Below are 44679 nucleotides of genomic sequence, written 5' to 3'. Positions count from 1 at the left end.
CGGGCCGAGAAGGAGCTGGACAAGACTACGGCCAGATATGTCGGTCAGATCGACGAGCTGGTGAAGCACAAGGAATCCGAACTGCTCGAGGTCTGATCCGGCGTTTTCCGGTGTATCCGCCGCCGCGGCGGTGGTGTAGTTTGCGCAGGCGTATCGGGTGACGTGGGCCGCGTACTGTCCGTGCTCGGCACGAGCGGTGGGTGCCGTGCCGAAGCAGTGCCGTATCGGCGCCGCCACGGCGGGCCGATGGCCCGGGGATTGACGCACAATGACAACAGCGGAGCGGCGACGCCCGCTTCGGGTGGGAACGAACGGAACGACGACGAGTTGAGCGACGGGACAATCGTGGCCGAGAAAGCCGCCGCGACCGGTGCGGCCCGACCGCAGCCGCCGGCCGAGGGCATATCCGAATCGACACCGGCGCCCGCCGGTGCGTCCGCAGACGCCTCGGCGGCCGGTACGCCCTCAGGTGTCGTGCCTACCGATATGCCTACCGGTGCTGTGCCCGCCGGTACGCCTACCGGCGGCGCGTCCCCGGCTGCACCCGGTAGTTCCGGGTCGCCCGGTGCGGCAGCGGCCGCTGCGGCCGCCGGGACAGGAGCTGCGAGCAATGCCGCCGCGGACCCGGCCCCGCGCCGTTCCCGTGCGGGGCGCAACCTTCCGGCGGCGCTCGCCGTCGGCCTGACGCTCGGGATCTCGTGTATCGCGGTCCTGCTTTTCGTCCCCACGGTGTTCATCGGCGTCGCTGGCGTCGCGGTCGGTATTGCCACCTGGGAGGTGGCCAAACGACTCCGCGAAGCGGATGTGCTGGTACCGCGCACGCCGCTGATAGCCGGTGGTCAAGCGGTGTTCTGGCTGGGCTGGCCGTTCGGGGCGAGTGGCGTGGTCGGCGCCTTCGCGGCGACTGTCCTGGTCTGTATGGTGTGGCGGCTGTTCGACCACGGCCTGAACACGGCGCCACGCAATTTCCTGCGCGATACCGCGATCACGGTGTTCACCCTGGCGTGGATTCCGCTGCTGGCCTCGTTCGCGGTCCTGCTGCTCCTGGAGGATCCCGACGGCAATCTGCGGGTGCTGACCTTCATGATCCTGGTGGTGTGCTCCGATGTGGGCGGTTATGTGGCGGGCGTGCTGTTCGGCCGCCATCCCATGGTGCCTTCGATCAGTCCCAAGAAATCTTGGGAGGGATTCTGCGGTTCGCTGGTGTTCGCGATCATCGGCGGTCTGCTCACCGTGACACTGCTGCTGGAAGCCAACTCGATGATCGGGGTGGTGCTCGGTGTGGGCCTGGTGGTCGTCGCGACCCTCGGCGATCTGATCGAATCGCAGATCAAACGCGAATTGGGCATCAAGGATATGGGCACGATGCTGCCCGGGCACGGCGGCATCATGGACCGGCTCGATTCCATGTTGCCGTCGGCCTTCGTGTCCTGGCTGGTGCTCAGCACCCTGCTCTGAGGCCGCGCCGGCCGCTCACTCCTTGTGTACCGCGCGGCGTAACTGCATGATGCGGACCCCGCCCACCAGCGCCATCACGAGGGCGCCCGCGATCACCGAGAGCAGTATCGTCACGCCCAGGGGCAGCGAGAAGTTCCAGAAGAGCATTTCGACATCCGCACTCTCCGAGTTCTGGATGATGAAGATCAGCAGGACGATGCCGAGGATCGCCGCGATGATCAACGCTATCCAAGCGTTGCCTACACGGGAACTGCCCGCACTCTTGCGGCGTGCCTTATCGGTTGTCTTCCGGCCGGTGGAGGCGGGTGCGGGCTTACCACGCACGGGTTCGCCGGCCGGTCCGCCCGCCGGACGCGCGCCCGGCGCCGAACCGGGTTCGGGGATTCGGTCATCAGAGGTCGCCATATGACGATGATTGCCGACAGCTATCGCCGGCGCATGGATTTCCGGTCGGCCCGTTGCCGCGCCGCACTACGACGATCGGCGTCCGGCGTCGGCGCCCGGGTACATCCCGACCGTGCCCATCGCCCTCCGAAGGCGGCTTGTCGCTGGTCACATCGAGCGGGATGCCACACTGGTAGGACTATGACCGCCCCCTTGCCCTTGGTTTTCGACGCACCCCGCCGCGGGATGCCGCCCCGCCACCTCGCCGATCTCGACGCCGAGGGGCGCCGTGCCGCCATGGCGGAACTGGGCCTGCCGAAGTTCCGGGCCGACCAGATCGCCCGCCAGTACTACGGCCGGCTCCAAGCCGATCCCGCCGCGATGACCGATCTACCCGCCGCTGTGCGGGACACGATCGCCGGTGCGCTCTTCCCGCCGCTGCTGACCCCGGTCCGGCATATCGCCTGCGATTCCGGGGAGACCCGGAAAACGCTGTGGCGCGCCGGTGACGGCACCTTGCTGGAGAGCGTGCTCATGCGCTACCCGGATCGCGCCACCCTCTGTATTTCCAGCCAGGCCGGTTGCGGTATGGCCTGCCCGTTCTGTGCCACGGGCCAGGGCGGGCTGGACCGCAACCTGTCCACCGCCGAAATCGTCGACCAGGTCCGCGCCGCCGCGGCCGATCTGCGCGACGGCGCAGTACCGGGCGGGGCCGGGCGCCTGTCCAATATCGTGTTCATGGGTATGGGGGAGCCGCTCGCGAACTACAAGCGAGTGGTGAACGCCGTCCGGCGGATCACCTCGCCCGCGCCGGACGGCCTCGGTATCTCGCAGCGCAACGTGGTGGTCTCCACCGTGGGCCTGGCCCCGGCGATCCGCAAACTCGCCGACGAGGGCCTCTCGGTGACGCTGGCCGTCTCCCTGCACACCCCCGACGACGAACTCCGCGACACTCTCGTCCCGGTGAACAACCGGTGGCCGGTGGCGGAGGTCCTCGACGCTGCCCGCTACTACGCCGACAAGACGGGCCGCCGCATCTCGGTGGAGTACGCGCTGATCCGCGATATCAACGATCACCCCTGGCGGGCGGATATGCTCGGCGCGAAACTGCACAAGGCGCTCGGGTCGCGCGTGCATGTGAACGTCATCCCGCTCAACCCGACACCGGGCAGCAAATGGGATGCCAGCCCGAAACCGGTCGAGCGCGAGTTCGTGCGCCGGGTCGAAGCACAGGGCGTTCCGTGCACGGTCCGCGATACCCGCGGCCAGGAAATCGCCGCCGCCTGCGGACAGTTGGCCGCCGAAGGCTGAGGACCGGGCCGTCTTCCCCGGTGACCGAACCCGTGGTGCTGGAGCAGCCCTGAGTTCGGCACCCTGACGGACGTACGGCAAGTAGGAGTGTGTATGGCCGGCCGAGTGGTCGTTGTGGTCGGTGCGGGGATCGTGGGTTTGGCGGTGGCCCGGGAGATTTGTCACCGGTGGCCGGAAGACCGGGTTGTGGTGCTGGAGAAGGAAAACCGGGTGGCGGCGCACCAGACCGGACACAACTCGGGGGTGGTACACGCCGGGATCTACTATCAGCCGGGGAGTCTGAAGGCTGTGCTGTGCGCGCGAGGCCGGGCGCTGCTGCGCGAGTACTGTGCCGAGCGGGAGTTGCCGTACGAGGAATGCGGCAAGCTCGTCATCGCCGTGGAAGACGAAGAGATGGCTCGCCTGGACGCCCTCGAGGCGCGGGCGGGACATAATGAGGTACCCGGGCTGCGCCGTGTCGATGCCGCCGGCATTCGCGATATCGAACCGTTCGCGGAGGGTATCGCGGCGCTGTACTCACCGCATACCGCGATCACCGATTTCCGCCGCGTGGCCGAGGCTTTCGCGGCAGACGTAGTGGCGGCCGGCGGCGAGGTCAAAACTTCCTGCGCGGTGGACCGGATCACCCGGACCGCTTCGGGTGTCGAAGTCGCTGCAGGGGAGCAGGTTCTGCGGGCGGATCGGGTTGTGCTCTGCGCCGGATTACAGGCGGATTCGGTCGCCGCTCTGGCCGGTGGCGACGCCGGCCCTCGCATCGTCCCTTTCCGGGGTGAGTACATGGATGTGGTGCCGGAGAAGCGGAAGCTGGTACGCGGCCTCGTCTATCCCGTCCCGGATCCGCGGTACCCGTTTCTGGGCGTGCATTTCACTCGGCGCGTATCGGGAACCGTCGAGGTCGGTCCGAACGCGGTCCTGGCTTTCGCGCGGGAGGGGTACCGGCGTACCCGTTTCGTACCCCGGGATATGGCGAAAACGCTGGCCTGGCCGGGTTTCCGGCAGATGGTTCGGCAGCATTGGCGCACCGGGCTCGAGGAAATGTACGGCTCGGTATCCATCGCCGCGTATATGCGTAAGGCGCAGCGCTACATTCCCGCAATCGGTAGCGCGGATGTGGTGCGCGTGGGAGCAGGTGTCCGGGCCCAGGCCCTCGACGCCGACGGCACCCTGGTCGACGATTTCCGGATCGACCGGCTGGGCCCGGTCACCGCCGTCCGCAACGCGCCGTCCCCGGCGGCGACCTCCTCGCTGGCGATCGCCGAATACGTGGTGGATGTGGTCGACGGGAAGGGCGAACACACCCTGAGCTGACGTGCGGCGCCGAGCCGAGATGCCACGGCCAGGACGTGGCGTTGCGTTGTCGCATGGATCTTGCCGGGGCGGATGCTCGTCCCGTGCCGAACGAGTGGGTGGCTGGTGGAGACCCTCGCCAATGGCCCCTTCACGGTTCTTCGAGCAGATACCGCAGATAGTGCTGCGGCCTGGCGAGGAACTCCCGGGTGACGGCGACCGGAACGGCCTGATCGAAATCGACGGCATCGATGGAACCGTCCTCGTCGAATTGGTAAATCGTCGCGTTCGGGACCGCCAGCAGAATTGGGGAGTGGGTCGCCACCACGAACTGGCAGCCGTCGGATACCAGTTCGGCGATCCGCGCCAGCACGGTCATGCAGCCGCGGGCGGACAGCGCGGCTTCGGGTTCGTCCATGAGGTAGAGGCCGCCGGGAAAGAACCGGTGCCGGATGAGGTCGACGAACGATTCGCCGTGTGAACGGCTGTGCGGTGAGCCCCCGAGTACGGTGAGTTGTTCCGGGCCGAGCCGTTCGCTTTCGGTGGCCAGGTTGTAGAACGATTCGGCGCGCAGGAAGAAGCGGCTACGCGGTTTGTGGATGCCCCAGCGCAGGACCAGATGCTCACCGAGTTCCGACTCACTGGCGCGGGTGGCGAACCGGTAGTTCTGGCTACCGCCCTCGGGGTTGAGACCCGCTGCCACCGCGATCGCCTCGAGCAGTGTCGATTTTCCGCTGCCGTTCTCGCCGACCAGGAACGTCACACCAGGCGGCAGCGACAGCCCGCCGGACCGTGCGAGGTGGCGGACCGCGGGTAGATCGAACGGGTACCCGGTCGCGTCGGCGGTGGAATCGAGCCGGACGGCCTGGAGATAGTGCCCGGGCCCGGGTGCACGCCGCATGCGGCGATGCTAGCCGAGCCGCGGGGCCGAACCGGCGGTCAGGGGAAGAGGTTGATCGGGTTGATGATGTCGGCGGCCAGGGTGAGCAGCATGTATGCCCCGCCGATGACGACGGCGACGTAGGTGAGCGGCAGCAGTTTCAGATAGTCGACGGGGGCGCCGGGTGCGAGGCCCTTCCAGCCGCGGAAGGTGTTGCGGATCTTCTCGTACAACACCACCGCGATATGACCGCCGTCGAGCGGTAGCAGCGGCAGGATGTTGAACGCGCCGAGGAAGAAGTTCAGGCTCGCCAGGACGAGGATGAACATATTCCAGTAGCCGCGTTCGGCGGTTTCGCCGCCGATCTTGCTGGCGCCGTACACACTGACCGGGGTATCGGCATCGCGTTCTCCGCCGGTCACCGCGTCCCACAGCGAGGCCACCTTTGCCGGCATCTGGGCCAGCGATTGGAATGTGCGGATGAACATATCCCCGGTGAATGCCGCCGAGGCGGGAATCGCACCGAGAATGTCGTACTGGACCGGTTCGTAGAATTCCTGGCCGACCCCGACCACACCGACTTCCCGGCCCGGGCCACCCTCGCTGGGGTAGCGCATCGTCTGCTCGGGCACGACCTCGATATCCATGGTCTGCCCGCCGCGCTCGAGGGTGTAGGTGAACGGGCCGTCCTGTTGCTGGGTGAGGGTCTGGAATTCTTTCCACGTGTCGACGGGTTCGCCGTCGACCGCGGTCACCACATCGCCGCGTTGCAGGCCGGCGCGCTGGGCGGGGCCCTCGCCGGTGCAGGTGCCGACGGTTCCGTCGGGGTTCTGCGGCGCGACGCAGGTCATATCACCGAGGGCGGTTTCGGGTGGCTGGTTCAGGTTGGGGAGTCCCCAGCCGACCGCGAGCACCACGATGAGGAGGAATCCGAGCAGGAAGTTCATCGCGATTCCACCGGACATCACGACGAGGCGTTTCCAGGCGGCCTGCCGGTACATGGCGCGCTCGACTTCCTCGGGTTCGAGTTCGTCGAGCGCGGTCATTCCGGCGATATCACAGAAACCGCCGAGCGGCAGCCATTTGACCCCGTATTCGGTTTCCCCGCGCTGGAAGGAGAACATTTTCGGGCCGAAACCGATGTAATACCGGCGGACCTTCATTCCGGTCGCCTGCGCGGTCCACATATGCCCGCATTCGTGCAATGCGATCGAAATCGTGATGCCGAGGGCGAACAGCACGAACCCCAACACGAACAGCATGTGGTCTACAGCCCTCCTGCGGTGCGCAGATCAGATCTCTCGGCCCGCACGGAGACCGGAGCGGCCGCGAGCACGTGTCCACAGTAACCGCCCGCGTGCCGGGCCTCGACCATCTGGGACATGGATTACGGGTGTACCAGGCTGCGGGCACGGTCACGGGCCCATTCGTCGGCCGCCAGGACTTCGGCGAGTTCGTCCGGTTCGGCGTGCCACTGTCCGGCGTCGCGGACGACCCGGGCCACGGTGCGCACGATATCCGGGAACCGGATCCGCCCGTCGAGAAAAGCCTGTACCGCGACCTCGTTGGCCGCGTTGTACACCGCGGTGACGCAACCGCCGGCGGTTCCGGCTTCCCGGGCCAGTTCGACGGCAGGGAACACTGCATCGTCGACGGGTTCGAACGTCCAGGTGGCGGCCGTACCGAAATCGCACGGGGTGGCCGCGCCGGGGACCCGGTCCGGCCAGCCCAGCGCCAGCGCGATGGGCAGCTTCATATCCGGCGGGCTGGCCTGGGCCAGCGTGGACCCGTCGGTGAAGGTGACCATGGAATGCACGATCGACTGCGGGTGCACGGTGACCTGGATACGGTCGTAGGGAATCCCGAACAGCAGATGTGTTTCGATCAACTCCAGGCCCTTGTTCACCAGCGAGGCCGAGTTCAATGTGTTCATCGGGCCCATGGACCAGGTGGGGTGGGTTTTCGCGGCGGCGGGGTCCACGCCGTCCAGCATTTCGGTGGTCCAGCCCCGGAACGGGCCACCGGAGGCGGTGAGAACCAATGTGTCGACTTCCTCGGCGCGTCCGCCGCGCAGGCACTGGGCCAGCGCGGAATGCTCCGAATCGACCGGCACGATCTGGCCGGGCCGGGCCGCCCGGGTGACCAGTGAGCCGCCGGCCACCAGTGATTCCTTGTTCGCCAGCGCCAGGGTGGCCCCCGATTCCAGCGCCGCGAGGGTGGGTTCCAGGCCGAGCGAACCGACGAGCGCGTTGAGTACGACATCGGCCTCGGTGCTGCGGACGAGTTCGGTTGCCGCATTCGCGCCGGCGAACGGCACCCCCAGCCGGGCCGCGGCTGCCGGATCGGCGACGGCCACATTGGTGGTGCCGGTGGCGGCCATCTGCGCGGCCAGCAGTTCGGTGTTCCCGCCGCCCGCGGCCAGGCCGACGATTTCGAATCTGCCGGGGTTGGCGGCGATCACCTCGAGCGCCTGGGTTCCGATGGAGCCGGTGCTGCCGAGCAGGAGAACTCTGCGGAGATCTGACACCCGCCCATTGTCACCGACCCCGCCCCTACTGGCTACGACGGGCGGTCGTATGCCACGATAACGGGCAGTATCCGTTCTCTCGAGGAGGAGCGATCGTGGCCGCCACGGACGTCGAACTCACCACTGACCAGCACGTCACCACGGTGGACCCTGCTGAGGTTCCGTCGGCGGCCTGGGGTTGGAGCGGTGAATCGCGCACAACCTTCCGGGTGGCCGCGGTGGTCGTGATCATCGCACTGCTCGGAATGTTGATCGGCAATCATTCGGGCCGGGTCGAGAACCTGTACCTGGTCGGGTTCGCGGCCGCGTTGGCCGGGATTCTCATCTACGACGTGATCTATCGACGTAAACCGCGCTGAACTGCGGTTTCGCCTATATCTCCGACTGTGCCGGGTGTCGCCGGGGTGACATCCCGGTGACGCTGCGGTGCCGGTTGCCGGTGTAGTCCATGTCTCGGCGGCGCGCCCCCGTGGCGGGACTACACTCGGCACCGACCGGCCGGACCAGGACGAAAGTAGGCAGCCGAAAGTGACCAGCACAGTCGGATTGGGGATGCCGACCGCACCGGTGGCGGTGCTCGCGCCGCGGCGCAAGACCCGTCAGCTCATGGTGGGTGGTGTCGGCGTGGGCAGTGACCACCCGATCTCCGTGCAGTCGATGACGACGACCAGAACGCACGATGTGAATGCGACCCTGCAGCAGATCGCCGAGCTCACGGCATCGGGCTGCGATATCGTGCGGGTGGCGTGCCCGCGGCAGGAAGATGCCGATGCACTGCCCATCATCGCGAAGAAATCCCAGATCCCGGTGATCGCCGATATCCATTTCCAGCCGCGCTATATCTTCGCTGCCATCGATGCGGGATGTGCGGCCGTGCGAGTGAACCCGGGCAATATCAAGGAATTCGACGGGCGCGTGAAAGAGGTCGCCAAGGCGGCCGGGGACGCGGGTATCCCGATCCGGATCGGTGTGAACGCCGGATCCCTCGACAAGCGGATGATGGCCAAATACGGCAAGGCCACCCCGGAGGCGCTGGTGGAGTCGGCGCTGTGGGAGGCGGGCCTGTTCGAGGAGCACGGTTTCGGCGATATCAAGATCTCGGTCAAACACAACGATCCCGTGGTGATGGTCGAGGCCTACCGGCAGCTGGCGGCGCAGAGCGACTATCCGCTGCATCTCGGCGTCACCGAGGCCGGCCCGGCCTTCCAGGGCACCGTGAAATCCGCTGTAGCGTTCGGTGCGCTGCTGAGCGAAGGGATCGGCGATACCATCCGGGTCTCGCTGTCCGCGCCGCCGGCCGAAGAGGTCAAGGTCGGCGGGCAGATCCTGCAATCGCTGAACCTGCGCCCCCGCAAATTGGAGATCGTGTCCTGCCCGTCCTGCGGGCGGGCGCAGGTCGACGTGTACACCCTGGCCAACGAGGTCACTGCCGGACTCGACGGGCTGGAGGTACCGCTGCGGGTCGCGGTCATGGGCTGTGTGGTCAACGGTCCCGGCGAGGCCCGGGAAGCCGACCTGGGCGTGGCCTCGGGTAACGGAAAGGGGCAGATCTTCGTCAAGGGTGAGGTCATCAAGACCGTGCCCGAGGCGCAGATCGTGGAAACCCTCATCGAGGAAGCCATGCGGATTGCCGAGGAGATGGGTGCGGACGCCGGCACCGGTGAACCGGTCGTCAGCGTGGGCTGATCGGCCCGCGCTCTCGGCTCGCGGCCCCCGCGAGCCGAGAGCTGATGCCTCGGTGGTACCGGCGCGGTACACGCTTTCGGGATATCCGTATCGTGTGGCCGCACTTCATGGCAGGCTGTACTAGGTGCGGAGTCTGCTGGAGCCGGCCCGGGGCGCGAAATACGTTCCCGCGCGTCAGCTCGCCGAGCGGGACCTGGGACAGGTACTCAGGGTGCTCGACGAGGATCCGGTGGCGGCCTGTATGGTCGCCGCCCGGCTACAGGAATACGGTCTGGACAACCGGTACGGTCAGGGCGAATTGTGGAGCCACGGCGGACCGGCCGAATCGCTGTGTTTCTCCGGTGTCAACCTGATCCCGTTGCGGGGTGACCGCGCGGCGCTTCGCGCCTTCGCCGACCGCGCGCTGCGCTGGCCCCGAATGTGTTCTTCGGTGGTGGGCCGCCGGGAACTCGCGCTACCGCTGTGGGAGATGCTCGCCGATCACTGGGGCCCGGAGCGGGAGCTGCGTGCCGACCAGCCGCTGCTGGCGCTCACCGGCACCGCACTCGCGGCCGCAGACCCGGAGGTCCGGCAGGTGCGTCCCGGCGAGCTGGACCGTTATCTGGCGGCCGCCATTGCCATGTTCATCGAAGAGGTGGGGGTGGATCCGCGGGCCGGTGACGGCGGCCGCGGTTACCGGCGCCGGGTGGCCGGTCTGATCGAGGCCGGCCGGGCCTGGGCCCGGTTCATCGACGGCGAGGTCGCCTATAAGGCCGAGGTGGGGGCGATGTCCCGGCGTACCGGGCAGATCCAGGGTGTGTGGGTCCATCCGGAGCACCGCGGGCGGGGGCTGGGGACTGCCGGAACGGCGGCGGTCGCGAATGCGGTGGTCGCCACCGGGCGGACGGCGAGCCTGTACGTCAACGACTACAACGAGATCGCCCGGCGGGCCTACCGGGCGGTCGGGTTCCGGCAGATCGCGACCTTCGCCACGGTCCTGCTGGACTGAGCGGGTCCGATCCGGCCTGACCGGGTCCGGCAGGATCCGGTGCGCCGCAAGTGAACACCGGGCCGGGGTCGCTACGATCGGGCGCGATGACGATCCGTCCGGTACTCGTATTCGCGGTCGCGGTGCTCGCTTTCGCCACGACCGCCTGCTTCGGGGGGTCCTCGGGGCCGATCACCGCGGCCGACGGTTTCCTGGCGGCCTTCGCGGCCCACGACCTCGACGAAGCCGCCGCGCGCACGACCCGTCCGGAGAAAGCCGGGCCCGCACTCGTCTCCGTCTGGGAGGAACTCGGGGCCGAGGAGCTGCGTGCCCGGTCCGGCGCGGCCCGGATCTCCGGTGATACCGCCACCGTCGACTACACCTACGAATGGCGGCTGGCCGGTGGGCGCAGCTGGTCCTATACCGGGCAGCTGCCGCTGGTGCGCAGTGGTGGCGGGTGGACGGTGCGGTGGAGTGGTTCTGCCGTGCACCCCCGGCTCGGCGATACCCAGACCATGGCATTGTCGGTACGTCAGGCGCCGGGTGCCCGGGTGAACGAGCAGTCCGGTAGTGATGTGCTGATACCGGGCACGGTTTCGCGGGTGACCTTCGATGCCGCCGAAAGCGACGAACCGCAGCAGGTGGCGGCGGCGGTTTCGCGGGCGCTGATCGATATCGACGACCGGCTGACTCCGCAGCGCATCCTGGATTCCGCCCGTGCCGCCGACGGCGTCTACACGGTGATCGTGCTGAACGACACCGAGTTCGCCCGGGCCGGGCCGCAGCTCATCGGCCTGCCCGGGGTACGGGTCACCCAGGAGTGGGATCTGACCCCGGCCGACCGGAAGTTCGCTCCCGATCTGATGGCACAGGTCCGGCAGGCCGTGATCGACGATGTGCACGGCCGGGCCGGCTGGCGCGTGGTCGCCCGGAACGAGGGTGGTGCGGAAACCGGCGTGCTGCACGAGGTGGCGGCGCAGCCGGTGCCGTCGTTCACCTTGAGCGTGGATCGGCAGGTGCAGAACGCCGCGCAGCGGGCGGTCGACGGCCGCCGGGAACAGACGATGATGGTGGTGATCGAACCGTCCACCGGTGGCATCCTCGCTGTTGCGCAGAACGCCGCCGCCGACCGTGACGGCCCGGTGGCGACCATCGGCCAGTATCCGCCCGGGTCGGTATTCAAAACGGTGACCGCCGCCGCCGCGATCTCCGGTGGCCTGGCTACGCCGGACACCGTCGTCGCGTGCCCGAGCGCAATCACGATCGGCGAGCGCCTGATTCCGAATTACAACGGTTTCACGGTCGGGAACGTCGCATTGTCGACCGCCTATGCGCGTTCCTGTAATACGTCGTTCGCGAAATTGGCCAGCCAATTGCCGGCCGCCGCGCTTTCGGAGGCGGCGGCCACTTTCGGTGTCGGCCCGGATTACGTGATTCCCGGTTTGCCGACCTATTCCGGTTCGGTACCCGTTTCCGAAGACCGCACACAGCGCACCGAGGACGGAATCGGGCAGGGCCGGGTTGTGGTCAGCCCCTTCGGTATGGCGATGCTGGCCGCGGCGATTGCCCACGGCAGCGCGCCGACCCCGTATCTGATAGGCGGTCGCGAGACCGTCGTCGACGGGCCGCGACCGGTACCGGATCCGGCGGTCGTGCGTGGCCTGCGGGCGATGATGCGGGAGGTGGTCCTGACCGGAACTGCCAACCGGATCGCCGACCAGGGGGCGGTGTTCGGCAAAACCGGTGAGGCGGAGGTGGCCGGCGGTTCACATTCCTGGTTCGTCGGCTATCGGGGCGACCTCGCCTTCGCGACGTTGCTGGTCAAGGGTGGTAGTTCCGATAACGCCGTCGCGGTGACGCGCGAGATGCTGACGGCTCTTCCCGACGGCTACTGACTACGTGGCCGTGACCCGATCACGGGCCGGTCGCGACAGTGCCGGTGCCGGTGGCATAACGATGACCGGTATCGGTATCCACCGGATCGCTGACCCGTGCGGGCGCGACAACCGAAACGGCCCGGTCGGAGACCGGGGCCGACGCGGCGGTATCGGTGCCGAGGATTTCGACCACCCCGGTGCCGCCGAGAATCAGTCCGGCGGTGATGAGAGCAACGGTGGAACGCTTCATATCCGGCTCCCTCCGATTCAGAGGTTCGACTGCTGGCGAGCTCGGGTGGCACCTGGGCGACCGAGCCCCGCATAAGAGTTTTCTGAAGGTTTGCTGCTCAGGTCAACCTAAGCCGGGATCACGCATCGAGACAAGATGGAAAGCTGCAGAAAATTGGCGATGGGCAAATCGTGACCCGCGCCCGGAAATCCGTGACGTTTTCGTTATGCCCAGTTCAGATCTTCTGTAAACTCGCGGCGAGATGATCCTGTAGAGGGAGGCCCACGGCGCCCATCTGCAAGGTGTAGTCGATAACCTCGCCGTGCATATGAATGGTCCGGCTGAGTGCGGTCACCGTTTTGGCGGTACTGCTCAGGCCGATCGCGGTGGACTCGAGCTCCAGGCGGATCTCCGCGTCGGCCAGGGTGAGTTTGCCCTCGCAGATCTCGGTGATCCCCGTGGGGTGGGACAGGATGAGTTCCACCCGGTCCGGGCCCGGGCAGCGCAGGTAGCCGGTCTCCACATGCAAGGGGCGGTTGTCGTCGGCGTGCCGGGTGCGCTGCCGGTAGGTCAGGAAGGGGCGGCCGAGATGACCGAAGGTGATCTCTTCGAGATAGCCGAACGGCTCGATGGTGGGGTAGTCACCCTGCCCGGCGCCGCGCCAGGTCCCGAGGAGGCCGGCCAGCGGCGCGATGGCGGGATGCGGGGCGGCGGGTGTCTGCGGTTCGGCCACGGCGCACAAGAATAGACCCTCACCGGTCGATCGGATACATCCGATCCGCTCCTCCGCGCGCCGCCGGGACGTTTCCGGGGGCAGTTACTTGTTCTTGCGGCGGCCGAAGGGCCACAACGAGCGGGTGCGGCGCCTCGGCAGGGCCGCGTAGACCATGGTCATCTCGGCGAAAACACCGGCCTCCCGTTCCCGGTCGTCGCCGAAATCGTCGCGGCCCAGGATCTGGGTGATCGACCCCGGGGCGATGGTCGCCAGCGCGTCCAGCAACGCCGGGTTGAGGGCGCCGATCGAGATCCGGGTGATATCGGCGTCCTCGGAGCCCGGGCCGCCGTGACCGAGCAGCATATGGCCGATGGCATGCAGCACGATATGGTCGGCGTTGCGGCCGGACGCCGAAGCGTCGTAGACGATGATGTCGTCGTGTTTACGCGCGATCCACAGCCCGTTGCCGTTGCACCCCAGTTCGGCCAGCGCCGAGCGATGCGCCGGCTGCAATGAGATCGGCCGCTTGCGATACGCGGCCACTTCGGCGAGGTAGGTGTTGAGATCCCACGGGCTGGGGAGGGGCACCGACCCAGCCGCATCGCCGAATCTGGCGTCCATGCTTGTCATCGGCGAATACGTTACCGATCGCACGCGCGCTCGTCACTTCAGCGATTTCCGGCTTCTGTTGCCCCGCCCGTCGGCCGAGGCTACCGGATATCGACCTCGGGCCCCAGTGGTTTCACGTTGTGCGGTTTGTTCCACAACGCCGTCAGTGCCCACAGCAGCACACCCACCGCCAGTAGAATCCCGGCGATCAGGTACTGCTGCGGGTTGCGATCGGTGAACGGTGTGGCCAGATAGGCGCAGCACACCGCGCCGAGCACCGGTAGCGGTGTCGGGGTGCGGAAATGCTCGTGGCCGACCCGGTCGCGGCGCAGCACCAGGACGGCGACATTGACGATGGTGAAGACCACCAGCAACAGCAGTGCGGTGGTGCCGCCGAGTTCGGGTACCTCGCCGACGAACAACAGCAGCCCGAGCGCCACCAGGGTGGTGAAGATGATCGCGATGTACGGGGTGCGGCGGCTCGGATGCACCCGGCCCAGCGAGCGGGGGACGACCTTGTGCTTGGCCATACCGTAGAGCAAGCGGCTGGCCATCAGCATGTTGATGAGCGCCGAATTGGCGACCGCGAACATGGTGATGAAGGCGAAGATCTGGGTGGGGAATCCGGGGGCACCGATCTCCACTACCTGCAGCAGCGGCGTATCGCCTTCGGAGAGTTTGTCCGGCGGTACGAGGGCCACCGCGGTGATCGACACCACGACGTAGATGGCTCCGGTGATCAACAGGCCGGTGAGCAGGATCTTGGGAAAGATCCGGCTCGGCTCCTTGGTCTCCTCGGCCATATTCACCGAATCCTCGAATCCGACCATGGCGTAGAAGGCCAGGGTCGTCGCGGCGATCACGCCACCGAATGCGGAGCGGTCACCGGTGTCGAATTCGACGATCCGCCCGAAGTCGCCGTTGCCGAAACCCAGCGCCCACAGTCCGATACAGATCACGATCAGTAGCCCCGAGAGCTCCACACAGGTGAGCAGAACGTTCGCTTTCACGCTCTCGCCGACCCCGCGCAGGTTGATCGCCGCGACCAGAGCCATGAAGGCGAGCGCGATCAGAGTGAGGACCAGACCGTTCGCGCCGTCGAACTCGAAGGCCTCGGCGAAATTCGCCGCGAATGCCTTGGCCGCGGTGGCCGCCGAGGTGATACCGGAACTCATCACGGCGAAGGTCACCATGAAGGTGAGGAAATGGATGCCGAACGCCTTGTGTGTGTACAGCGCGGCGCCCGCGGCCTGCGGATACTTGGTGACCAGTTCCAGGTAGCTGAATCCGGTGATCATGGCGACCCCGAAGGCGACCAGGAACGGTACCCAGACCGCGCCGCCGACCTCGCCGGCCACCCGGCCGGTCAGGGCGTAGATACCGGTGCCGAGAATATCGCCCACGATGAACAGCAACAGCAGCCACGGGCCGATGACGCGCTTCAGTTCGGGCTGCTCCGGATCGGTCCGGGCGGTGACGTCTGACAAGGTCGCCTCGCTCCCGCAGTGACCGGTGTGTACCGGTGATCGGACAGATGCGCCTTGTATACCCGTTCAGCGGGCCCGCGATGCCCGTACCGCGCCGAATCGCGCGAAATGTCCGCCTCAGCTCATGGATTCGGCGGCCTCGGCGATCATCACCGCGGAATCCCGGGGGCTCAATGCCATCGCGCGCAGTTGGTCGAACATGACACCGAAGCGGCGGATCTCGGAATGGCCTTCGATCAGTTCGTCACCGGAAATGCGCTCGACATAGACCAATTCGGGGTCGCTGGGGTCCGGGAAGTCGAGGATCGTGAAGGATCCGGCCATACCCGGGTGTGCGCCCGCGTCGAACGGCAGGATCTGCAGGATCACGTTTTTGCGTTTGGTCGCCTCGCACAGGCGCCGTAACTGGCCGCTCATGACCTCCGGGCCGCCGACGACGCGGCGGATGGCGGCCTCGTCCAGCACGACCCACAGTTCGAGTGGTTCGTCCTTGGCCAGCACCGCCGCCCGGTCCATCCGGGCCCGCGCCCGGCGTTCCAGGTCGGAGGCCTCCAGTTTCGGCATGTAGGTGTCGATCACCGCCGTGGCGTACTGCTCGGTCTGCAGCAGTCCGGGAATGAACGAGGTCTGGTAGTGCCGGGCAGACAGCGCCACCGATTCGAAATTGATGTACGCGGCATAGACCTCCGAGAGGCTGGCCTCGTACGGCCGCGACATTCCCGGCTTCTGTGCGTCGGAGAGTAGTTCCAGTGCATCCTGGCGCCGCTCCGCGTCGATACCGTAGAGGTCCAGCATCGTCATCAGCGTGCGGCGCTGCGGGCGGGCCTGGGCGGTTTCGATCCGGTACAGGGTGGTCACGTTGATCCCGGTGCGGGCGCTGACCTCTTCCTTGCTGAGCTCGGCGTCTTCGCGCATCTCCAGCAACAGCACCGAGAGCCGGCGCAACCCCGCCGTGAGGACGGTGCGTTTGCCTGCCATGTCATCCCTTTCGACCAGTGCCATATCCGATGGGCGGTGGCCCCGGTTCGCGACGGCCGCATGCCCTGTGGTGCTGCCACCATAACGAGCGGCCGGAACCGAGGTGATCGGCAGTGTCGTACGGGCGGTACCTGCCGGCGGAAGCTTTCGAGAACAGACAACTTCCGGCGGAGATGGCAAATGCGTGGCAATCTTTCATAGGTGGGTGTGGCGCTGTCTCCGCGCGGCTCCGCAACGCCGGACTGTGTATGCGCGGAACGGTCTGGGACAGCGCGGGCTTCGTGGGGGCCTTGTCGGTGGTCGCCACGGCCGGGCGCCTGCATGCGGGCACCATAGGGATGCGTATGGTGCCGGGAGTGTCGTGCGGATAGGTCTCGGCACGGTTGCGATGTGGTCGCGTAACGCGTTGTCCCGACTGGTGATGCGGTGTCGGCGGGTATCGTTCGGCGCGGCGGGGATTCGGGCCGCCGGCGGGAACGAGCTTGGCGGGTAAGCGTTTTCGGTGGGACCGCGGTGAGCTTCCGCGAAGAGGATCGTTAGGCTTGCGCACAACGCTGTTCGCAACATTGCATACCGAAGTCTTGTGTTCTTGCATCTGTAAGAGCATGATCCAGCTAGCCTTGTTGTGAACAACGATCCGATGTCCGGGATTACCGAATCGAGAGTCGATCATGTTGGTACAGAGTGTGATGGTGCCGGGTGAGTCCGAGGGGTGCAGATGAGTGCGCCCACGCTGGGGACCCTGCCGACAGCGCCACAGTTGCTGTGCGCCTTTCAAGGGCGGCGGGCCCAGGACCGGGTGCTGCTACGTTTCGCAACTGCGCTCGTCGAACTGCACAAGCGCCGGGCGCATGTCCGGGATCTGGCGGAGATAGCCGAAATAGACGGCCGCCGAAGCGAACTCGTGAACGATATCAACGACTGGATCGTCCGCAAGATGCCGCAGCACCGCCACGGCGCCTCGCTGCACACCGAAAGTCTGGGTGCGGTGATCGATCGCATGGCACACAGCTGGGTCGCGGCGAATCAGGCCATCGAAGCCGACGGTGTCCGCAGTGACCGCACCCACCGGCACTGGTACCACCTGGCCGAACTCGTGGACGGGTACACGGATTTGATCGCCGAGGTGGCCGGTGGCCGCCGCCGGCTACCGGTCCAGTAGCGGGGCGCAGCGGACCGCCCGGCTGTCCAGTCCGATGAACGCGAAACCCCTTGCGGTGGGTCCGGGAACCCCCGCGAAATGTCGAATGGCCTAGACCCAACGGTGAGTCGGTGGCGAATACTCGGTTACCCGGGTGGTGTAGGTCAATTGGAGGTAGGTTCTGCCATGATTCACACGGATGGCGTCGCAACCGTATCGGCGCCGGAAGACCTCCGTACCCAGGTGCGGACGCCCAGCGGCGTAGCACTGTCGAAGGTCTATCGGGTACGCGCCGAAATCGACACGATGCTCGACGAGCTACGCCCCGGCGACCGGGTGCCCGCCGAACGCGAACTGGCGGGCCGGTTCGGGGTCGCGCGCGAAACCGTCCGGCACGCCCTGCGCGACCTCGCCGTCGAAGGCCGTATCCGCAGGCAGGGCCGTGGCACGGTACTGGCCCGGCCGAAGGTCGTCCGGCCGCTGGCCCCCGAATCCGCCGGGGAAGAGGCCGCCGGAGTGGTGCGCCGGTTGCTGTCCTGGGAGGACGGTATCGCCGACGCCGAGGTCGCACGTGATCTCGAACTGGCGCCGCATACACCCATCATGACCCTCGAACGGCTGCTCTTCGCCGACGGCGACCCGATCGCGCTGGAACGTATCGATCTGTCGCTGGACCGGTTCGGCTGGCTGCGCGCGGCATTCGACCCGCTGAGTTCGCTCGCGACGACCATCGGCGATTCGGGCGTGGAATACGCGGGCGCCACCGAGCGGATCGAAACCGTCCTCGCCGCGCCCCGGGAGGCCGGGCTGCTCCGGTGCCGGCCGGCGGTGCCGTTGTTCCGGGTGGTCCGGCGCGGTATCGACACCCAGGGCCGGCCGATCGAACGGGTGGCCGCGCTGTACCGCGGTGACCGGGTCGCCTTCGAGGTCCGTACGGGCGGCCGGACCCGCTGAGCGGAGGCTCCTGCGGCGGCGGTATGCGGCCGGGGGAACGTTCCCGGCGACCCGCCGGCCGGCGCCGACTACTCTTGAACCATGTCCGTGCGTACCCGTCAGCCGCTGCTCCCCGGAACCCCCACCCCGATACGCGAGGTTCCCCGCGCCATCGAACGCCCGGAGTACGTGTGGAAGGAAACGGCCCGCGAAGGCTCCGAACCGTGGGTGCAGACGCCCGAGACCATCGAGAAGATGCGGATCGCCGGCAAGATCGCGGCGCAGGCCCTGGCCGAGGCCGGTAAAGCGGTCGCGCCGGGGGTCACCACCGACGAGCTGGACCGGATCGCGCACGAATACATGTGCGATCACGGGGCCTACCCCTCCACCCTCGGTTACAAGGGGTTCCCCAAATCGTGCTGCACCTCGCTCAACGAGGTGATCTGCCACGGAATCCCGGACAGCACCGTGGTCGAGGACGGCGATATCGTCAATATCGATGTCACCGCCTACATCCACGGGGTGCACGGCGATACCAATGCGACCTTCCTCGCCGGTGATGTGGACGAAGAGGTGAAGCTCCTGGTGGAGCGCACCGAAGAGGCCACCATGCGGGCGATCAAGGCGGTGCGTCCGGGCCGGGCGCTCAATGTGATCGGCCGGGTGATCGAGTCCTACGCCAACCGTTTCGGCTACGGCGTGGTGCGCGATTTCACCGGGCACGGGGTCGGGCCTACCTTCCACAGCGGCCTGGTGATCCTGCACTACGACCAGCCCGCCGTCGACTCCGTCATCGAGCCCGGGATGACCTTCACCATCGAACCGATGATCAACCTGGGCGGTATCGACTACGACATCTGGGACGACGGCTGGACCGTGGTCACCAAGGACCGTAAGTGGACGGCGCAGTTCGAGCACACACTGGTCGTCACCGATACCGGGACCGAAATCCTGACGCTGCCGTGAGCGCCCCCGGCGGGGCGCTGCTGGTCGCCGGGACCACCTCCGACGCCGGTAAGAGCGTGCTGGTCGCCGGGATCTGCCGGATGCTGCGCCGCCGCGGGGTGCGGGTGGCGCCGTTCAAAGCCCAGAACATGTCGAACAATTCCGTCGTCACCCTGGACGGCGGCGAGATCGGCCGGGCCCAGGCGCTGCAGGCGCAGGCCTGCGGGCTCGAACCGAGTGTGCGATTCAATCCGGTGCTGCTGAAACCCGGAAGCGACCGGCGATCGCAACTGGTGGTGCGCGGCCGGGCCACCGATACCGTGAGCGCCGCGGACTACATCACCCATCGCACCCGGCTGCGGGCGGTGGTGGCCGCCGAGCTCGCGGCGCTGCGGGCGGAATTCGATGTGGTGATCTGCGAAGGAGCGGGATCGCCCGCCGAGATCAATCTGCGGGCCACCGATCTGGCGAATATGGGTCTGGCGCGGGCGGCCGAACTGCCGGTGCTGGTGATCGGCGATATCGACCGCGGCGGGGTGCTGGCGCATCTGTTCGGCACCCTGGCCGTCCTCGAACCCGAGGATCAGCGGCTGATCGCCGGATTCGTGATCAACAAGTTCCGCGGCGACGTGGATCTGCTACGGCCCGGTCTGGACCAGTTGGCGGCCCTGACCGGCCGGCCCACGCTCGGTGTGCTGCCGTACCGGGACGATCTCTGGCTCGATGCCGAGGATTCGCTGGGCAGTGTCTCCGGGGCGCAGATCGGTCGTCCCGGGCCGGCTGTCGGCGGTGAATGGCTCAGCGTGGCCGCGGTGCGGCTGCCGCGGATCTCCAACTCGACGGATGTGGAGGCACTGGCCTGCGAACCGGGGGTCGCGGTCCGCTGGGTGACCGAAGTGTCCCAGCTCGTGGCCGCCGATCTGGTGGTCGTCCCCGGGAGCAAAGCCACCGTCGATGACCTGGACTGGTTGCGGCGCACCGGGATCGCCGAGGAGCTGCGGCGGCGTGCGGCCGCCGGCCGCCCGGTACTCGGGATCTGCGGCGGCTATCAGATGCTCGGGCACCGCATTCTCGATCCGGTGGAATCCGGGGCCGGTGCCGTCGACGGACTGGGGCTGCTGGATATGGACGTCGAGTTCGCGCCCGAGAAGGTGTTGTGCCGGACCGCTGCCGTGGGTGCGCCGATGCCGCGGGGTGGGGAGCCGGCGGGTACGGCGGGGGTCGTGGCGAGCGGTTATGAGATCCATCACGGCCGGATCCGGCGTACCGCCGAGACACCGTGGCTGCACGTCACCGGCCGGACCGCCCCCGGCGCGGGCGACGAGCTCACCGATGCGGCCGCCGCCGAGCCGTCGGCCGAGGGCGCCGTGCGCGGGGCCGTATGGGGCACACATCTGCACGGTCTCCTCGAATCCGACGAATTCCGCCGGACCTGGCTGACCCAGGTCGCGCGGGCGGCCGGACGGACCGGTTTCACCGTCGCCCGCGGGACACGGGTGGCCGCGGTACGGGCCGCCCAGCTCGACCTCCTCGCCGACCTCGTCGCCGAAAACCTGGACATCTCCCGGCTGGAGCGACTCCTGGCCGAGGGAGTGCCCGCCGACCTGCCGGTCGTCGAATCCGCAGTGGGCGCACTTTCGCGAATCGGCTGATCGCGGGGCGGTGTACGGCCCGAGGTCGCTATGCGGTCACGCGTTACGATCCTCGCGCTCTTTACGGGGAGTACTCCAACGGCGCCGGTCGGCGGTGTAGCGTCAAGCGTCATGGAATCTCGGCGCATCGCGGTCGGTGACCGGGACTGGACGGTGCGGGTGGACGGTCCGGTGACCCAGCACAGTGTGCTGCTGTTCCCCGACTCCGGCGATCCGCCGGAGGTCTATGACCGGGTATGCGCCCGGTTGCACAGTTCCGATCTGCGGACCATCGTGTTCGAAACCGTCACCGGCCTGGACCTCACCGGCGTCTACGCGGTCCTGGACGATCTCGGGGTGCCCTGGGCGAATGTCGCAGGACGGGGGGCGGGCGCCAGTGTGGCGTGGCAGGTCTGCGCGAAGGGGTTCGGGCGGTTCGTGAGCCTGATCGTTGCCGATCGCGGGCATCCGGCCGTCCCCGATGAATCCGGCGAGGTGCTGGAGGCCGGGTGCCCGGCCGTCGAACTGCCGACCACCGTCCTGGTGACCAAAGGGCTACCGCGTTCGGTCGCCGACAGCTCCGGGCGTCACGTGTACGGCGAGTTCCGGGTGGTCGATCTCGATGTCGACAATGTGGCCGACGAAGCGGACCAGGAATTCGCCACCGAGATCGTGTTGCGCACCAGTATGTGGTGACGCCCGGCCTGCGGCGGTACGGCAGTTAGGCGGATGTACCCGGGCGGTGGGTTGCGAGCCAGTCCAGCCAGCTGTCGAGTTCCCGGAAAGCCTCCGTGCGCGGCTCTTCGGCGGACAGGAAGACATCGTGACGGGCCCCGTCGATCGGGACGATGGTGGTGCGATCACCCAGGCAGCCGGCCCAGCGTTGAATCTGGGCCACATCCAGGACCGCGTCGGCGACGTCGACGGCGGGTCCGTATTCGCGGGCGAACTGCGTGAGTTTGGACCGCAACAGCAGCGCGGGCACACCGATATCGAGGCCGCGGTGCAGCCGCGCCTGGCCCAGGCGGATCGCACGCAGCCAGCCGGCCCGCACCGGGAAACCCTGCCGCGGCTTCCAATCCAGGTCGTAGTCCCATTCGCCGGCGACGCTGTGGTGCAGGCTGTCACCGTAGGCACTGGATTTGCTCAGCGGCAGTGCCGACTTCGCCCGGAACCGGCCCACCGTATTGATCAGCTGTGTGCCGACGGTGCGCACATACGCCGGTCCCTGCAGATCGAACCACGGACTGTTCAGGACCAGCCCGCTGATTCCGGCCGCCGCCGTGCCACCCGCGCGCTGCAGCCGATCCAGCCACAGCGATGCCACCAGGCCGCCGGTCGAATGTCCCATGACCAGCACCTCGCCCTGTGTTTCCGCGGCGATCAGACGGAGCGATTCGTTGAGTTCGCGGTCGTAGAGCGCGAGGTCGCCGATGAAGTGCGGGGTCTGGTTCGCGCGCAGCGAGCGGCCGCATTTGCGCAGATCCAGCGCGTAGAACCGATGACCGCGCGCGGTCAGATGTTCGGCCACATGCCGCTGGAAGAAGTAGTCGGTGAACCCGTGCAGGTACAGGACAGCCGCGGCCGTGCCGGTGGCGCTGGAATCGACCGTGCCGGTGGCGCCGGAATCGGGGAGATGGCGGACCAGGGTGGCGACGATCTCGCCTTCGCCGTCGGGGTCGGTCCCCAAGTCCAATGTGCGGTATTCGTACCCGTCACCGAGTACATCCGGCTGCCAGGTTTCGGCCGGTCCCAGCGTACTGCCGGCGGCCGGGGTTTCGTTCGTCACGGCTCCAATCTAGGCGCACCTCCGCCGCCGCTCCGGTCCTGCGCGTCGTTATCCGGCATTCCGCCCCCGCGCCGTCCGTGATCACGACGATCGCACCGGCCCGGAGCAGCCCGAGACCCATCGGTACCTCGTGCCCGGATATCTCCGATTCGTGGAGCCGGATGTATCCGCGCGGCCCGGCCTCCACGGCTGGTCGGTCCGGTCGCGGAGTACTTCCGGCCGCGCCGCGGCGGTGTACCGGTACTGGTCCGAGGGTGCGCCCCGCTCGGGCTCGGCGTCGCTCCGGCTCTACGCGTGGCGTGCCGGCGTTTCGCCGCAATGCCGCACGGCCGCGGGCCGGCGGCTCTCCCGTGTTTCGCTCTGCTCCGGTTGCGCGTGTCGAACGTGGCGGTGTCCGGTTCGCCGCGGTGCCGCTCCGGACTCGGCGTATCGCCTGTTCGCGCCGGCCGGCCGCGGCGATGAGTTCGGTCGGTGGCAGTCCGGTCGGTGGCGTCGGGTCCGCGGCAGCACCCGGCCAGGGACCGGCGTACCTCGGCGTTCGTTCCCGGCCGTGCGGGCCCGCGAATGGTTGTGCGCGACGGTGTTAATTGCGCCACTGGCTTCCGGCGACCGCGCCGCTCGGGGCGCCGGGAGAGAGGAATCTAGGTCACAATCGCCGCCCTGGCTGCGGATTCCGCGCGTGTCGAGGTGCACAATTAGCAGTAGTGAACGGCGGGTAACCTACATTCGGCCGCGCCCGAACAGACTCGTCGCCGTCCGTGAACAACTGCATATGCGCCCGTGCCCCAGCGGACCACATCCCGGTCGGGAATGTGTGCCCCGCGCACCAGGACAAGGAAGTCGAACACCCGTGCCGAACGTTGCCCAGACTGAAAAGACCGATGTAGTCCTCATCGGTGCCGGCATCATGAGCGCCACCCTCGGCGCGCTGCTGCGTCAGCTGCAGCCGGACTGGTCGATCACGGTGTTCGAACGGCTGGATGCCGCCGCGGCCGAGAGCAGCGACCCGTGGAACAACGCCGGCACCGGGCATTCCGCGCTGTGCGAGCTCAACTACAGCCCGCAGAAACCGGACGGCTCGGTCGATATCGGCAAGGCCGTCGATATCAACGAGCGGTTCCAGGTATCGCGGCAGTTCTGGGCCTACGCGGTTGAGAACGGAATCCTCGGCGACCCGTCCCGGTTCATCAACCCCATCCCGCACGTGAGTTTCGTCCACGGCGCCGCCGACGTCGAATACCTGCGCAAACGCTACGAGGCGCTGGCCCGGCATCCGCTGTTCGCCGGGATGGAGTACATCGACAGCCCCGACGAGTTCGCCCGCCGGCTGCCGTTGATGGCCCGGGGACGCGATTTCTCCGATCCGATCGCCCTCAACTGGACCGACAGCGGCACCGATATCAACTTCGGTTCGCTGACCAAGGAGCTGCTGGCCCATATCGGCGCCACCGGCGGGGAGATCGCGTTCGGTAACGAGGTCCGGAATCTGAGCAAACAGCGCGACGGCAGCTGGAAGGTGACGGTGCGCAATACCCGCACCGGTCGCCGCCGCACCCTGATCAGCAAGTTCGTCTTCGTCGGTGCGGGTGGCGGGGCGTTACCGCTGCTGCAGAAGTCGGGGATCAAGGAAATCAGCGGGTTCGCCGGATTTCCGGTGTCGGGCCAGTTCCTGCGCTGCACCAATCCCGAACTGGTCGGCCAACACGAGGCGAAGGTGTACGGGAAGGCCGCCGTCGGCGCACCGCCGATGTCGGTTCCGCACCTGGACACCCGCGTCATCAACGGCAAGCCCGGCCTGCTGTTCGGCCCCTACGCCGGCTGGACCCCGAAGTTCCTGAAGGACGGCAGCAATGCCGACCTGTTCAAATCCATCAAACCGGGCAACCTGGCCCCGATGCTGGGGGTCGGTGTCACCGAGCTGGGCCTGGTGAAGTACCTGGTCACCGAGCTGATGAAATCGCAGGCGGGCCGGGTGTACACGATGGAGGAATTCATCCCGCGCGCCGAGGGCCGCGATTGGGAGCTCATCACCGCCGGGCAGCGGGTGCAGACGATCCGGCGTAAGGGCGCCGGCGGTGTGCTCGAACTCGGCACCGCCGTGATCGCCGCCCAGGACGGGACCATCGCGGGTCTGCTGGGCGCCTCGCCGGGTGCCTCGACCTGCGTGACCGCGATGCTGGACGTGCTCGAGCGGTGTTTCCCGACCGAGTACGCGTCCTGGACGCCCAAGCTGAAGGAAATGGTCCCCTCGCTCGGCGTCAAGCTCTCCGAGAATCAGGCGCTGTTCGGGGAGGTCTGGGACTGGACCGGGAAAGCTCTGCAGCTCACCGGCACCGGGGCGCACGCGGTGCTGCCCGCCGGAGCCTGACCGGGTCCGCACGAGCGTTCGGCACGGCCCACGGGACACGGTCCCGTGGGCTTTTCGTGTTCGGCTGTCTGCCGGATTCGTCCGCCCGGGGGCATTCGCGTGCATCTCGCGCCGAGGTGTGATAGCAAGGCGCGATGATGTCAACGGTTGCACTCCGACGGTCATGGGCGCAGGATCTCGATACCGCCACCCTGTACGAGCTGCTGAAGCTGCGTGTCGAAGTGTTCGTCGTCGAGCAGAAATGCGCGTACCCGGAGCTGGACGGCCAGGACCTGCTGCCGGAGACCCGGCACCTGTGGCTGGACGACGAGGGCGAGGTCATCGCGACCCTGCGGCTGCTCGAGGAGCACGACGACGGAGTGAAATCCTTCCGGATCGGACGTCTGTGCACGGCCGTGGAGGCCCGCGGGCACGGGTACACCACCCGGCTGCTGCAGGCCGCGCTCGCCGAGACCGGTTCGCATACGGTCCGGTTGAACGCGCAGACCTACCTGATCGACCTGTACACCAAACACGGTTTCGAGGTCGCGGGTGAGGAGTTCATCGAGGACGGTGTCGCGCACGTACCGATGCGCCGCGGGTAGTCCGGATTGCGCCGTGCCCGCCGTAACGCTGGGGCGTCGGGAACGTGCCGTGTCCGGTGGGCTCGCTACACCCGGGAGGCGCCTTCCGGAGAGAGGTGGGCGGAACCAGCCACCGACCGGGCGGTGCCGGCCGTCGGTACCCGCAGAGCCCGGGTAGGGGAGGCCCAGGTGTGATCCGGCACGATTTAGAGTGGGGCCGTGTCCTCTACCGAAATCGCCCGGCCCGCACACCGCACTCGTACCGCTGCCGGCGGGGAGAGTGAGGCCGGCTTCCCGTTCTCCGCCGTGATCGGCCAGGAACAGTTGCAGCTCGCGCTGATCTTGTGTGCGGTGCATCCGGGAATCGGCGGTGTGCTGGTGCGCGGCGAGAAGGGGACCGCGAAATCGACGGTGGTACGCGCGCTGGCGCGGTTGCTGCCGCCGGTGGTGGACGAATCGGGTGCGCGGCCGGCGCGGCTGGTGGAACTACCGGTGGGCGCCACCGAGGACCGGGTGGTGGGATCGCTCGATCTGGAACGCGTGCTGCGCGACGGCGAACAGGCGTTCCGGCCCGGTCTGCTGGCCGCGGCCCATCACGGCGTGCTGTACGTGGACGAGGTCAACCTGCTGCACGATCACCTGGTCGACGTGCTGCTCGATGCGGCGGCGATGGGCCGGGTGCATATCGAACGCGACGGGGTCTCCCATTCGCATCCGGCCCGGTTCGTGCTGGTCGGCACCATGAACCCGGAGGAGGGCGAGCTGCGTCCGCAGCTGCTCGACCGCTTCGGTCTCACCGTCGATGTGACCGCCTCCCGTGACGTGGACGTCCGGATGGCCGTGGTGCGGCGCCGCTTGGACTACGAGGCCGACCCGGCCGGTTTCGCCGCCGCCTACGCGCCCGCGGACGCCGAGATCGCCGACCGGATCCTCACCGCCCGCGACCGGCTGCCCGGCACCGCCCTCGACGATGTGGAACTGCGCCGGATCGCCGCCGTCTGCGCCTCCTTCGACGTGGACGGGATGCGCGGGGACCTGGTGGTCGCCCGCACTGCCACCGCCCACGCCGCCTGGTGCGGGCGCGATGCCGTCACCGCGGACGATGTGCGGATCGCGGCCGAATTGGCGCTACCGCATCGGCGCCGCCGGGATCCGTTCGACGAACCGGGGATCACACCCGAACAGCTGGACGAGGCGATGAATGACGCCGCGGACCAGGCCGACCGGCCCGAATCCCCTGAGGAGCAGCGCGGCGAATCGGATACCGGGTCGCCGGGCGACGGCCCCGGCGCCGGAGAGCGGCCCGACGACGACCCGGACGGTCCCGGTGGCGGTGCGGGGCAGCCGGACGACGATCCCGACGGCCCGGGCGGCGGACAGCCGACGGCCGAATCCGGCGAGGACCCAGGGAAACCGGGTAGCTCGGCGGGTAGCGGACAGGCCTCCACCCCGGTCGCGGCCGCGGTCCGGCCACCGCGCTGGGAAGTTCCCGGGCTGGGGGAAGGCGCCCCCGGGCGTCGCTCCCGCGCCCGCACCCGGCAGGGCCGCGTCGTCAATACGCTCGCCGATCTCACCGGCGGCCTGCATCTGCTCGGCACACTGCAGGCCGCGGCGCCGCAACAGTGGGCGCGCGGTCGCCGGACCGGACCGTTGCGGCTGGCCGCCCCCGACCTGCGCGGCGCCTATCGAGAAGGACGGGAAGGCAATCTGGTGGTGTTCGTGGTGGACACCTCCGGTTCCATGGCCGCCCGAGACCGGCTGTCGGCGGTGACCGGTGCGGTCGTCACCCTGCTGCGCGACGCCTACCAGCGGCGCGACAAGGTCGCGGTGATCGCGGTGCGGGGTAGCGTTGCCGAACTCGTCCTGCCCCCGACCTCGTCGACCGATATCGCGGTACGCCGCCTCGCCGGCCTGCGTACCGGCGGGAAAACCCCGCTCGCCGCGGGACTGCGGAAAGCCCACGAAGTGGTGCGCCGGGAACGTGTACGCGATCCGCGCCGCCGGCCGATGCTGGTACTGCTCACCGACGGCCGCGCCACCGGCGGAACCGACCCGGTACCGCGGGCCCGGGCGAGCGCGGCCCGGCTGGCGCGCGACGGTATCGCCTCGATCGTCATCGACTGCGAACGCGGCATGGTGCGGCTCGGTCTGGCGGCCGAATTGGCGGCGGTATTGCGCGGCACCGTTGTCCGGTTGAGCGAGCTCACCGGTTCGGCCGTCGCCGATACAGTCCGGGCGGGTGCGTCCGGGAACGGCGCCCGGGCGGCGTGACCGCTACCGCCCAGCCACTGCGAAAACCGATGAGACCGAGGAGTTCACATGCCCAAAGGGGTGCCGGAGAATGTGCCCGACGACGGGCTGACCACACGCCAGCGGCGCAATCAGCCGGTGCTCGCCGTCCACACCGGTCCGGGTAAGGGGAAGTCCACCGCGGCGTTCGGGATGGCGTTGCGGGCCTGGAACCAGGGCTTCGATCTCGCGGTCTTCCAGTTCGTGAAAAGCGCCAAATGGAAGGTCGGGGAAGAGGCGGTCTTCCGTGAGCTGGGCCGGTTGCACGAGGAAACCGGTGCCGGCGCGCCGGTGCAGTGGCACAAGATGGGTGAGGGCTGGTCGTGGAGTCGTAAGGCCGGGACCGAAACCGATCACGCCGCCGCCGCGCTGGCCGGGTGGCGCGAGATCGCGCGCCGGTTGCAGGCCGAGGAACACCGCTTCTATGTGCTGGACGAATTCACCTACCCGCTGAAATGGGGGTGGGTCGATGTGGACGAGGTCGTGGACACCCTGCGGCAGCGGTCCGGCCACCAGCATGTGGTGGTGACCGGGCGGGACGCCCCCGCCGCTCTGATCGAGGCCGCGGACCTGGTCACCGAGATGACGAAGGTACGCCATCCGATGGACGCGGGGCGTAAGGGGCAGCGAGGCATCGAATGGTGAGCTCTACCGGCGGCCGGGTGGCGCCGTTGCGCGCGGGTTCACCACGATGACCACCGGCGCCGCCGGAATCGTCCTCGCCGCACCGGCTTCCGGTAGCGGTAAGACCACCGTTGCGACCGGCCTCATCGGCGCGCTGCGCCGGGCCGGGCACCGGGTCGCGCCGTTCAAGGTGGGGCCGGACTATATCGACCCCGGCTACCACGGCCTGGCCGCCGGCCGCCCCGGCCGCAACCTCGATCCGGTGCTGGTCGGCCGGGACCGGATCGCGCCCCTGTACCGCCACGGTTCCCGCGACTGCGACCTCGCGGTCGTGGAGGGGGTGATGGGTCTGTTCGACGGCCGGATCGACGACCGGTCCGCGGACCCGGTCGCGGAGGGGTCCACCGCACAGGTCGCGAACCTGCTCGGCCTGCCGGTGATCCTCGTCGTGGATGCGCGCGGGCACAGCCAGAGCCTGGCCGCGCTGTTGCACGGGTTCGCGACCTTCGACTCCGGGATCCGGCTGGGCGGGGTGATCCTGAATCGGGTCGGCAGCGAACGGCACGAACAGGTTCTGCGTGCCGCCTGTGACCGGGTCGGGCTGCCGGTACTCGGTGCTTTGCCGAGGTTGGCCGAACTCGAGGTCCCGTCCCGGCATCTGGGCCTGATCCCGGCGGTCGAACACGGCAGCGCGGCCCTGCGCGCGGTCGATGCGATGACGGATCTGGTCGCTCGCCATATCGACCTGTCCGCTGCCGCCGCACTCGCTGTTGCGCCCGGCCCGGGCACAGTATGGGATCCGGTGCAGGCGACCGCAGTAGCGAACGCTGCCGAGGCAGGTGCGACTGGTGAATCGTCGCGATTCGGTACGGCGGCAGACGCGGCCGTCTCACCAGAGCCCGAGCGCGGCGCCGGGGCCGGTGCGATCGCCGGAAGCGCTGCGATATCCGGTGCGACCAGGCCGGCCCGGGCGGTGGTAGCCGGGCCCGAGGCGGTAAGAGGCGCGGACAGTTCTGGTGTGGTCACAGCAGGGCCGGCGGCCGGAACACAATTCGTTGCCGGAGAGCGCAGTCCGGTGATCGCCATGGCGGGTGGCCCGGCGTTCACGTTCGGCTACGCCGAGCACCGGGAGCTGCTCACCGCCGCCGGCGCGCAGGTCGCGGTATTCGATCCGCTGCACGATCCGCTGCCCGCCGATGCCGCCGGGCTGGTTCTGCCGGGTGGCTTCCCGGAGGAACATGCGGAAGCGCTCGCCGCCAACACCGTGCTCCGGGCCGCGGTGGCCGAACAGGCGCAGCGTGGGCTGCCGATCCATGCCGAATGCGCGGGCCTGCTCTACCTTGCCGCCTCGTTGGACGGTCACCCGATGGCGGGTGTCCTCGATGCGGTCGCCGAATTCGGTCCGCGCCTGACCCTCGGTTACCGAGAGGCCGTCGCCCTGGCCGATTCCCCGCTGTGGCGGGCGGGCGAACGGGTGCTCGGCCACGAATTCCACCGGACCCGATTGGTCGCCGCCGGCACCCCTACCTCCGCCTGGGCCTGGCGCGCGGGTAGTGAGCAGATCAGGGAAGGGGCCCTTGTGCACCAAGTGCACGCCTCCTATCTGCATACACACCCCGCAGGGAACCCGGCCGCCGTGCACCGCTTCGTTTCCAGCGCCCGCGCTCACCGGCGTGCGTTTGCCGCCGCGACCACCCGATGACATCCTCGGATCCCGCCGCGGCGGCACCCCGCCTCGCCGTCGGCCTGGGACTGCGTCCCGGCGGGTGCGCCGATCACATTCTGGCAGCGCTGGACACGGTGCTGCCCAGTGCGCGGATCGCCTGCCTCGCCACCATCGACCGGCGCGCCGGCGAACCGGGTCTGGGCGCGGCTGCCGAGAGGTTGGGGGTGCCGCTGATCGGATTCACCACCGATCAGCTCGCGCACGTCCAGGTGCCCAACCCGTCCGGCAAAGCGATGGAAGTATTCGGAATTCCCGGCGTCGCCGAGGCCGCGGCACTGCTGGCCGGCTCCGGCCCGCTGCTGGTACCGCGGCGAGTGGTATCGGGGGTGGTGATCGCTGCGGCCGCCACGCGCGCCACGGTGATCACCGGTGCTATGGGTTGATACCTCACTGATTCACTAGCCGTGAATCAGTGAGGCAACGGTGTTTGTTCTGTAGGCGCGCCGTGCTCGACTGCCTAACTCAAGGGGCGACCGACAGCAGGTCCGCGAAACCGGTGGGGTCGTGGCGGCCGACGCTGGCGTGTTCGAACAGGCCCCAGCCCTCGGCGTCGCCGCAGCGGGCGTGGGCGATGTGGTCGGTGACGCCCCATGGGATTCGCCCGGCTATCGCCGGGTCGGTGAGGTCGTAGCTGTTCGCCCACGACCAGTCGCGGCCCTTCCACTGACCGTGCAACCAGTCGGGATCGCCGCCGTAACCGCACCCGATGTGCAAGGGGATCCCGGTGACGGTGCGGATATCGATGGTCAGCGGTTCCCCGTCGGGGGTCCGCAGTTCGAGGGTCGCGGCCTCCGGGTGGCGGGTGCCGGAACGGTAGTCGATGGTGACGTGCGGCCAGCCCAGTTGTTCGACCGAACCGTCCGGGAACACCCGGACCGCGTCGTTGAGTGTGCGGTAGCCGTCCGGATTCTCCTGCAGGATCACCACCACCGCGAAATCGTCGAATCGCAGCGGTACGTAGAGCCACCAGAATCCGCCGGTGCCTTCGGTGGCGGCGCGGCCCGGGGGTTCGGCCTCGCCGACCGGACGGATACCCCACGACCGATCGCGGGTGCCCATCCACACGTCCGGGTCGACGGTAATGTCCTCGCCGCCGAGCGAGATCGTGCCGGCCCACGAGCCGACCTGCGCGAACCGGGAGGCATCCAGCGTCGGGCGGTTCCCGGCGAGCATCACATGGGGTTGTTCCTGGACCGCGGGGAACGAGCCCGTCCAGGTGAGGTCGAGTCCGAGTTCGTCGTGCTCGCACAGCACCCGGATCGTGTGCAGCGGTTCGACCACTTCGATCCGGTAGCCGCCCACCGCCAGGTCCAGGCTGCGGTCGCTGCGGGCGTCGGAGAAGCGCACCGAGGTGATTTCGTCACCGCGGCGCAGCGCCGCGTAGGCGTCGACGACACCCAGATTGGGATAGACGCCGAAGCCGGTGACCAGCATGGTGGCGCCGTCCCGGTTGTGTGCGTTGAAATAGCTGCGGTCGTAGAAGTTGCGGTCGCTGGTGGCGGCGCGCGCGATCGGCAGCGGGGTCTGGTGGATCGGGTATTCGTCCAGTGGGCCCGGGGTCGAAGCGGGTGTGCGGGCGGTGTTCTCGCTCAAATCAATCCCATCCGTAGGTGCCGTCGAGCATGGCCTCCAAGGTGGCCCGATGCATGATGTAGTCGTCGCGGTCGGCGGGGGCGGTGTCCTCACCCATATGGATCATCCGGCGTTTGATGCGGGCCATCACGATCGCGTGCCGCAGTGCGGCGTAGGTGAGGTGGAAATCGAGGTCACGTACGGTGTGGCCGGTCAGTTTCTCGTACTGCGCGACCACCTCGTCACGGCGTAGGAAATCGGGTAGCCCGGGCATATCGAAGCCGGTGGCGATATCCTGGAAGAACCTGTGCAGGAAGATCATCCAGGCCAGGTCCAGCTCCCGCGGGCCCAGCGCCGCCATTTCCCAGTCCAGTACCGCGATCGGTGTGCAACCGTCGTAGATGATATTGCCGGGACGGGCATCGCCCCAGCTCAGGACATCCGGACCCGGATCGTCCGGGAAATTGTGTTCCAGCCAGTCGAAGGCCCGCTCGATCAACGGAATCTCGAAACCGTCGTCCACCAGCGCCCACCGGTACCAGTCCCGCTGGGCGGCGAGGTGACGGCGCAGCGCCGGGCCGGGCCCGTCCAGCTCCGGAAAACGCCGGGCCGGTTCGGTGATCGCGTGGATCCGGGCGAGTACCTCGAGGGTGTTGCGGGTCAGCTCGGCCCGTTCGGCAGGTTCCGCGTCGTACAACCAGCCCGCGAATACATACGGCGGGTTGTCGCCGGGGATGCGGCCGTCGACCCGGTCCATGACGAAGAACGGGGCGCCGCACACGGAGTCGTCGGTTTCCAGCCAGCGCAGCGGCGGTACCGGTACATCGGTGTGGGCGGCGACCTCGCCGATGATCCGGTACTGCAGCGGCAGGTCGTAGTCGCGGAACACCGGGAACGCCCCCGCTTCCGGCACCATCCGCGCGACGTAGGACCCCTCCTGTGGTGCACCCGCGGACGTCCACCGGGCATCGAACAACACCGATGCGCTGGACAGTCCACCGGACAGCGGCCGGTGCAGCGATTCGATCACCGGCGGCTCGTCGGCGGCCACCCGCGCCTGCAACCAGCCGGTGAGCTGGGCGGCGAGGGTGTCCAGATCGCGTTCGCTGGTGGTGAGCTGCAGATGTTCGGTGGGGTTTATCTCATCGGGCATCATCGTCCTCCTGACGCCATCGGCCACAGTGCGCGGACCTGCTCGGATCGGCACTCGAGCGCTGGTGGCATCGGGGATACCGGCCGCCCGCGTGCCGCAGACTGTAACGCGTTTCAGTCCGGCGCGGAGACGATTCGTGCCGATCGCCGAGTCACCGGATCACCGGTATCGCCCCGCGTAAGGGATGCGCGGGCCATAATCCCCAGCACGGCCCGGAAATACGCAGACAGGGCCGGGCAGGAGGTGGTGAATGGCCGAGCCGACCCGTCGCGGGTATCCGGCACCGTCGGCCCCGGCGCCCGCGAATGCCGGGGAGCAGAGTGGGCGCCGGTGGTGAAACGCCTACGCGAGGCCGCCGCCTATTCCGTTGCGGCCGTGCTACTCCTGGTGCTCGGTGCGGCGATACGGCCACTGTTCATCGACGATCCCGCGCCTCGGGAAATACTCACCGACGTCGAACTGGGATTCGTGCAGGACATGGCGGCGCATCACCATCAGGCGCTGATCATGGTGCAACGGCTCGACCCCGGCGCCGACCCCGCTGTTCTGGGTCTGGCCCAGCAGATCGACGACACCCAGCGGTCCGAAATCGGCATGCTGCTGGGCTGGTTGCGAATGGCCGGAGCCCCGGCGGCCAACTCCGATCCGATGGCCTGGATGCCCGAGGAATCGCTCGACGGCCACAGTGCGCACGACGGGCACAGTGCGGATGACGGCCACAGCGCGGACGACCGGCACAGCGGGCATCCGACGACCATGCCCGGTATGGCCACCCAGGAGCAGCTCGACGCCCTGTCCGCGGCGCGTGGGCGCGCCGCCTCAGTGCTGTTCCTGCAGCTCATGCAGGCCCACCACGACGGCGGTATCGCTATGGCTCGGGTTGCCGACGCAATGCTCGCCGGTGGTGTGGTCAAACAGGTCGCCCGGGAAATGATCAGTGGTCAAACCCAGGAGTCCGGGCTGATCGCCCTGCTGCTGACCCAGCTCGAGGCCGCACCTTCGGGCTGATCCGGAATGATCATGAGGCGAAGGCGGTTACTCGTTGCTATGAGCACACTTCCGCTGCCGGATACCTTGAAAAAGCATATCGACGAGAACCGGCTGTTCGTCACCGTGGCCACCGTCGGGCGGGACGGACATCCTCACCTCACTGTTACCTGGCTGATCCGTGACGGCGACGATCTGCTCTACTCCACCACCACCGATCGCGTGCAGGGCAAGAACCTCGCCCGCGACCCGCGGATTTCGGTGCTGATCACCGCGCCGGACAACCCGTACCTCTACGCCGAGGTCAAAGGTACCGCCACGTTGACGCCCGATCCCGAACTGCTGGTCGGCAACCGGATCTCACGGAAGTACACGGGCAAGGACTACGCCGACTTCAACCCCGACGCCGTGAACGACGGCCCTCGCGTGGTCGTACGCATCACGCCGAACAAGATCACCGGACGTCTGTAGTCCGGAAACCACAGGGCTCTCGTGCCGGCCCCGATCCGTTCGCCCGGACATCGGGACGGTTCGGGATCCGCACCAGGGATACTCCGGTCCCGGGACCGATCAGGCGGCCTGGGCTTCGTCCTGGGCGTGCTGGGCGCGGGCCACTTCCGCGGCGGTGTAGCGCAGGGTCAGTGCGATCAGTCCGACGAGCAGGGCACCGCAGGCCGCCACGAACATGGCCAGGGTGTATCCGTCGCCGAGGGCGGTGATCTCGGCGGGCGTCATCTGGGCGGGTTTGCCGGTGGTTCCGCCCTCGGAGAGGGTGCGGGAGGCGGCGAGCGGGGTGAGGACACCGATGGCGATGGGCGTGCCGAGGTTCAGGAACATCTGGCCGATCGCCGAGAGCGGACCGATCTCGTCCGGCGGCACTCCCACCAGGACGCACAGCGGAATGAGCACCATCGCGATACCGATCCCGAAACCGATCACCAGGAACAGCGGCAGCAGCGTGGTCCAGTAACCGACACCGCCGTCCAGTGTCGACCCGTAGCCCAGCCCGGCCACCAGCACCACGGCGGCGCCCACCAATAGCCACCGCGGCGAGATATGCAGTGCCAGCTTGGTGGCGAGCGCGCTGCCCGCACCGACACCCAGGGTGAACGGGATGAACGAGATGCCCGCCACCAGCGGGCTGTACCCCACCACGTTCTGCACGAACAACCCGGCGAAGTAGGTGGTGGCGCCGAGTACACCGCTGGCCAGCAGGATCACCACGAAGGTGGCGACCCGGTCGCGGCTGTCGAACAGCGACCACGGCAGCAGCGGGTTGCCGACGTAGCGTTCGGCGAAGACGAACACCGGCAGCAGGACCGCGCCGGCGATCAGCGCACCGTAGACGTAGGGGCTGTCCCAGCCGAGTTCCGGGCCCTCGGTGGCGCCGAAGACGATCAGGGCGCAGGCCAGTGTGCCGAGGAACGCGCCCCGCACATCGAGTGTCAGCCGCTGATGGTCGGTATCGCGCAGGGCGGCCAGCGCACCGATGACGATCAACACGCCGATCGGCACATTGATCAGGAAGATCCAGCGCCAGCTGGCCTCGGTGAGCGCTCCGCCGATCACCAGCCCGCCGACCGAGCCCAGCGCCACCATCGACCCGAAGATTGCGAAGGCCTGGTTACGCACTTTGCCCGGTGCGAAAGTACTGGCAACCAGGGCGAACGCGGTGGGCGCGGCCAGTGCGGCGCCGGTGCCCTGGATGGCGCGCGCGATGATCAGCCACAGTTCGTTCTGCGCCAGCCCGCACAGCAGTGAGGCGAGCGTGAACAGGCCGACACCGGCGATGAACATGCGCCGGCGTCCGAACGAATCACCGATCCGGCCGCCGAGCAGCATCAAACCCGCGAACGGCAGGCCGTAGGCGGTGATGGTCCAGGCGCTGCCCGAACTGGACAGGCCCATTTCCTCCTGGAGTCGCGGCAGGGCCAGAATCACGACCGTGCCGTCCAGCACCACCATCAGCTGCAAACCGCTCAGGACGAGGATGGCGAGACCGAAGGCTCGCTTCGTCACCGGGTACTTCGCGGCTGGGGGGTTATCGAGCACAGTGGGTCACTGTAACCGACCGGTAGCGTCGGCGATCGGGGCGGCGCTGAACCCGGCGGTGGGCCCGATCACAATGATCGCGGGCGGCCGGATCCCCTCCGACCGGACCCGTTCGGCCACATCCGCGAGCGTCGCGCGCAGCACCCGCTGGCCCCGCAGCGTGCCCTCCTGAATCACGGTGGCGGGGGTATCGCCCGGCCGGCCGCCGTCGCGCAGGACCGTGGCGAACTGCTCGATCCGCTCCACCGCCATCATCAGCACGAGCGTGCCGCGCAGGCGGGCCAGCGCGGGCCAGTCCACCAGGGAATCGGGATGGTCCGGCGGGATATGGCCGCTCACCACCACGAACTCGTGCGTTACGCCCCGGTGGGTGACCGGGATACCGGCCGCCGCCGGGACCGAGATGGGGCTGGTCACGCCCGGGACCACCGTCACCGGGACCCCGGCGTCGACGCACGCCTCGAGTTCCTCGTAGCCGCGCCCGAAGACATAGGGGTCGCCGCCCTTGAGCCGGACCACGAACTTGCCCGCCCGCGCACCCTCGACGAGTGCCGCGTTGATCGCGTCCTGCGCCATCGCCCGCCCGTAGGGGATTTTCGCGGCGTCCACGACTTCGACGTCCGGCCCGAGTTCGGCCAGCAGTTCGGGCGGCGCGAGCCGGTCGGCGACCACCAGATCGGCGCGGGCCAGCAGTCGCCGGCCGCGGACGGTGATCAGGTCCGGATCACCGGGGCCGCCGCCGACCAGCGCGACCCCCGGCGTCATCGGGGTCGCATCGTCGGTCACCACACCCGATTGCAAAGCTTCCAGCAGCGCGGTCCGCACCGCCGCCGAACGACGGTGCCGGCCACCGGCGAGAACGCCCAGCGTCATCCCGTCGTAGCGGGCGGAGGCGGGGGTGACCGCGGTACCGGACTGGGCATGATCGGCGCGTACACAGAAGATCCGCCGCCGTGTCGCCTCCGCGACGACCGCGGCGTTGGTCTCGGGTTCGTCGGTGCAGGCGATCGCGTACCAGGCGCCGTCGAGGTCGCCGTCGGCGTAATCGCGCAGCGTGAGCGTGAGCCGGCCCCCGGTCGCCATACCCTCCACCGCGGGCGTGGCCTCTCGGGCGATCACTTCCACGACGGCCCCCGAAGCGATGAGCAGCCCCAGCCGGCGCTGTGCCACCGTGCCGCCGCCGACGACGACAACCCGCCGTCCGTTCAGATCGAGCCCCACCAGGTAGTTCGAATCCCCGGAGGCAAGGTGGTCGGTATCGGCTGACGTATTCGGCACAAGGTGCGAGCCTACTTCCGGAGGCCCGGCCCGCCGCAGCCGCCCGCCGGACCCACGGAGTCTCCGGTGAGGACGACCAGCTCGGTATCCGAGGCGACCTCGATGCGCAGGCCCGCCTTCCGGGCGACCCGGGCCAGTCCCTGGGCATCGGCCGGCTCGGCGCGGGTCAGGACCAGCGCGCGAGCCAGCAAACCTTTGTGATGTTTGTTGAAATGGCTGACCACTGTGCGTGACCCGTCCTCGTGTTCGGTGAGCACTGTGGCCGTGACGGCGCCGGGGACCCGGCCGAGCTGCTGATAGGTGCCCGACCGCAGATCGACCACCAGCTCGCCGGCCGCCGCATCGCGCAGTGCCGGTCCGAGATGATCACGCCAGACCGCCGACAGCGTCGGGCGACCCGGAAGTTTGGACCCACCGGAGAGCCGGTAGGCCGGGATCGGGTCGTCCGCGCGGACCGCGCCGAACAGCGCCGAACCGATGGCGAGCCGCGTATAGGCCTTGGCGCGCTGGGCCTTGGTGAACGACCGGGCGTCCAGCGCGTCGTACAGCACACCGGTATAGCGCTCCAGCGCCGGCCGGGTGGGTGAGCTGCGCAGCGCGGCATTGCGGGCCAGTTCCGCGTCGGCGTTCTTGCCCAGCCCCAGCGCCACCCTGGCGGCGTCGGGATCACCGGCCAGTTTGCCGAGGTCGTCGATCAATCCGTCGCGGACCTCGGTCAGTGTGTCGAAGGCCAGCGCGCTCAGGTCGAGCGGCCCGCCGGTACCGCCGTCGGATTTCGTCTCGGAAGGAGGGAGGAGCACCAGCACGAGCGGTTACGGTACCGGTCCGTGCGGACGAACCCCGGACGTGCCGCCGGTGTCCCCGGCCCCGGCGGCTCAGCGCACGGCTTTGAGGAACTCGCGGGTGCGTTCGTTCTCGGGTGCGTTGAAGATCTGGTCGGGCGTCCCTTCCTCGATGATCCGGCCGTGGTCGAACATCAGTACCCGGTCGGAGACATCGCGGGCGAAACCCATCTCGTGGGTGACGATGAGCATGGTGATGTCTGTGCTCTCCGCGAGCTCCCGCAGTACGTCGAGGACCCCGCCGACCAGTTCGGGGTCGAGTGCGGAGGTCACCTCGTCCAGCAGCATGACCTTCGGGTCCATGGCACAGCAGCGTGCGATCGCCACCCGCTGCTGTTGTCCGCCGGACAGCTGGGACGGGTGTGCCGTCGCCTTGTCCGACAGCCCGACCAGTTCGAGCAGATCGAGGGCCCGTTTGCGTGCCTCGTCCCGGGATTTGCCCAATACATGGATCGGCGCCTCGGTGATGTTCTCCAGGACACTCATGTTCGGGAACAGGTTGAACTGCTGGAACACCATCCCGACCTTCTTGCGCACCTCCCGGAGATGTTTCTCCCGGGCGGGCACCAGTTTGCCGCCGCGCTGCTCGTGGGACAGCAGTTCCCCGTCGACCCGGATGGTGCCGCTGCTCACCGCCTCCAGGGTCATGAGCAGCCGCAGGATGGTGGTTTTCCCGGAACCCGAAGGCCCGATCAGCGTGACCTTCTCTCCGCGCCGGACGCTGAAATCGAGGTGGTCGAGCACCGTGAGATCGCCGAAGCGTTTGACCACGCCGTCGAATTCGATCATCGGCTGCGCTTCGGCCGGGGTGCCGGAGACCGGTTCAGTAGTAGGCAAGTCGCTTCTCCAGTCGTCTGATCAGCACCGAGGTCGGATAGCTGGCCACCAGGAAGAACACGCCGGCCAGGGTCATCGCCTCGAGATATGCGTAGTGACGGGCCCCGAACTGCTGTGCGGCGGTCACCAGTTCGACGACGGTGATGGCGAACAGGAACGGGGTGTCCTTGAACATCGACACCGCGTTGGTGCCGAGGGCGGGCACACTGGCCCGGATCGCCTGCGGCAGGATCACGGCCCGCCAGGTGCGCACCGGCGGCAGCGACAGCGCCCGCGCCGCCTCCCACTGGCCCGGCGGAACCGATTCGATTCCCGCCCGGTACACCTCCGCCAGATATCCGGCGTAGTGGATACCGAGCACCACGACCCCGATCTGCAGGGCCGAGAACTGCGGTAACAGCGTGTAGGCGAACAGTAGCTGCACCACCAGCGGGGTGAACCGGATGAATTCGCTCACCGCGTGCACCGGCCACGCGATCCAGCGGGGGAGTGAACGCCGGATGATCGCGATCATCAGCCCGAGCACCGCGGCGATCACGAACCCGAGCACCGTTGCCAGCAGGGTGATCTTGAACCCGTCCCACAGCACGGGCAGTGCGTCGGCGGCGCGTTCCCAGCTCCAGTCGACGGTCATAGCGCCTCCTTCCCGGCGGATACATACAGTCCGCGGAGGCCGGAGTACCGGCGGGGACAGCGCATCACGGCGTCACCTTCTTCCCTGCCGGCGCGGTGCCGGAGACCGACTCCAGCGACGTGTCGGGGGCAAGGCGCAATACGTCACGCAGGGACGGTCCGCGGCCGAGCTTGTGTTTGGCCCGCGCTTCCAGCAGGTTCATCCCCAGGCTGAGCAGATAGGCGATCACGAAGTAGATCAGCAGGCCGATATCGTAGGCGAACAGGGTGTCGCCGGTACTGTCCCGCAGTTTCTCGATCTCGAAGGTCAGATCCTGCAGGGTGATGTAGGAGGCGACCGCGGTGCCTTTCAGCAGGTGTACCAGCAGGTTGGCCAGCGGCGGAATCATCAGCGCCCACGCTTGTGGGAAAAGCACCCGGCGCAGCCGCTGCCAGGGGCTGAATCCCAGCGCTACCGAGGCCTCGACCTGCGCTTTCGGCACCGAGTTCAATGCGCCCCGAACGACTTCCGCACCGTAGGCGCCGTAATTCAGCCCCAGTGCGAGGATTCCGCAGAACACCGGGTCGAGCTGATATCCCAGTAGCGGCAGCACATAATAGAACCAGAACAGCTGCACCAGCAGTGAGGTGCCGCGGAAGAACTCGATCGAGATCCGGGCGGGCCCGCGTACCAGGATGCTGCGTGCCCGGGCCGTCGTTCCCAGTGTGAGGGCCAGGACGAAGGCCAGCACCGCTCCGCCGACCGTCAGTTGCAGGGTGATCAGTAAACCTTCACCGATACGCGGCAGCGCATCGGTGAGGGCGTCGAGATTGTTCACCGGTCACCTCTCCCTTCCGGTCCCGGCGGGCCGGAGGAGAGACGTGCCGGTGTGCAGTTGTCGACCGGCACGATCAGATATCGCCCGCGCACAGCTTGGCGGTGGTCAGCTCGGGGTCGGGCAGTTCGGCTTCGGTGAAACCGAATTCGCCGACGATCGACAGGTACTTGTCCTTGTCCGAGGTGATCTTGCGCAGCTCCGCGTTGTAGGCGTCGAGCAGCTCCTTATTATTGGTCCGGAAGACCGTACCGCCGGCACCGACCTGCGGTTTCCCGTCGATTTCGGCGACGAACGATTCGGTGACCTCGACCGGTGCGTCCGGGTTGTGGTCGGCCAGCCAGTTCAGCGAGATCGCGGTGAGCGCGAAAACATCCGAGCGGCCCGAGGTCACCGCATCCATACCGTCCTGCGGGCTCCCGACCTGGGTGGCGTCGATACCCAGCGAGGTGGCGTAATCCGATTCGATGGCGCCCGTCATCACGGCCATTTTGGCGCCTTTGTCCTTGATCGACTGCATATCGGTGAGCCCGAGCGGATTGCCCTCCTTCACCATCAACGCCGTGGTGTACATGAACTCGGGCTCACTGAAAGCGGCCTGTTCGCACCGCTCCGGCAGGATCGACATCCCCGCGCTCACCGCATCGAAACGCTGCGCCTGCAGACCCGGGATCAAGGCACCGAAATCGGTTTGCACACCCTCGACCGTCTCGATTCCGAGATTGCGGAAGATTTCGCGGTGCAGGGCCACCGTCGCCCCGGTGAGCTGACCGTTCTCCTCGAACGAATACGGTGCCTCGCCGGCGAACCCGACGGTGACGGTGCCCTTGTCCTTCAGGGACTGCAGGAGGTCACCACCGGCCGCCGTATCGGTCTTGGTGCACCCCGACAGCGTCGCCGCGGTCAGCACTGCACCCGCGACGAGTGCGATTGCGCGCGCCCTTGATTTCCTGGTTCCCATCACGGCCGACCTTTCCACGGGGCGCTGACGCGGGCTCTCCGGTATCGATATATGCGAGGCATGCAGGTCAGCGACCATTTTCAGTTTGTGCGGAACGTTTTCACCGAAATCCCGGTGGAACGAACCCTAGCGGCGTCCGGTTCCGACTCTCGGCGCCGCAATGAAGCTGCAAAGAAAAGTTCAAAATATGTATATCACAAAGTTATTCAAACGTGTTTCAAATGTTATTTGTGTTCGGGTCTCGGGTTGTCCGGAAACCTGCCACGACCGGCGCGGACCCGGCCGAGCGCGGCACCGGCCGGGCAGCAGGGAATAGGGTGTCGGCCGGGATCGGGCAGGGTCTACGCTGAGCAACCGTGATCACCCGCCTCTCCCGCCTCTTCCTTCGTACGTTGCGCGACGACCCCGCCGACGCCGAGGTGCCCAGCCACAAGCTGCTGGTGCGCGCCGGCTATGTGCGCCGGGTCGCGCCGGGGGTGTACTCGTGGCTGCCGCTGGGCCTGCGGGTACTGCACAAGGTCGAGGAGGTGGTGCGCGAGGAGATGAACGCCATCGGCGGGCAGGAGATCTCACTACCCGCCCTGCTGCCGCGCGATCCCTACGAGGCCACCAACCGCTGGACCGAATACGGGGACAGCCTGTTCCGGCTGCAGGACCGCAAGGGCGCCGACTACCTGCTCGGCCCCACCCACGAGGAGCTGTTCACGCTCACCGTGAAGGGCGAGTACAACTCCTACAAGGATCTGCCCGTCACCCTGTACCAGATCCAGGCCAAGTACCGCGACGAGGAACGTCCCCGCGCCGGCATCCTGCGCGGTCGCGAATTCATCATGAAGGACTCCTACTCCTTCGACCTGGACGAGGCCGGCCTGAAGGCGAGCTACAACGCGCACCGCGAGGCCTACCAGCGGATCTTCGAACGCCTCGGCGTGAAGTACGTGATCGTCGCCGCGACCTCGGGCGCGATGGGCGGGAGCGCCTCCGAGGAATTCCTGGCCGACAGCCCCGTCGGCGAGGACACCTACGTTGTCTGCCGCGAATCGGGTTACGCCGCGAATGTCGAGGCCGTGGTCACCCCCGCGCCCGAGCCGCTGTCGCTCGAGGGGCAACCGGAGGCGGTCGTCCACGACACCCCGGACACGCCCACTATTGCCACCCTCGTCGACTGGGCCAACGCGGCCGGTATCGGTGAGCGCCTCGGCCGGCCGGTCACGGCCGCCGACACGCTCAAGAATGTGATGGTGAAACTCCGGCATCCGGACGGCAAAACCGAGATCGTCGGTATCGGAGTCCCGGGCGACCGCGAGGTCGACGACAAACGGCTCGGCGCCTCGGTGGAGCCCGCCGAGGTCGAACTGCTCACCGACGCCGATTTCGCCGCCAACCCGTTCCTGGTCAAGGGGTATATCGGCCCGAAGGGGCTGCAGGCCAACGGTATCCGCTACCTGGTCGATCCCCGGGTGGTCACCGGAACGTCCTGGATCACCGGAGCCGATGCTCCCGGTAAGCACGTGGTCGGCCTGGTCGCCGGTCGTGATTTCACCCCCGACGGCACCATCGAAGCGGCGCAGGTACGCGACGGCGATCCCTCGCCCGACGGCCGCGGCACCCTGGTCTCCGCCCGCGGTATCGAGATCGGCCATATCTTCCAGCTCGGTTACAAATACACCGACGCCTTCGAGGTCGACGTCCTCGGCGAGAACGGCAAACCGGTACGGCTCGTCATGGGCTCCTACGGCGTCGGGGTGTCGCGGCTGGTCGCGGTGATCGCCGAACAGCAGCACGACGACAAGGGCTTGCGCTGGCCGGGCGAGGTCGCGCCCTACGACGTGCATGTAGTGATCGCGAACAAGGACGATGCCGCCCGCACGGGCGCCGAACAGGTTGTGGCCGAACTGAACACCCAGGGTGTGGACGTTCTCTTCGACGATCGCACCGCCTCACCCGGTGTGAAGTTCAAGGACGCCGAACTGCTCGGAATGCCCTATGTCCTGGTCATCGGCCGCGGCTGGGCCGAGGGCAAGGTGGAACTACGCGACCGGTTCACCGGTGAAGCCCTCGATATCCCGGCTGATTCGGCGGTATCGGCAGTACTGGAGCGCATCCGGAGCTGATCCCGGATCGCGACGAGGGGTGCGTTCCCGGAATGGGAGCGCACCCCTGTGCTTTGTCGGGTCCTGTCGTGGCGGACCTCGGATCGGCCGGACGATCCGGCGAGTAGCTCAGTTTCTTGAATCGTTCTGCTTCAAGGGCGGATTGCGTTGCGCGTCAACTGCTCCGCAGCCGCATGCACGGCGGTGGCGGCATCGCGCCGCTCGGTGATGGAGTAGCTGATGATTGCGCCCTCGTGCAGGCTCAGTAGCTGCACCGCGACCGTTTCGTGGTCGGCCGCTCCGGCTTCGGCGAGTAGTTGATCGAACAGCTCGTACAGCCATGTCTTCTCGGCGACGATCACTTGCCGGCCCGGATGGTCGGGTTCGGGGAGTTCGGCGAAGGCGTTGATGAAACTGCAGCCCCGGCTGTTGTCCGGGAGCCATTCCGGTAAGACGTCGAATGGTGTCAGGACGCGCTCGACCGGGTCGGTCCGGTCGGTCAGTCGGGCCTCGATCAGGGTGCGCCAGCGGCGGTCGCGCTGTTCGAGGTAGGTGACCAGCAGGCCGTCCTTCGAGCCGAAGCGGTCGTAGAGGGTTCGTTTGGTCACGCCGGATTCGGCGGCGATGGTATCTACCCCGACCGCGTGGATACCGCGTGTGTAGAAGAGCTCGGCGGCCGTATCGAGTATCCGTTGCGCCGCCGGTGTCAGGGGCGTAGTCGCGTCGTGCGCGGGTGTGGACATATCCGTATCCCTTATCCCTTGCATTCACAGGTCTGTGAACCTAGTCTATCCACAGCGGCAACTTCACAGACCTGTGTAGTGGAGGTAGGTATGAGACGAACAGTGCAGACGGTGGCCCGTGCCTTGCGGGATTTTGCCCTCGGGATTCATCTCGCCAACGGCATACGGCACGGCGTAACGCCGCGCACCGAGAAGCGGGGCCGCCCCGCCCAAAACTAGGAGCCCCGCGCGGGGGGCGGCCGCCCCGGGGGGATAATCAACCCACCCAGAGAATAAACAAGAATGAAGGACCGGCCGGGGGGGAGATGG

General features: G+C 67.9%; 41 protein-coding genes and 1 pseudogene. 22 read left to right on the top strand and 20 right to left on the bottom strand.

Features of this window, described 5'->3' with window-relative positions; genetic code table 11:
* Both QH196_RS29330 and QH196_RS29325 read left to right on the top strand, forming a co-directional pair.
* Positions 1-96: pseudogene (locus QH196_RS29330) on the top strand (ribosome recycling factor); the annotation flags it as partial.
* Positions 97-486: 390 nt separating this feature from the next.
* A complete protein-coding gene (locus QH196_RS29325) occupies positions 487-1458 on the top strand; it encodes a phosphatidate cytidylyltransferase (protein WP_280419093.1) in 972 nt (323 codons plus the stop codon).
* Positions 1459-1473: 15 nt separating this feature from the next.
* Here QH196_RS29325 and QH196_RS29320 read toward each other — a convergent pair whose 3' ends face one another.
* Positions 1474-1863, bottom strand: a complete 390-nt coding sequence (locus tag QH196_RS29320; protein WP_280419088.1) for a LapA family protein — start codon at positions 1861-1863, stop codon at positions 1474-1476.
* A 180-nt stretch (positions 1864-2043) separates the two neighbouring features.
* Between QH196_RS29320 and rlmN the strand changes: the two genes are divergently transcribed.
* Positions 2044-3153, top strand: coding sequence for a 23S rRNA (adenine(2503)-C(2))-methyltransferase RlmN (gene rlmN / locus QH196_RS29315; RefSeq protein WP_280419087.1), 1110 nt, complete (start codon positions 2044-2046; stop codon positions 3151-3153).
* Positions 3154-3246: 93 nt separating this feature from the next.
* Positions 3247-4461, top strand: a complete 1215-nt coding sequence (lhgO, locus tag QH196_RS29310) for an L-2-hydroxyglutarate oxidase (RefSeq protein WP_280419086.1) — start codon at positions 3247-3249, stop codon at positions 4459-4461.
* Between the two features lie 130 nt (positions 4462-4591).
* Here lhgO and QH196_RS29305 read toward each other — a convergent pair whose 3' ends face one another.
* From QH196_RS29305 to dxr, 3 genes are all read right to left on the bottom strand, one after another.
* Positions 4592-5341, bottom strand: a complete 750-nt coding sequence (locus QH196_RS29305) for an AAA family ATPase (RefSeq protein ID WP_280419085.1) — start codon at positions 5339-5341, stop codon at positions 4592-4594.
* 38 nt (positions 5342-5379) lie between these two features.
* Positions 5380-6582 carry a M50 family metallopeptidase gene (locus tag QH196_RS29300; protein ID WP_280419084.1) on the bottom strand — a complete coding sequence of 401 codons (1203 nt, stop codon included), beginning with the start codon at positions 6580-6582 and terminating at the stop codon, positions 5380-5382.
* Positions 6583-6707: 125 nt separating this feature from the next.
* Entirely contained in the window at positions 6708-7847 is a 1140-nt protein-coding gene (gene dxr, locus QH196_RS29295; RefSeq protein ID WP_280419083.1) for a 1-deoxy-D-xylulose-5-phosphate reductoisomerase, read from the bottom strand.
* A gap of 95 nt (positions 7848-7942) precedes the next feature.
* Between dxr and QH196_RS29290 the strand changes: the two genes are divergently transcribed.
* The 4 genes from QH196_RS29290 to QH196_RS29275 all read left to right on the top strand — a co-directional run bounded on the left by QH196_RS29290 (position 7943) and on the right by QH196_RS29275 (position 12395).
* Positions 7943-8206 carry a DUF2631 domain-containing protein gene (locus QH196_RS29290; RefSeq protein WP_280419082.1) on the top strand — a complete coding sequence of 88 codons (264 nt, stop codon included), beginning with the start codon at positions 7943-7945 and terminating at the stop codon, positions 8204-8206.
* A gap of 169 nt (positions 8207-8375) precedes the next feature.
* Positions 8376-9533: a flavodoxin-dependent (E)-4-hydroxy-3-methylbut-2-enyl-diphosphate synthase gene (gene ispG, locus QH196_RS29285; protein WP_280419081.1), complete on the top strand. Its 1158-nt coding sequence runs from the start codon at positions 8376-8378 to the stop codon at positions 9531-9533.
* A gap of 124 nt (positions 9534-9657) precedes the next feature.
* A complete protein-coding gene (locus QH196_RS29280) occupies positions 9658-10521 on the top strand; it encodes a GNAT family N-acetyltransferase (protein WP_280419080.1) in 864 nt (287 codons plus the stop codon).
* A gap of 86 nt (positions 10522-10607) precedes the next feature.
* Positions 10608-12395 carry a penicillin-binding transpeptidase domain-containing protein gene (locus QH196_RS29275; protein WP_280419079.1) on the top strand — a complete coding sequence of 596 codons (1788 nt, stop codon included), beginning with the start codon at positions 10608-10610 and terminating at the stop codon, positions 12393-12395.
* Positions 12396-12414: 19 nt separating this feature from the next.
* Here QH196_RS29275 and QH196_RS29270 read toward each other — a convergent pair whose 3' ends face one another.
* The 5 genes from QH196_RS29270 to QH196_RS29250 form a co-directional block, all read right to left on the bottom strand.
* Entirely contained in the window at positions 12415-12627 is a 213-nt protein-coding gene (locus QH196_RS29270; RefSeq protein WP_280419078.1) for a hypothetical protein, read from the bottom strand.
* A gap of 214 nt (positions 12628-12841) precedes the next feature.
* A complete protein-coding gene (locus tag QH196_RS29265) occupies positions 12842-13339 on the bottom strand; it encodes a peroxynitrite isomerase (protein WP_280419077.1) in 498 nt (165 codons plus the stop codon).
* Between the two features lie 84 nt (positions 13340-13423).
* Complete coding sequence (locus QH196_RS29260; protein ID WP_280419076.1) at positions 13424-13951, bottom strand: hypothetical protein; 528 nt, start codon at positions 13949-13951, stop codon at positions 13424-13426.
* Positions 13952-14031: 80 nt separating this feature from the next.
* Entirely contained in the window at positions 14032-15417 is a 1386-nt protein-coding gene (locus QH196_RS29255; protein ID WP_280419075.1) for an APC family permease, read from the bottom strand.
* A gap of 117 nt (positions 15418-15534) precedes the next feature.
* Positions 15535-16395, bottom strand: coding sequence for a helix-turn-helix domain-containing protein (locus QH196_RS29250; protein WP_280419074.1), 861 nt, complete (start codon positions 16393-16395; stop codon positions 15535-15537).
* Between the two features lie 802 nt (positions 16396-17197).
* Between QH196_RS29250 and QH196_RS29245 the strand changes: the two genes are divergently transcribed.
* From QH196_RS29245 to QH196_RS29225, 5 genes are all read left to right on the top strand, one after another.
* On the top strand, positions 17198-17557 hold the full coding sequence (locus QH196_RS29245) for a DUF4254 domain-containing protein (protein ID WP_280419092.1): 360 nt from the start codon (positions 17198-17200) through the stop codon (positions 17555-17557).
* 165 nt (positions 17558-17722) lie between these two features.
* Positions 17723-18490 (top strand): GntR family transcriptional regulator, encoded by a 768-nt coding sequence (locus QH196_RS29240; protein WP_280419073.1) that lies wholly within the window; start codon positions 17723-17725, stop codon positions 18488-18490.
* Positions 18491-18571: 81 nt separating this feature from the next.
* Positions 18572-19435: a type I methionyl aminopeptidase gene (gene map / locus QH196_RS29235; RefSeq protein WP_280419072.1), complete on the top strand. Its 864-nt coding sequence runs from the start codon at positions 18572-18574 to the stop codon at positions 19433-19435.
* Entirely contained in the window at positions 19432-21066 is a 1635-nt protein-coding gene (locus QH196_RS29230; protein ID WP_280419071.1) for a cobyric acid synthase, read from the top strand. The genes map and QH196_RS29230 overlap by 4 nt, the downstream gene beginning before the upstream one ends.
* 111 nt (positions 21067-21177) lie before the next feature.
* Positions 21178-21741: an alpha/beta hydrolase gene (locus QH196_RS29225; protein ID WP_280419070.1), complete on the top strand. Its 564-nt coding sequence runs from the start codon at positions 21178-21180 to the stop codon at positions 21739-21741.
* Positions 21742-21766: 25 nt separating this feature from the next.
* On the opposite strand, the gene QH196_RS29220 is transcribed toward QH196_RS29225, so the two are convergent.
* Entirely contained in the window at positions 21767-22834 is a 1068-nt protein-coding gene (locus QH196_RS29220) for an alpha/beta hydrolase (protein ID WP_280419069.1), read from the bottom strand.
* Positions 22835-23741: 907 nt separating this feature from the next.
* Here QH196_RS29220 and mqo point away from each other — a divergent pair.
* The 6 genes from mqo to QH196_RS29190 all read left to right on the top strand — a co-directional run bounded on the left by mqo (position 23742) and on the right by QH196_RS29190 (position 30787).
* Positions 23742-25202: a malate dehydrogenase (quinone) gene (gene mqo, locus QH196_RS29215; RefSeq protein WP_432279573.1), complete on the top strand. Its 1461-nt coding sequence runs from the start codon at positions 23742-23744 to the stop codon at positions 25200-25202.
* Positions 25203-25336: 134 nt separating this feature from the next.
* Positions 25337-25786: a GNAT family N-acetyltransferase gene (locus QH196_RS29210; RefSeq protein WP_033241405.1), complete on the top strand. Its 450-nt coding sequence runs from the start codon at positions 25337-25339 to the stop codon at positions 25784-25786.
* 213 nt (positions 25787-25999) lie between these two features.
* Positions 26000-28036: a VWA domain-containing protein gene (locus QH196_RS29205; protein ID WP_280419091.1), complete on the top strand. Its 2037-nt coding sequence runs from the start codon at positions 26000-26002 to the stop codon at positions 28034-28036.
* 48 nt (positions 28037-28084) lie between these two features.
* Positions 28085-28699, top strand: a complete 615-nt coding sequence (gene cobO / locus QH196_RS29200) for a cob(I)yrinic acid a,c-diamide adenosyltransferase (protein ID WP_280419067.1) — start codon at positions 28085-28087, stop codon at positions 28697-28699.
* A gap of 46 nt (positions 28700-28745) precedes the next feature.
* Entirely contained in the window at positions 28746-30380 is a 1635-nt protein-coding gene (locus tag QH196_RS29195) for a cobyrinate a,c-diamide synthase (protein WP_280419066.1), read from the top strand.
* The gene (locus QH196_RS29190; RefSeq protein ID WP_280419065.1) at positions 30377-30787 is read left to right on the top strand and encodes a cobalamin biosynthesis protein; all 411 of its coding nucleotides are present in this window, start codon (positions 30377-30379) and stop codon (positions 30785-30787) included. The genes QH196_RS29195 and QH196_RS29190 overlap by 4 nt, the downstream gene beginning before the upstream one ends.
* 79 nt (positions 30788-30866) lie before the next feature.
* On the opposite strand, the gene QH196_RS29185 is transcribed toward QH196_RS29190, so the two are convergent.
* Both QH196_RS29185 and QH196_RS29180 read right to left on the bottom strand, forming a co-directional pair.
* Complete coding sequence (locus QH196_RS29185; RefSeq protein ID WP_280419064.1) at positions 30867-31997, bottom strand: hypothetical protein; 1131 nt, start codon at positions 31995-31997, stop codon at positions 30867-30869.
* Between the two features lies 1 nt (position 31998).
* A complete protein-coding gene (locus QH196_RS29180; protein WP_280419063.1) occupies positions 31999-33129 on the bottom strand; it encodes a phosphotransferase family protein in 1131 nt (376 codons plus the stop codon).
* A 246-nt stretch (positions 33130-33375) separates the two neighbouring features.
* Here QH196_RS29180 and QH196_RS29175 point away from each other — a divergent pair, with 246 nt between their 5' ends.
* Complete coding sequence (locus QH196_RS29175) at positions 33376-34137, top strand: DUF305 domain-containing protein (protein WP_432279572.1); 762 nt, start codon at positions 33376-33378, stop codon at positions 34135-34137.
* A gap of 39 nt (positions 34138-34176) precedes the next feature.
* A complete protein-coding gene (locus QH196_RS29170) occupies positions 34177-34587 on the top strand; it encodes a PPOX class F420-dependent oxidoreductase (RefSeq protein WP_280419062.1) in 411 nt (136 codons plus the stop codon).
* A gap of 99 nt (positions 34588-34686) precedes the next feature.
* On the opposite strand, the gene QH196_RS29165 is transcribed toward QH196_RS29170, so the two are convergent.
* From QH196_RS29165 to ehuB, 7 genes are all read right to left on the bottom strand, one after another.
* Complete coding sequence (locus QH196_RS29165; RefSeq protein ID WP_280463802.1) at positions 34687-36168, bottom strand: MFS transporter; 1482 nt, start codon at positions 36166-36168, stop codon at positions 34687-34689.
* 6 nt (positions 36169-36174) lie between these two features.
* Positions 36175-37446, bottom strand: coding sequence for a uroporphyrinogen-III C-methyltransferase (cobA, locus tag QH196_RS29160; RefSeq protein WP_280419060.1), 1272 nt, complete (start codon positions 37444-37446; stop codon positions 36175-36177).
* Positions 37447-37457: 11 nt separating this feature from the next.
* On the bottom strand, positions 37458-38252 hold the full coding sequence (gene yaaA, locus QH196_RS29155) for a peroxide stress protein YaaA (protein WP_280419059.1): 795 nt from the start codon (positions 38250-38252) through the stop codon (positions 37458-37460).
* A 69-nt stretch (positions 38253-38321) separates the two neighbouring features.
* Positions 38322-39077, bottom strand: a complete 756-nt coding sequence (gene ehuA, locus QH196_RS29150) for an ectoine/hydroxyectoine ABC transporter ATP-binding protein EhuA (RefSeq protein ID WP_280419089.1) — start codon at positions 39075-39077, stop codon at positions 38322-38324.
* Between the two features lie 34 nt (positions 39078-39111).
* Positions 39112-39759, bottom strand: a complete 648-nt coding sequence (gene ehuD, locus QH196_RS29145; protein ID WP_280419058.1) for an ectoine/hydroxyectoine ABC transporter permease subunit EhuD — start codon at positions 39757-39759, stop codon at positions 39112-39114.
* 64 nt (positions 39760-39823) lie between these two features.
* Positions 39824-40576 (bottom strand): ectoine/hydroxyectoine ABC transporter permease subunit EhuC, encoded by a 753-nt coding sequence (gene ehuC, locus QH196_RS29140; RefSeq protein ID WP_280419057.1) that lies wholly within the window; start codon positions 40574-40576, stop codon positions 39824-39826.
* A gap of 73 nt (positions 40577-40649) precedes the next feature.
* Entirely contained in the window at positions 40650-41534 is an 885-nt protein-coding gene (ehuB, locus tag QH196_RS29135; RefSeq protein WP_280419056.1) for an ectoine/hydroxyectoine ABC transporter substrate-binding protein EhuB, read from the bottom strand.
* Positions 41535-41890: 356 nt separating this feature from the next.
* Between ehuB and QH196_RS29130 the strand changes: the two genes are divergently transcribed.
* Positions 41891-43648 carry a proline--tRNA ligase gene (locus QH196_RS29130; protein WP_280419055.1) on the top strand — a complete coding sequence of 586 codons (1758 nt, stop codon included), beginning with the start codon at positions 41891-41893 and terminating at the stop codon, positions 43646-43648.
* 131 nt (positions 43649-43779) lie between these two features.
* Here QH196_RS29130 and QH196_RS29125 read toward each other — a convergent pair whose 3' ends face one another.
* Positions 43780-44370, bottom strand: a complete 591-nt coding sequence (locus QH196_RS29125) for a TetR/AcrR family transcriptional regulator (protein ID WP_280419054.1) — start codon at positions 44368-44370, stop codon at positions 43780-43782.
* Between the last annotated feature and the right edge of the window lie 309 nt (positions 44371-44679).

Origin of the sequence: Nocardia carnea (assembly GCF_029868325.1) — a bacterium.
Taxonomy (GTDB): domain Bacteria; phylum Actinomycetota; class Actinomycetes; order Mycobacteriales; family Mycobacteriaceae; genus Nocardia; species Nocardia carnea_C.
The sequence above is the reverse complement of the archived record's forward strand: the minus strand, read 5'-3'. Positions and strand labels throughout refer to the sequence as shown.

Bases quoted from the DNA above. Each gene is read 5' to 3' on its own strand.
- QH196_RS29170 (WP_280419062.1), top strand. From the start codon at position 34,177: ATGAGCACACTTCCGCTGCCGGATACCTTGAAAAAGCATATCGACGAG.
- QH196_RS29180 (WP_280419063.1), bottom strand. From the start codon at position 33,129: ATGCCCGATGAGATAAACCCCACCGAACATCTGCAGCTCACCACCAGC.
- QH196_RS29275 (WP_280419079.1), top strand. From the start codon at position 10,608: ATGACGATCCGTCCGGTACTCGTATTCGCGGTCGCGGTGCTCGCTTTC.
- mqo (WP_432279573.1), top strand. From the start codon at position 23,742: ATGAGCGCCACCCTCGGCGCGCTGCTGCGTCAGCTGCAGCCGGACTGG.
- QH196_RS29210 (WP_033241405.1), top strand. From the start codon at position 25,337: ATGATGTCAACGGTTGCACTCCGACGGTCATGGGCGCAGGATCTCGAT.
- map (WP_280419072.1), top strand. From the start codon at position 18,572: ATGTCCGTGCGTACCCGTCAGCCGCTGCTCCCCGGAACCCCCACCCCG.
- ehuB (WP_280419056.1), bottom strand. From the start codon at position 41,534: ATGGGAACCAGGAAATCAAGGGCGCGCGCAATCGCACTCGTCGCGGGT.
- ehuA (WP_280419089.1), bottom strand. From the start codon at position 39,077: ATGATCGAATTCGACGGCGTGGTCAAACGCTTCGGCGATCTCACGGTG.
- QH196_RS29260 (WP_280419076.1), bottom strand. From the start codon at position 13,951: ATGACAAGCATGGACGCCAGATTCGGCGATGCGGCTGGGTCGGTGCCC.
- QH196_RS29125 (WP_280419054.1), bottom strand. From the start codon at position 44,370: ATGTCCACACCCGCGCACGACGCGACTACGCCCCTGACACCGGCGGCG.
- QH196_RS29300 (WP_280419084.1), bottom strand. From the start codon at position 6,582: ATGCTGTTCGTGTTGGGGTTCGTGCTGTTCGCCCTCGGCATCACGATT.
- QH196_RS29195 (WP_280419066.1), top strand. From the start codon at position 28,746: ATGACCACCGGCGCCGCCGGAATCGTCCTCGCCGCACCGGCTTCCGGT.
- rlmN (WP_280419087.1), top strand. From the start codon at position 2,044: ATGACCGCCCCCTTGCCCTTGGTTTTCGACGCACCCCGCCGCGGGATG.
- ehuD (WP_280419058.1), bottom strand. From the start codon at position 39,759: ATGACCGTCGACTGGAGCTGGGAACGCGCCGCCGACGCACTGCCCGTG.
- QH196_RS29225 (WP_280419070.1), top strand. From the start codon at position 21,178: ATGGAATCTCGGCGCATCGCGGTCGGTGACCGGGACTGGACGGTGCGG.
- lhgO (WP_280419086.1), top strand. From the start codon at position 3,247: ATGGCCGGCCGAGTGGTCGTTGTGGTCGGTGCGGGGATCGTGGGTTTG.
- QH196_RS29190 (WP_280419065.1), top strand. From the start codon at position 30,377: ATGACATCCTCGGATCCCGCCGCGGCGGCACCCCGCCTCGCCGTCGGC.
- QH196_RS29240 (WP_280419073.1), top strand. From the start codon at position 17,723: ATGATTCACACGGATGGCGTCGCAACCGTATCGGCGCCGGAAGACCTC.
- QH196_RS29305 (WP_280419085.1), bottom strand. From the start codon at position 5,341: ATGCGGCGTGCACCCGGGCCCGGGCACTATCTCCAGGCCGTCCGGCTC.
- QH196_RS29270 (WP_280419078.1), bottom strand. From the start codon at position 12,627: ATGAAGCGTTCCACCGTTGCTCTCATCACCGCCGGACTGATTCTCGGC.
- cobO (WP_280419067.1), top strand. From the start codon at position 28,085: ATGCCCAAAGGGGTGCCGGAGAATGTGCCCGACGACGGGCTGACCACA.
- QH196_RS29325 (WP_280419093.1), top strand. From the start codon at position 487: ATGCCTACCGGTGCTGTGCCCGCCGGTACGCCTACCGGCGGCGCGTCC.
- QH196_RS29320 (WP_280419088.1), bottom strand. From the start codon at position 1,863: ATGGCGACCTCTGATGACCGAATCCCCGAACCCGGTTCGGCGCCGGGC.
- QH196_RS29250 (WP_280419074.1), bottom strand. From the start codon at position 16,395: ATGGCAGGCAAACGCACCGTCCTCACGGCGGGGTTGCGCCGGCTCTCG.